The sequence below is a fragment of the Bradyrhizobium liaoningense genome (genome assembly GCF_018130825.1).
GTDB lineage: Bacteria > Pseudomonadota > Alphaproteobacteria > Rhizobiales > Xanthobacteraceae > Bradyrhizobium > Bradyrhizobium liaoningense_B.
Genome location: NZ_JAFCJS010000005.1, coordinates 397,825 through 451,929 on the forward strand (window position 1 = coordinate 397,825; position 54,105 = coordinate 451,929).

The 54,105-nt window shown below is 65.0% G+C and carries 58 protein-coding genes and 1 riboswitch (2 of these 59 cut by a window edge); of the genes, 26 read left to right on the forward strand and 32 right to left on the reverse strand.

What is annotated here, in order from left to right:
- From flhB to JQ603_RS23680, 5 genes are all read left to right on the forward strand, one after another.
- Positions 1–531 carry the end of a flagellar biosynthesis protein FlhB gene (gene flhB, locus JQ603_RS23660; RefSeq protein WP_212343012.1) on the forward strand. It extends 549 nt beyond the left edge of the window, so only the last 531 of its 1,080 coding nucleotides appear in the window; its start codon lies beyond the left edge, outside the window; the stop codon is at positions 529–531.
- Between the two features lie 155 nt (positions 532–686).
- Positions 687–3,269: a cell cycle histidine kinase CckA gene (gene cckA, locus JQ603_RS23665; protein ID WP_212343014.1), complete on the forward strand. Its 2,583-nt coding sequence runs from the start codon at positions 687–689 to the stop codon at positions 3,267–3,269.
- 442 nt (positions 3,270–3,711) lie between these two features.
- The gene (locus JQ603_RS23670) at positions 3,712–4,728 is read left to right on the forward strand and encodes a Tim44 domain-containing protein (protein ID WP_212343016.1); all 1,017 of its coding nucleotides are present in this window, start codon (positions 3,712–3,714) and stop codon (positions 4,726–4,728) included.
- Between the two features lie 145 nt (positions 4,729–4,873).
- Positions 4,874–5,554 (forward strand): lectin, encoded by a 681-nt coding sequence (locus tag JQ603_RS23675; protein WP_212343018.1) that lies wholly within the window; start codon positions 4,874–4,876, stop codon positions 5,552–5,554.
- Between the two features lie 204 nt (positions 5,555–5,758).
- Positions 5,759–6,466: a glutathione S-transferase gene (locus JQ603_RS23680; protein ID WP_212343020.1), complete on the forward strand. Its 708-nt coding sequence runs from the start codon at positions 5,759–5,761 to the stop codon at positions 6,464–6,466.
- A gap of 44 nt (positions 6,467–6,510) precedes the next feature.
- Here the strand turns inward: JQ603_RS23680 and JQ603_RS23685 are convergent, their stop codons facing one another.
- The 3 genes from JQ603_RS23685 to JQ603_RS23695 all read right to left on the reverse strand — a co-directional run bounded on the left by JQ603_RS23685 (position 6,511) and on the right by JQ603_RS23695 (position 8,290).
- Positions 6,511–7,185: a methyltransferase family protein gene (locus JQ603_RS23685; protein WP_212343022.1), complete on the reverse strand. Its 675-nt coding sequence runs from the start codon at positions 7,183–7,185 to the stop codon at positions 6,511–6,513.
- Between the two features lie 117 nt (positions 7,186–7,302).
- Entirely contained in the window at positions 7,303–7,476 is a 174-nt protein-coding gene (locus tag JQ603_RS23690) for a hypothetical protein (RefSeq protein ID WP_212343023.1), read from the reverse strand.
- 340 nt (positions 7,477–7,816) lie between these two features.
- The gene (locus JQ603_RS23695) at positions 7,817–8,290 is read right to left on the reverse strand and encodes a hypothetical protein (protein ID WP_212343024.1); all 474 of its coding nucleotides are present in this window, start codon (positions 8,288–8,290) and stop codon (positions 7,817–7,819) included.
- A gap of 242 nt (positions 8,291–8,532) precedes the next feature.
- Here JQ603_RS23695 and JQ603_RS23700 point away from each other — a divergent pair, with 242 nt between their 5' ends.
- Positions 8,533–10,188: a fumarate hydratase gene (locus JQ603_RS23700; protein ID WP_212343025.1), complete on the forward strand. Its 1,656-nt coding sequence runs from the start codon at positions 8,533–8,535 to the stop codon at positions 10,186–10,188.
- 258 nt (positions 10,189–10,446) lie between these two features.
- Here the strand turns inward: JQ603_RS23700 and JQ603_RS23705 are convergent, their stop codons facing one another.
- The 6 genes from JQ603_RS23705 to JQ603_RS23730 form a co-directional block, all read right to left on the reverse strand.
- Positions 10,447–11,367, reverse strand: a complete 921-nt coding sequence (locus tag JQ603_RS23705; protein ID WP_212343026.1) for an SH3 domain-containing protein — start codon at positions 11,365–11,367, stop codon at positions 10,447–10,449.
- A 15-nt stretch (positions 11,368–11,382) separates the two neighbouring features.
- A complete protein-coding gene (locus JQ603_RS23710) occupies positions 11,383–11,679 on the reverse strand; it encodes a hypothetical protein (RefSeq protein ID WP_212343027.1) in 297 nt (98 codons plus the stop codon).
- Positions 11,680–11,785: 106 nt separating this feature from the next.
- Positions 11,786–12,340: an inner membrane-spanning protein YciB gene (locus JQ603_RS23715; RefSeq protein WP_018642793.1), complete on the reverse strand. Its 555-nt coding sequence runs from the start codon at positions 12,338–12,340 to the stop codon at positions 11,786–11,788.
- A gap of 12 nt (positions 12,341–12,352) precedes the next feature.
- Positions 12,353–12,928: a hypothetical protein gene (locus JQ603_RS23720; RefSeq protein WP_212343028.1), complete on the reverse strand. Its 576-nt coding sequence runs from the start codon at positions 12,926–12,928 to the stop codon at positions 12,353–12,355.
- Between the two features lie 76 nt (positions 12,929–13,004).
- Positions 13,005–13,259 (reverse strand): hypothetical protein, encoded by a 255-nt coding sequence (locus JQ603_RS23725; RefSeq protein WP_212343030.1) that lies wholly within the window; start codon positions 13,257–13,259, stop codon positions 13,005–13,007.
- Between the two features lie 63 nt (positions 13,260–13,322).
- Entirely contained in the window at positions 13,323–14,720 is a 1,398-nt protein-coding gene (locus tag JQ603_RS23730; protein WP_212343032.1) for a carotenoid oxygenase family protein, read from the reverse strand.
- A 105-nt stretch (positions 14,721–14,825) separates the two neighbouring features.
- Between JQ603_RS23730 and JQ603_RS23735 the strand changes: the two genes are divergently transcribed.
- Positions 14,826–15,554 (forward strand): TetR/AcrR family transcriptional regulator, encoded by a 729-nt coding sequence (locus JQ603_RS23735; RefSeq protein WP_212343034.1) that lies wholly within the window; start codon positions 14,826–14,828, stop codon positions 15,552–15,554.
- A gap of 15 nt (positions 15,555–15,569) precedes the next feature.
- Here JQ603_RS23735 and JQ603_RS23740 read toward each other — a convergent pair whose 3' ends face one another.
- Positions 15,570–16,139: a hypothetical protein gene (locus JQ603_RS23740; RefSeq protein ID WP_245003797.1), complete on the reverse strand. Its 570-nt coding sequence runs from the start codon at positions 16,137–16,139 to the stop codon at positions 15,570–15,572.
- Positions 16,140–16,333: 194 nt separating this feature from the next.
- Between JQ603_RS23740 and JQ603_RS23745 the strand changes: the two genes are divergently transcribed.
- Positions 16,334–16,897 carry an SET domain-containing protein gene (locus JQ603_RS23745; protein ID WP_212343038.1) on the forward strand — a complete coding sequence of 188 codons (564 nt, stop codon included), beginning with the start codon at positions 16,334–16,336 and terminating at the stop codon, positions 16,895–16,897.
- 160 nt (positions 16,898–17,057) lie between these two features.
- Here the strand turns inward: JQ603_RS23745 and JQ603_RS23750 are convergent, their stop codons facing one another.
- Positions 17,058–17,456: a hypothetical protein gene (locus JQ603_RS23750; protein WP_212343039.1), complete on the reverse strand. Its 399-nt coding sequence runs from the start codon at positions 17,454–17,456 to the stop codon at positions 17,058–17,060.
- A 31-nt stretch (positions 17,457–17,487) separates the two neighbouring features.
- Positions 17,488–17,718: a hypothetical protein gene (locus JQ603_RS23755; protein WP_212343040.1), complete on the reverse strand. Its 231-nt coding sequence runs from the start codon at positions 17,716–17,718 to the stop codon at positions 17,488–17,490.
- A 101-nt stretch (positions 17,719–17,819) separates the two neighbouring features.
- Here JQ603_RS23755 and JQ603_RS23760 point away from each other — a divergent pair, with 101 nt between their 5' ends.
- Positions 17,820–18,644 (forward strand): helix-turn-helix domain-containing protein, encoded by an 825-nt coding sequence (locus JQ603_RS23760; protein WP_212343042.1) that lies wholly within the window; start codon positions 17,820–17,822, stop codon positions 18,642–18,644.
- A 67-nt stretch (positions 18,645–18,711) separates the two neighbouring features.
- A complete protein-coding gene (locus tag JQ603_RS23765) occupies positions 18,712–19,377 on the forward strand; it encodes a DsbA family oxidoreductase (RefSeq protein WP_018642782.1) in 666 nt (221 codons plus the stop codon).
- A 6-nt stretch (positions 19,378–19,383) separates the two neighbouring features.
- On the opposite strand, the gene JQ603_RS23770 is transcribed toward JQ603_RS23765, so the two are convergent.
- On the reverse strand, positions 19,384–20,553 hold the full coding sequence (locus JQ603_RS23770) for a GNAT family N-acetyltransferase (protein ID WP_212343044.1): 1,170 nt from the start codon (positions 20,551–20,553) through the stop codon (positions 19,384–19,386).
- Between the two features lie 122 nt (positions 20,554–20,675).
- Here JQ603_RS23770 and JQ603_RS23775 point away from each other — a divergent pair, with 122 nt between their 5' ends.
- Positions 20,676–21,173: a YeeE/YedE family protein gene (locus tag JQ603_RS23775; protein WP_283817465.1), complete on the forward strand. Its 498-nt coding sequence runs from the start codon at positions 20,676–20,678 to the stop codon at positions 21,171–21,173.
- Positions 21,174–21,178: 5 nt separating this feature from the next.
- The gene (locus tag JQ603_RS23780) at positions 21,179–21,646 is read left to right on the forward strand and encodes a YeeE/YedE family protein (RefSeq protein WP_212343048.1); all 468 of its coding nucleotides are present in this window, start codon (positions 21,179–21,181) and stop codon (positions 21,644–21,646) included.
- Between the two features lie 149 nt (positions 21,647–21,795).
- Here the strand turns inward: JQ603_RS23780 and JQ603_RS23785 are convergent, their stop codons facing one another.
- Both JQ603_RS23785 and JQ603_RS23790 read right to left on the reverse strand, forming a co-directional pair.
- Positions 21,796–22,125, reverse strand: a complete 330-nt coding sequence (locus JQ603_RS23785; protein WP_212343050.1) for a hypothetical protein — start codon at positions 22,123–22,125, stop codon at positions 21,796–21,798.
- A 109-nt stretch (positions 22,126–22,234) separates the two neighbouring features.
- Positions 22,235–22,639, reverse strand: a complete 405-nt coding sequence (locus JQ603_RS23790) for a hypothetical protein (protein ID WP_212343052.1) — start codon at positions 22,637–22,639, stop codon at positions 22,235–22,237.
- A gap of 152 nt (positions 22,640–22,791) precedes the next feature.
- On the opposite strand from JQ603_RS23790, the gene JQ603_RS23795 reads away from it, so the two are divergent.
- Positions 22,792–23,016, forward strand: coding sequence for a hypothetical protein (locus JQ603_RS23795; RefSeq protein ID WP_212343054.1), 225 nt, complete (start codon positions 22,792–22,794; stop codon positions 23,014–23,016).
- A gap of 400 nt (positions 23,017–23,416) precedes the next feature.
- Here the strand turns inward: JQ603_RS23795 and JQ603_RS23800 are convergent, their stop codons facing one another.
- Positions 23,417–23,659 carry a PilZ domain-containing protein gene (locus JQ603_RS23800; RefSeq protein WP_212343056.1) on the reverse strand — a complete coding sequence of 81 codons (243 nt, stop codon included), beginning with the start codon at positions 23,657–23,659 and terminating at the stop codon, positions 23,417–23,419.
- 184 nt (positions 23,660–23,843) lie between these two features.
- Between JQ603_RS23800 and JQ603_RS23805 the strand changes: the two genes are divergently transcribed.
- On the forward strand, positions 23,844–24,137 hold the full coding sequence (locus JQ603_RS23805; protein WP_212343058.1) for an HdeA family protein: 294 nt from the start codon (positions 23,844–23,846) through the stop codon (positions 24,135–24,137).
- A gap of 115 nt (positions 24,138–24,252) precedes the next feature.
- Here the strand turns inward: JQ603_RS23805 and JQ603_RS23810 are convergent, their stop codons facing one another.
- Positions 24,253–24,717, reverse strand: a complete 465-nt coding sequence (locus JQ603_RS23810) for a PaaI family thioesterase (protein ID WP_212343059.1) — start codon at positions 24,715–24,717, stop codon at positions 24,253–24,255.
- 340 nt (positions 24,718–25,057) lie between these two features.
- Here JQ603_RS23810 and JQ603_RS23815 point away from each other — a divergent pair, with 340 nt between their 5' ends.
- Together JQ603_RS23815 and JQ603_RS23820 are read left to right on the forward strand one after the other, a co-directional pair.
- Complete coding sequence (locus JQ603_RS23815; protein WP_212343060.1) at positions 25,058–25,354, forward strand: hypothetical protein; 297 nt, start codon at positions 25,058–25,060, stop codon at positions 25,352–25,354.
- 102 nt (positions 25,355–25,456) lie between these two features.
- A complete protein-coding gene (locus tag JQ603_RS23820; protein ID WP_212343061.1) occupies positions 25,457–25,714 on the forward strand; it encodes a hypothetical protein in 258 nt (85 codons plus the stop codon).
- Between the two features lie 20 nt (positions 25,715–25,734).
- Here the strand turns inward: JQ603_RS23820 and JQ603_RS23825 are convergent, their stop codons facing one another.
- Both JQ603_RS23825 and JQ603_RS23830 read right to left on the reverse strand, forming a co-directional pair.
- Positions 25,735–25,968: a DUF6894 family protein gene (locus JQ603_RS23825; RefSeq protein ID WP_018642771.1), complete on the reverse strand. Its 234-nt coding sequence runs from the start codon at positions 25,966–25,968 to the stop codon at positions 25,735–25,737.
- A gap of 163 nt (positions 25,969–26,131) precedes the next feature.
- The gene (locus JQ603_RS23830; protein WP_212343062.1) at positions 26,132–26,320 is read right to left on the reverse strand and encodes a hypothetical protein; all 189 of its coding nucleotides are present in this window, start codon (positions 26,318–26,320) and stop codon (positions 26,132–26,134) included.
- A gap of 313 nt (positions 26,321–26,633) precedes the next feature.
- On the opposite strand from JQ603_RS23830, the gene JQ603_RS23835 reads away from it, so the two are divergent.
- On the forward strand, positions 26,634–26,873 hold the full coding sequence (locus JQ603_RS23835; protein ID WP_212343063.1) for a DUF2798 domain-containing protein: 240 nt from the start codon (positions 26,634–26,636) through the stop codon (positions 26,871–26,873).
- An 820-nt stretch (positions 26,874–27,693) separates the two neighbouring features.
- Here JQ603_RS23835 and JQ603_RS23840 read toward each other — a convergent pair.
- The 5 genes from JQ603_RS23840 to JQ603_RS23855 all read right to left on the reverse strand — a co-directional run bounded on the left by JQ603_RS23840 (position 27,694) and on the right by JQ603_RS23855 (position 30,463).
- On the reverse strand, positions 27,694–27,861 hold the full coding sequence (locus JQ603_RS23840; protein ID WP_212343064.1) for a hypothetical protein: 168 nt from the start codon (positions 27,859–27,861) through the stop codon (positions 27,694–27,696).
- Positions 27,862–28,617: 756 nt separating this feature from the next.
- Positions 28,618–28,797, reverse strand: a complete 180-nt coding sequence (locus JQ603_RS23845; protein ID WP_212343066.1) for a hypothetical protein — start codon at positions 28,795–28,797, stop codon at positions 28,618–28,620.
- A gap of 140 nt (positions 28,798–28,937) precedes the next feature.
- Positions 28,938–29,138 carry a hypothetical protein gene (locus JQ603_RS38080; RefSeq protein WP_245003799.1) on the reverse strand — a complete coding sequence of 67 codons (201 nt, stop codon included), beginning with the start codon at positions 29,136–29,138 and terminating at the stop codon, positions 28,938–28,940.
- A gap of 137 nt (positions 29,139–29,275) precedes the next feature.
- A complete protein-coding gene (locus tag JQ603_RS23850) occupies positions 29,276–29,458 on the reverse strand; it encodes a hypothetical protein (RefSeq protein ID WP_212343310.1) in 183 nt (60 codons plus the stop codon).
- A gap of 855 nt (positions 29,459–30,313) precedes the next feature.
- A complete protein-coding gene (locus JQ603_RS23855; protein ID WP_212343068.1) occupies positions 30,314–30,463 on the reverse strand; it encodes a hypothetical protein in 150 nt (49 codons plus the stop codon).
- Between the two features lie 828 nt (positions 30,464–31,291).
- Between JQ603_RS23855 and recA the strand changes: the two genes are divergently transcribed.
- Positions 31,292–32,380, forward strand: coding sequence for a recombinase RecA (gene recA, locus JQ603_RS23860; RefSeq protein ID WP_166815157.1), 1,089 nt, complete (start codon positions 31,292–31,294; stop codon positions 32,378–32,380).
- Between the two features lie 102 nt (positions 32,381–32,482).
- A complete protein-coding gene (locus tag JQ603_RS23865; RefSeq protein WP_212343070.1) occupies positions 32,483–33,487 on the forward strand; it encodes a hypothetical protein in 1,005 nt (334 codons plus the stop codon).
- 263 nt (positions 33,488–33,750) lie between these two features.
- On the opposite strand, the gene gcvP is transcribed toward JQ603_RS23865, so the two are convergent.
- Genes gcvP through gcvT form a run of 3 tightly spaced genes read right to left on the reverse strand, consistent with a single transcriptional unit; the run spans position 33,751 to position 38,160 of the window.
- Positions 33,751–36,618 carry an aminomethyl-transferring glycine dehydrogenase gene (gcvP, locus tag JQ603_RS23870; RefSeq protein WP_212343072.1) on the reverse strand — a complete coding sequence of 956 codons (2,868 nt, stop codon included), beginning with the start codon at positions 36,616–36,618 and terminating at the stop codon, positions 33,751–33,753.
- A gap of 17 nt (positions 36,619–36,635) precedes the next feature.
- A complete protein-coding gene (gene gcvH, locus JQ603_RS23875) occupies positions 36,636–37,004 on the reverse strand; it encodes a glycine cleavage system protein GcvH (RefSeq protein WP_212343074.1) in 369 nt (122 codons plus the stop codon).
- A 10-nt stretch (positions 37,005–37,014) separates the two neighbouring features.
- The gene (gene gcvT / locus JQ603_RS23880; RefSeq protein WP_212343076.1) at positions 37,015–38,160 is read right to left on the reverse strand and encodes a glycine cleavage system aminomethyltransferase GcvT; all 1,146 of its coding nucleotides are present in this window, start codon (positions 38,158–38,160) and stop codon (positions 37,015–37,017) included.
- Positions 38,161–38,307: 147 nt separating this feature from the next.
- Positions 38,308–38,398: riboswitch (glycine riboswitch) on the reverse strand.
- Between the two features lie 220 nt (positions 38,399–38,618).
- Here gcvT and alaS point away from each other — a divergent pair.
- Positions 38,619–41,297, forward strand: a complete 2,679-nt coding sequence (gene alaS / locus JQ603_RS23885) for an alanine--tRNA ligase (RefSeq protein ID WP_212343078.1) — start codon at positions 38,619–38,621, stop codon at positions 41,295–41,297.
- 7 nt (positions 41,298–41,304) lie between these two features.
- A complete protein-coding gene (locus JQ603_RS23890; protein ID WP_212343080.1) occupies positions 41,305–42,531 on the forward strand; it encodes a cyclic nucleotide-gated ion channel in 1,227 nt (408 codons plus the stop codon).
- 4 nt (positions 42,532–42,535) lie between these two features.
- Here the strand turns inward: JQ603_RS23890 and JQ603_RS23895 are convergent, their stop codons facing one another.
- A complete protein-coding gene (locus tag JQ603_RS23895) occupies positions 42,536–43,036 on the reverse strand; it encodes a DUF3455 domain-containing protein (RefSeq protein WP_212343082.1) in 501 nt (166 codons plus the stop codon).
- 97 nt (positions 43,037–43,133) lie between these two features.
- Entirely contained in the window at positions 43,134–44,348 is a 1,215-nt protein-coding gene (locus JQ603_RS23900; protein ID WP_212343084.1) for an NADP-dependent isocitrate dehydrogenase, read from the reverse strand.
- 339 nt (positions 44,349–44,687) lie between these two features.
- On the opposite strand from JQ603_RS23900, the gene JQ603_RS23905 reads away from it, so the two are divergent.
- Positions 44,688–45,887, forward strand: coding sequence for a TrmJ/YjtD family RNA methyltransferase (locus JQ603_RS23905; protein ID WP_212343086.1), 1,200 nt, complete (start codon positions 44,688–44,690; stop codon positions 45,885–45,887).
- 270 nt (positions 45,888–46,157) lie between these two features.
- Positions 46,158–47,738 (forward strand): tetratricopeptide repeat protein, encoded by a 1,581-nt coding sequence (locus JQ603_RS23910; protein WP_212343087.1) that lies wholly within the window; start codon positions 46,158–46,160, stop codon positions 47,736–47,738.
- Positions 47,739–47,998: 260 nt separating this feature from the next.
- On the opposite strand, the gene JQ603_RS23915 is transcribed toward JQ603_RS23910, so the two are convergent.
- Both JQ603_RS23915 and JQ603_RS23920 read right to left on the reverse strand, forming a co-directional pair.
- Positions 47,999–48,751 carry a hypothetical protein gene (locus JQ603_RS23915; RefSeq protein WP_212343090.1) on the reverse strand — a complete coding sequence of 251 codons (753 nt, stop codon included), beginning with the start codon at positions 48,749–48,751 and terminating at the stop codon, positions 47,999–48,001.
- Positions 48,752–48,856: 105 nt separating this feature from the next.
- Entirely contained in the window at positions 48,857–49,519 is a 663-nt protein-coding gene (locus tag JQ603_RS23920; RefSeq protein ID WP_212343092.1) for a TetR/AcrR family transcriptional regulator, read from the reverse strand.
- Between the two features lie 247 nt (positions 49,520–49,766).
- On the opposite strand from JQ603_RS23920, the gene JQ603_RS23925 reads away from it, so the two are divergent.
- The 3 genes from JQ603_RS23925 to JQ603_RS23935 all read left to right on the forward strand — a co-directional run bounded on the left by JQ603_RS23925 (position 49,767) and on the right by JQ603_RS23935 (position 52,439).
- The gene (locus JQ603_RS23925; protein ID WP_063682428.1) at positions 49,767–50,309 is read left to right on the forward strand and encodes an OsmC family protein; all 543 of its coding nucleotides are present in this window, start codon (positions 49,767–49,769) and stop codon (positions 50,307–50,309) included.
- Between the two features lie 32 nt (positions 50,310–50,341).
- Positions 50,342–51,475, forward strand: a complete 1,134-nt coding sequence (locus tag JQ603_RS23930) for an acyl-CoA dehydrogenase family protein (protein ID WP_212343094.1) — start codon at positions 50,342–50,344, stop codon at positions 51,473–51,475.
- An 85-nt stretch (positions 51,476–51,560) separates the two neighbouring features.
- On the forward strand, positions 51,561–52,439 hold the full coding sequence (locus JQ603_RS23935) for a sulfurtransferase (RefSeq protein ID WP_212343095.1): 879 nt from the start codon (positions 51,561–51,563) through the stop codon (positions 52,437–52,439).
- Positions 52,440–52,449: 10 nt separating this feature from the next.
- On the opposite strand, the gene JQ603_RS23940 is transcribed toward JQ603_RS23935, so the two are convergent.
- Positions 52,450–54,105 carry the 3' portion of a sigma 54-interacting transcriptional regulator gene (locus JQ603_RS23940; protein WP_212343096.1) on the reverse strand. It continues 270 nt past the right edge of the window, so the window shows 1,656 of its 1,926 coding nt (coding positions 271–1,926); its start codon lies off the right edge, out of view; its stop codon occupies positions 52,450–52,452.

Genomic DNA, 54,105 nt, shown 5'->3' on the forward strand with positions numbered 1-54,105 from the left:
CTCGGCGCCAGCACCAGCATGACCGTCCATCTGTTAGGTGCGGTGGTCGCCGCGCTCGCGATCATCGCCATCGCCGACTATTTCTTCCAGTACCGCAGCTGGTTCCAGCGGCAGAAGATGTCGCTCCAGGAGATCAAGGAAGAGTTCAAGCAGTCCGAAGGCGACCCGCACATCAAGGGCAAGATCAGGCAACTCCGGCAGCAGCGCGCCAAGAAGCGCATGATGGCGGCGGTTCCCAAGGCCTCGGTGATCATTACCAACCCGACCCACTATTCGGTGGCGCTGTCCTACGAGCGCGGCATGTCGGCGCCGATCTGCGTCGCCAAGGGCGTCGACAACCTCGCTTTCAAGATTCGGGAGATCGCGCGCGAGCACGACATCCCGATCGTCGAGAACGTGCCGCTGGCCCGCGCGCTCTATGCCACCGTCGACATCGACCAGGAAATCCCGACCGAGCACTACCATGCGGTCGCCGAGGTCATCGGCTACGTCATGCGGCTGAAACAGGGATTCCGCGCCGGGCGCGGCTAAAACCCCCCGAAAAGTACCGGAAATGGCTGTAATATGGGAATCAGCGTACCTTTCCACCCTGCCGCCCTTGCACCTCAGGGTCCGATTGAGGCAGGGAAGGCCCTGCGCGCGCGGCAGCGCGTTGATTCTCTGCCAACAGGCTGCGCCAGCTCGAGATGACTGCTGAGACCGACCACGACCTCACACGCGAGCCCGTTGCGGCGCACGAGCCGTCGCCGCGCTCGGGCAGCATTGCGCTGGTGCTGCTGGTGGCCGCCGGCCTCGTCGCGGTCGCCGTCGGGCTGATGACGCTCGGCCGCGCGCAGGCGCAGCCCTATATCCTCGGCATCCTCGCCGTGCTGGCGATGGTCGGCCTGTTCAACCTGTTCGCCTTTGCCGCCGGTATCATCCGCTTCGCCGACCGTAGTCTCGATGATCCCATCATTGGCCGCATCTCCGATCACGCCTTCGACGGGCTCGCCGTCACCGATGCGCGCGGACACGTGGTCTATTCCAACGCGGCCTATCTGACGCTGACCGGCGCCAGCGGCCCGCAGGACGTGCGCCCCGTGGAGCGCGTCTTCATCGGCAACCCCGACGTCTCCGAAGCCGTGTTCCGCCTGCTGAAAGCCGCCCGCGAGGGCAAGCGCCAGCAGGAGGAGGTGCGTATCTCCGGCCATGACGGCAGCCAGGGCCGCTGGCTGCGCATGCGCGTGCGCCCGCTCGGCACCGGCAAGCGCGAGGCGAAATACGCGGTGTGGTCGATCGCCGACATTACCCGCGACCGCGAGCGCCAGGAGGACGTGTTCCAGGAACTCCAGCACGCCATCGAATACCTCGACCACGCGCCGTGCGGCTTCTTCTCGGTCAACCCGGCCGGCGAGCTTGCCTATGTCAACGCGACGCTGGCGAACTGGCTCGATTATGACCTCGCCGAGATCGGCTCGGGCGGCTTGAAGCTGACCGACATCGTCTCCGGCGACGGCGCCTCGTTGCTCACCGCGATCGTGGCGGTGCCGGGCGAGGTGAAGACCGAGGTCTTCGACATCGACCTGCGCATGCGGACCGGCAAGACCATGCCGGTGCGGCTCTATCACAAGCTTGCCTTCGGCGCCGACGGCGCGCCGGGGCCGTCGCGCACCCTCGTCATCAGCCGCGCCCGCGACGAGCGCAGCGACCCCGATCGCGCCGCCGAAGTCCGCTTCATGCGCTTCTTCGACCACACCCCGATGGCGATCGCGACCGTCGACCGTGCCGGCAACGTCGTGCGTGCCAATGCGCGCTATGCCAAGCTCGGGCAGGCGCTCGGGCTCGACAGTGCCTCGAAGTCGATCTTCCGCGCGGTCAATTCGCGCGATCGTCAACTGCTGATCGCGGCCATCAACCAGGCCGCCGAGGGACAGGCCGACGTCGCCCCGGTCGAGGTGGCGCTGGAAGGGACCAAGGAGCGCTGGGGCCAGTTCTTCGTCACGCCGGTGGACGCAGCCGAGAACGAGGCGGAAGCCGCCATCGTGCACATGCTCGAGACCACCGAGCGGCGCGCGCTGGAGAACCAGATCAACCAGTCGCAGAAGATGGAGACGGTGGGCCAGCTCGCCGGCGGCATCGCCCACGACTTCAACAACGTGCTCTCCGCCATCATGATGGCGAACGATTTCCTGCTGAACGCGCACAAGCCGACCGACCCGTCGTTCCAGGACATCATGCAGATCAAGCAGAACGCAACGCGCGCCGCGACCCTGGTGCGGCAGCTGCTGGCGTTCTCGCGCCGCCAGACGCTGCGGCCGCAGGTGCTCGATCTCGGCGATGCCTTGAGCGATCTCACCATGCTGCTGCGCCGGCTGATCGGCGAGAAGGTCAAGCTCGACCTGATCCACGGCCGCGACCTCTGGCCGGTGAAGGTCGACGTCTCCCAGTTCGAGCAGGTGATCGTCAACCTCGCGGTCAACGCGCGCGACGCCATGCCCGACGGCGGCAAGCTGATCATCCGCACCGCCAATGTCACGACGGAAGACGCGGGCAAGCTCGCCTACAAGGGCATGCCGGCGGCGGACTATGTCCGGATCGAGGTCGCCGACACCGGCACCGGCATTCCGGCCGACATCCGCGACAAGATCTTTGAGCCGTTCTTCTCGACCAAGGAGGTCGGCAAGGGCACCGGCCTCGGTCTCTCGACGGTCTATGGCATCGTCAAGCAGACCGGCGGCTTCATCTATGTGGACTCCGAGCCGGGGCAGGGCACCTCGTTCCACATCTTCCTGCCGCGCCACCACGCCGAGGCCGAGGTGCAGGTCGAGCAGCCCGCGGCCAGCGCGGCCAATGGCGCCGCGAAGGAAGCCGCGCCTGCCGCGCCGGCGGAGGGGAAGCCGCGCACCGATCTCACTGGGCAGGGCACGATCCTTCTCGTCGAGGACGAGGAGGGCCTGCGCGCGCTCAACGCCCGCGGCCTGCGCTCGCGCGGTTATACCGTGGTCGAGGCCGAGAACGGCGTCGAGGCGATGGAGGTGCTGGAGGAGCAAAGCGGCGCGATCGATCTCGTCGTCTCCGACGTCGTGATGCCGGAGATGGACGGCCCGACGCTGCTCAAGGCGATGCGCGAGCAGAATCCCGACATCAAGTTCATCTTTGTCTCCGGCTACGCCGAGGACGCCTTCGAGAAGAGCCTGCCCGAAGGCCAGCAGTTCGACTTCCTGCCAAAGCCGTTCACGCTCAGCCAGCTCGTGGCGGCGGTGAAGGAGACGATGACGAAGCAGGGGTGAGGCGCGGGCCCGAAAGATTGCGCCGACGCGCACCTACCTCCGCCGTCGTCCTGGCGAAAGCCAGGACCATACCGCGTGATCTCGCGTTCGTGCGCGCCGCCAAATCCGGAACGACCAGTCTTCGCCAAACCGCCTCTTAGGGTAATGGGTCCTGGCGTTCGCCAGGACGACACTGGCGAGGCATGTGCGCGCAACTTCTCCGTGGCGGCCGTCTGGATTGCTTCGTCGCAAGGGCTCCTCGCGATGACGAGGACCCGAGGAAAAACCGGAACCCACCGCCTAAACCCGCCGGTAACGGGCGACCACGGTTCCCCGTGCAGCCCGGCCAAACCCCCGTCAAATATGGGCTTTTGCCACATCCCCGCGACTGAGGGCCGCAGCCATCGGTTCCGAAACCGGCTTCACTTTTCGGGAAGTCTGCCCATCTTAGGGCCACGTCCCCATGCCGGGGATTTGGGAAACGCACATGACTTTCTCGCAACGATCCCGCTCTCTCTTCAAGACGATCGCCGTCGTGCTGGCGCTTGCGCTGCCGACTGCGCTCGCCATCTCGTCCGCTGACGCACGCGTCGGTGGCGGCATGTCGTCGGGTTCGCGCGGTTCGCGCACCTATTCGGCGCCGCCCTCGACCACGACCGCGCCGGGCTCGACCTCGCAGTTCAACCGCACCTACACCCAGCCGGGTGCAGGCATGAACTCGGCCGCAGCTGCGCCCGCGCGCGGCGGCCTGTTCGGCCGCGCCGGCGGCTTCATGGGCGGCCTTGCGGCCGGCTTCCTCGGCGCAGGCCTGCTCGGCATGCTGTTCGGCGGCGGCCTGTTTGGCGGCCTTGGCGGCCTGTCGTCGATCATTGGCCTGATCATCCAGATCGCGCTGGTGGTGTTGGTGGTGCGGCTGGCGATGTCCTGGTGGCAGCGCCGCCACTCGCCGCAGGCGGCCTATGCCAATGCTGACGCCAGCGCCGGTCCCGGACCGCAGACGAACTACCGCAGCGGCCTCGGTGGCGGCGGCCTCGGCGGTGGACTTGGCGGCTTCGGCTTCGGCGCCAACAACGCGCCGCTCGAGATCAAGCCGGACGACTATGAAGCGTTCGAGCGCCTGCTTGGCGAGATCCAGACCGCCTGGTCGAACGAGGATGTGGCCAAGCTGCACACGCTCGCGACGCCGGAAATGGTCTCCTATTTCGAGCAGGACCTGGCCCAGAACCGCGCGCGCAACGTCGTCAACAAGACCAGCAACGTGAAGCTGCTGCAGGGCGACCTCGCGGAAGCCTGGCGCGAAGGCGAGACCGACTACGCCACGGTGGCGCTGCGCTTCGCGCTCACCGACAAGACGGTGGACCGCAACACCGGCGCGATCGTCGCCGGCAGCGAGCAGCCGGGCGAGGCCACCGAGATCTGGACCTTCGCCCGTCGCCCGAACGGCGGCTGGGAATTGTCGGCGATCCAGCAGGCCAACTGATCGCAGACGAGATGAGAAACCAGGGCGTCGTGCTTCGGCACGGCGCCCTTTTCTTTTGGGCGTCCCGCAGCGCGGCATCGGAATAAGCGGGCGCGCCTCGGGTTGAAGTCAGACGGCGAACGAAAAACACGTTTGGGAGGACGAAATGATCCGTATCGGAAGATCCGTGACGATTTCAGGGTTCGCGCTTACGTTGGCCTTGCTCGCGGCGCCATCCGCGCACGCGCAGTCGGCTGACATGACGTTCTTCGTGACCTCCAGCGGCCCGGGCAAGGGCGCCGATCTCGGCGGCCTGGAGGGAGCCGACGCGCAGTGCCAGAAGCTCGCCCAGGCCGCCGGCGCCGCGACCAAGACCTGGCGCGCCTATCTCTCGACTCAGGCCGCCGACGGCAAGCCGGCCGTCAACGCGCGCGATCGCATCGGCAAGGGACCGTGGCAGAATGCCAAGGGCGCCGTCATCGCCAAGGACGTTGCCGACCTGCACGGTCCCGCCAACAACCTCACCAAGCAGACGGCACTCAGCGAGAAGGGCGAGGTCAACAACGGCGCCGGCGACACGCCGAACCGGCACGACATCCTCACGGGATCGCAGGCCGACGGCACCGCTTTTGCCGCGGGTGACGACAAGACCTGCAAGAACTGGACGTCGAGTACGCAAGGTGCTGCGGTCGTCGGCCATGCCGATCGTAAGGGCCTGCGCGACGACGAACCGTCAAAGTCCTGGAACAGCTCTCACCCCTCGCGCGGCCCCGACGGCGGCTGCTCGCAGGCCGATCTGAAGAGCACCGGCGGCGACGGCCTGTTCTACTGTTTCGCGTCGAATTGAATTGAGGCGCGAAGCTCTCTCCTCCGTCATTGCGAGGAGCTCTTGCGACGAAGCAATCCAGAGTCTGTCCGGGGAGACAGTCTGGATTGCTTCGCTGTGCTCGCAATGACGGAGTATGTCGCGTGGCTGTTCTGTCTCACCCTGACGGAACCTTGAGCCGCATGCTACATTGGTCCGGTTGCCCCACGTTCACGGACCCCTCCCATGAAATACGAGCTCTACTACTGGCCCGAGATCCAGGGCCGCGGCGAATATGTGCGGCTGGCGCTGGAGGAGGCGGGTGCCGCCTACGTCGACGTCGCGCGGGGGCCGCGCGGCTCCGGTGCAATGATGAAGATGATGGATGCGCACAAGGGCACGCCGCCCTTCGCTCCGCCGTTCTTGAAAGCCGGCAAGCTCGTCATCGGCCAGACCGCCAATATCCTGCTCTATCTCGGCAGCCGCCACGGGCTCGCGCCGAAGACGGAGGCCGGAAAACTCTGGGTGCACCAGCTTCAGCTCACCGTTACCGATCTCGTGGTCGAGATTCACGACACCCATCATCCGCTCGGACCTTCGATGTATTACGAGGACCAGAAGGCGCCTGCGAAGAAGCGCTCGGCCGAGTTCTGGGACGAGCGCGTGCCGAAATATCTCGGCTATTTCGAGCAGCTTCTGGACGACAATGGCGGCGCTTACGTCACCGGCCGCCGTCTCACTTACGTCGATCTCTCGCTGTTCCAGATCGTCGCCGGGCTGCGCTACGCGTTTCCCAAGCGCATGAAGGCGTTCGAGAAGGACGTCCCCGGCCTCGTCGGACTGCACGATCGCATCGCGGCGCGGCCGAACATCAAGGCCTACCTTGCCAGTGAACGCCGCATTCCCTTCAACGAGCAGGGCATCTTCCGCCGCTATCGCGAACTGGACAATTAGTCGGTCCGGAAAACGCTCGCCTGTCGCAGGGCGCGTATGCGCACTCACCACACGCCCGGCACCAGACGGTAGCGCACCCGCGCAGCATAGTCGGCATAACCCGGCAGGCCCTCGCGCAGCGTGCGCTCCTCGATGCCGATGCGGACGACAAACAGCGCAAGGAACAGTGGCGCCATCGCCAGTCCCCACCACGAGCCCAGCGCCAGCGGCAGGCCGGCGAAGAACAGGATCATGCCGCTGTACATGGGATGGCGCACATGAGCATAGGGGCCGGTCGAGATCACGCGCTGCGCGCGCTCGGCTTGCAGCTTCACCACGGGCGCTGCAAACGAGTTCTCGCGGAACACTGACATCGTGAACAGCATGCAGAGCAGGAACAGCACGAAGCCGAGAACCAGCAAGGCAAGCGGCATGTCGGACGCATGCCAGCGCCGGTCCAGCCCCATCACGACCAGCCAGGCCAACATCGCCGCGATCAAGGCGGTGATGAAGGCCTTGTCGGCCGGAGGCTGGTCCCTCTGGATGACTGGACGCAGACGCTCTGCCAAAAGTGCCGGATCGAGCCGGTAGAGCCACCAGCCGCAGAGCGGACCGAGCAGGGCGGAGGTGACGAGGAAGACCCAGGCTGACGGCCAATGCAGCGTGCCGGCAGAAGCGAACAACAGTGCGCCCGTCGCGACGACGAAGATCGTGTTCTGCAGCAAGAGGCGTGCGATCATGCGCGGCTCCCAGACTCGGGCGCGCACGAGTGTGGTCCGGCTATCCGGCAAAGATGCGGCCGGACACGCGAAAAGCCCGATCGACCGGATCGGGCGCTTCATCCTTTGGAAGGCGGATCAGGCGAGCTGATCGATCCGCGTGCCCTGACCCGGCGGCAGCGGCGCGGGCGGCTGCGGCTTGTAGGTCGCCTCAGCGTCCTCAGTCTTGGTCTGGTCGTCCTGCTGCTTGGTCGTGTCGTAGCTCGGCACCACGATCGCGATCGGCGGCGGCGCAACGGTAGAAACGCTCATCCACAAATCCTCACACATGGAAACAATTCAACCTGCCTCGGGAGGAGCGAAATTTCCTTCAAGGCAATCGTTAAAATGCGAGGGATTGGTGCGGTGGAGCGGGCAGCTTTCGCGCTGCTACTGCGCCATTTCGTGAGACGACGAGACCTCTGCCCGTCATTGCGAGGAGCCCTTGCGGCGAAGCAATCCAGACTGTCACTGCCGAGGGACTCTGGATTGCTTCGCGGAGCCTGTCATCGGGCCGCGCTTCGCGCGGACCCGTTGGCTCGCAATGACGGAGTGCGCGGCGAATGGCGTCGCGCTACATGCGCCTGTCGGTGCGCGGAGAGAGCGAGTGTCCCTATTCGTCCTTGCCGCGCGTGATCGCGATGGACGCGTCCGTCTTGGTGCGGGTGCATTCCATGTTGAGCCGCCGGTAGCGCATGCTGATCTTGTCGCCGCGCAACAGGCCCATCCGCTTCAGGCAGCGCGTCGCGCCGGTCGTGGTGTCGTCCTTGGTCACGGTGAAGACGATCGCCGCCATCGATCCCACCAGCGCGTAAAACTCCGGCGTCGGCTTGCGGTCGCCCTTGGCATAGAGCTCGATGGAATATTTGTCGCCGCGGCAACCCACCGACAGCTCCTTGGCGGCCGGGTGCGTCAGGTAAACGACGTTGCCGGCGCGAAAGTTCACCTTGAGGCGGTCAACCTGGTTCGCCAGCTCCTTGGCGCTGTCGTCGCAGCGATCGGCGCGCGCAGGCGAGGCGAGAGCCACAAGTCCGGTGATGGCGGCGGCGACCAGGATCGCGCCGCGGACGTTCAGTTTGAAAATCATGATGAAAAGCCCCTGAGGGCGCGCATTCAACCTTCGTCGCGCTCGGAGTGCAAGGGGGCCGGACCTTCGCGGGGACAATGACGGCGACGCATCTCTGCGGAGATCGGCCCGGAAAAGGGCCGTCTTGTCGCCGATTCGGGATGCCACGGCCGCGCCAGAACGCCTTCCCTTTGCGGCAAAAAAGCTTAGAACGCTTCTATGCTAGCGGCCCGCCAGGGCTCCAAAACCCCGAGATTCGCCCCATGAACGCTCCCACCGCTTTCCCCGACCAGTCCAAGCCCGTTCCGCCCTACAAGCACACCCCGCTGTTCCCGCTGGGCAAGGACGAGACGCCCTACAAGAAGATCTCGTCCGAGGGCGTCAGGGTCGAGAAGGTCCTCGGCAAGGACATGCTGGTCGTTTCGCGCGAGGCGCTGCGGGCGCTGTCGGAGGCGGCTTTTGGCGACATCAACCATTATCTGCGCCCCGGCCATCTGAAGCAGCTCCGCTCGATCCTGGAGGACAGTGAGGCGAGCCCGAACGACAAGTTCGTCGCGCTGGACTTCTTGAAGAACGCCAACATCGCGGCCGGCGGCGTGCTGCCGATGTGCCAGGACACCGGCACCGCGATCATCATGGGCAAGAAGGGCTGCAACGTCATCACCGACGGCGACGACGAGGCGGCGCTGTCGGAAGGCGCGCGCGATGCTTACCTGCGCCGCAATCTGCGCTACTCGCAGGTCGCGCCTTTGTCGATGTACGAGGAGAAGAACACCGCCAACAACATGCCGGCGCAGTGCGAGATCTACGCCGAAGGCGACGACGCCTACAAGTTCATGTTCATGGCCAAGGGCGGCGGTAGCGCCAACAAGAGCTTTCTGTTCCAGGCGACGCCGTCCGTCCTGACCAAGGACCGGCTGCTCGCGTTCCTCAAGGAGAAGATCCTCACGCTCGGCACCGCCGCGTGCCCGCCCTATCACCTCGCCATCGTGATCGGCGGCACCTCGGCCGAGCTCTGCATGAAGACGGTGAAGCTCGCCTCCGCCCGCTATCTCGATGCGCTGCCGACCCACGGCTCGCCCGACGGCAACGCCTTCCGCGACGTCGAGATGGAGAAGGAAATCCACAAGATGACGCAGTCGCTCGGCGTCGGCGCGCAGTTCGGCGGAAAATATTTCTGCCACGACGTGCGCGTGATCCGCATGCCGCGCCACGGCGCCTCGCTCCCGATCGGGCTTGGCGTGTCCTGCTCGGCCGACCGCCAGGTGCTGGGCAAGATCACCAAGGACGGCATCTATCTCGAGGAGCTCGAGCATAACCCGGCGCAGTACCTGCCGCAGGTCGAGCAGTCACTCGGCGGCGAGGTCGTCAAGATCGATCTCAACCAGCCGATGAAGGACATTCTGGCGACGTTCTCGAAGCACCCGATCAAGACGCGCGTCTCGATGACCGGCACCATGATCGTCGCGCGCGACTCTGCCCACGCCAAGCTGCGCGAGCGGCTGGAGAAGGGCGAGCCGCTGCCGGACTACTTCAAGAACCACCCGGTCTATTACGCCGGCCCCGCCAAGACGCCCGACGGCTACGCCTCAGGCGCGTTCGGTCCGACCACCGCGGGCCGCATGGATTCCTTCGTCGACCAGTTCCAGGCTGCCGGCGGCTCGATGGTGATGGTCGCCAAGGGCAACCGCGCGCCGGCCGTGCGCGAGGCCTGCAAGAAATACGGCGGCTTCTATCTCGGCTCGATCGGCGGTGCGGCGGCGAACCTCGCCGAGCACTGCATCAAGAAGGTCGAGGTGCTCGAATATCCCGAGCTCGGCATGGAAGCGATCTGGCGCATCGAAGTCGTCGACTTCCCGGCGTTCATCATCATCGACGACAAGGGGAACGACTTCTTCAAGGAGTTGAATCTGGGCTAGCTCTTCACCTCGCCCCGCTTGCGGCGGGGCGATCGCCGTCGAAGCAGTCGCTCCGCGGCGCATCCTTCGAGACGCCCGCCGTTGGCGGGCCCTCAGGATGAGGGCGGAGTACGCGGTTGCGGTTTCTGGCGACGCCGACGTAGCTCAGCCTCATCCTGAGGAGACCGCGAAGCGGTCGTCTCGAAGGACGAGGCGCTTGCTCAGTCGTAGCCGCATCTGCGATTGCCCTGCCGCTTGCGGGGCGAAGGGATCAGACAGCTAACTGCAATTCGTGACCTGGTTGGAGCACAGCGAGCGCCACCAGCCGCGGACGCCGTCATGGCTCTCGACCAGACCCCAGAAGCCGCTGCACGCCAATAGCCGCTTTGGTCCGCCGTCACCGTCAATCGGGCCGCCGTACTCGTGCTGCGCCGGCATCCATTTGGCGTCGGTGAATGGCGCCTGGAACAGTCCACCCGCGCGCGTGTAGCCATTGGCGTAATTCGCGCCGACTTTGTTCGACGCGACCCAGCCGCGCCCGGTGTAGGGCTTTGGCGCGCTGCGCGGATACCGCTTCTCGTCCTCGTAATCCTTGCCCGGGGGCCTCGCGCCTTCGATCAGGAACCAGCCGTCCCTAAAGCCGATGATGCGGAATTCGGTGAGCCAGCCGCCGTCAGGCGTGTTCTCGGCGCCGCCGAGCTTGAGCTTGTAGGGCGGCGGCAGCGTGCCGAGCACGCGCGCTTTCACTGAGGGCTCGGCGCGCACGTTGAGGCCGTTCGGGTCCTTGTCGATGGACCAGGCGCCGAAATCGCAGGGCTCGGTACCATCAGGCAGGCTTGCGCGTTTCGCGGCAAGTTCAGCGTGCAGCTTCGTGAAATCGTTGTCGTCGTTGTCTGAGGCCGACTCGCTGCGCGGCTTCAACTCGGCCGATATCGCGTGCGCCGCATCAGCCGTCAGCGTCACGACGAGAGCCTGGCGCGCGGCGAACACGCTTGCAGGTGTCTTCGGATCGTTGGACGTCGCCGGATAGACGGCGAGATAGCCGGTCGTACCTTCGGTGCGGTAGGCGAGGCCTGCGACATAGCCTGCCGGCACCATGGCGAGCGCGCTTGCGCGCCACGCCGGTTCGGTGTCATCCGCGCGCGCTGCCTGTGTCGCGACACACAGGATCGTCGCCGTGATGAGACGGAGCGTACGCATCGGTGCAGCGCGCGCTTACGCGCGAGCGCCCGTGAACGGGAAGCTGCCCATAGGGCCGATGCCCATCTCGCCGCTGATGCTGTCGCCGGAGACCGTGCCGGTGAATTCGAGCGTGAGCGGCATCGGGTTGGTGATCGAGACCTTCCAGGAGACGTTGTCGCCAGAGACGGTGCCGTCGAAAATCTCGGCGGTATTACCTTCCGCGCCCTGCGTGCCCGTGAGCGTGCCGTCTGCAGCCTTCACGCTCAGCGTCGCCTGGCGGTCGCCCATCGGCGTCGTCATGGTCAGATTCCAGTTGCCGTCTACGGCCATTCCCGTCTCCCGAACAAATCCCGGCGGGCTGCGACGATCCGCGGCCAGTCCTGAGCGAGCCTATAGCCCAACTCGCAGCTCCTGCCTAACCCTGCATTGGAGGCATTTAGGCGCGGGCAGCGGCGCGCCGGCGGCTCGTGACGATGAGCCTGAGAACCACGTACTGCACGGCGAAGGCCAGGATCTTGGCGCCGCCTGCGACCACCGTGATGTAGAACGCCCACAGCTTCAGATCGCCGGTGGCGGCGACCGCGATCATGCCGGCGCCGATCACGAACATCAGCGCGGCCCAGGCATAGCCCGCAGCGGTCACATATTCCGGGACGGTCTCGGTGACGATCGGCGGCATGTAGCGCAGCATCCAGCCGCGCTTGAGCATGATGGCACCGATTGCGAAATGCGCGATCGAGGGTTTTGCCAGCATGAAGCGGGGATCGTTGGTCAGCAGCGTGACCGTGCCCAGCACGATGACGAGCGCGAGGCTCGCATAGGTCATGTAGTTGAGCTGCTGTCCCTTGACCCGGGCATAGATCACCTGCGCGATCGCGCCTGCAATCGCCACCGACGTTGCCAGCACGACGTTGTCGGTGATGAGGTAGACGGCCAGGAAGACGATGGCGGAGAGGAAATCGGAGGCGAGGCGGGCGAATACGTCCTTCATCGTCGATCCTGTTCAGCGGGCGCCGGGAAGAGCGCGGGCGGGCGTACCGTACTTGATCTGGCGATACTCGGGATACCATTTTGTGAAGTAGATCGCGCAGTTGCGGGCGGCGAAGGCGACCGCCAGGCTCGACCAGAGCGGCAGGCCGGGGATGTAGAGCAGCACGAGATTGGCTGCCGCCATCAACAGCGCGGCGACGGTCCATGCGGCGGTGATGACGTAATTGGCAGTGAGAAAGCCGGGCATCGCCGCGGTCTCGGCCGGGACGGATTCGACCGCATATTGCAGCGTGAAGGGGCGGCGCAGCAGCATCGAGCCGAGCGAGATGACGAAGATGCCGATGTCGACCGACAGCTTGACGCCGAGCGGGCCGAGGGCGGGGTCGATCAGCGCAAGGTAAAGGCCGATTGCGGCGAACACGATCGCGGAGCCCGCGGCCAGGACCTTCACCGAGCGACCGCGCGCGACATCGATCGCGACGGTGGCGAGGCAGATCGCCGATGCCGCAAACACGCTGATCATGGCCGACGTCACCAGCATCAGGAAGGTGTAGGCGCCATAGGGCGCGAGGATCAGGAAAATCGCCATGGGCCGCCTCGGTCGGACCGATCTTTACAATGGAAAGATTCCTACTTCCGGACCGGGCCCGGGTCAAGCAAAATCTTTACAGTGTCAAAATAACGTAGGCGACCTCTAAAAAGTGAAGGGCTGCAACGGCTTGGTCGGAGGCCTCCGCGGCCAATTCCGCCCATGGAAGGAGCGGGAGCGCGGCAGCGACCGACAGAACGAGGCAGAGCAAGATGCCGCCGTTGAAGATGGTATGGCGGCTCCGCCGCAACCGGATCATCTGGAATGCGAGCGCAGCACCGGTCAGGGCGAGGAGGGCAGCGCAATCCGCGGTGATTGAGGGCATGTGCATGGAAAACTCCCCTCTCGCCATTCCAGGGCTCGCGCCAAGTGGTGCGCCCCGGAATGACGAGAGCTACGCCGCGCCCACCCAATTGCCGTGAAAGCCGTCCGGCACGCGGTGGCCGAGCTGCACCAATGCGGCGGGGCCGGCTTCGATGTCGGTGGCATTGAACACGGCGAGGTCGCTGCGGTTTTCCCGCGCGCGCCAGACCACCGCGAGCAGCCAGCCGTCACCTTCGACAGCGTCCTTCGACCGTTCGACGAAGACAGGCTCGGAGATGGTGTCGCCGGCCGGCAGCAGATAATGGCCGAGCCGCCTGCCGTTGCCGTCGACATGGACGATACCGGACAGCGCGCCGAACATCGGCAGTTTTGGATTGGCGCAGGCGTACCAGCCGTGACGGCTCTTCAGCCCGGCGCGGCGATCGTCGATGCGCGGGAATTCGCCGGTGAGATCGTCCAGGTATGTCTGCTGGAAGCGGTCGGTATTCCCGGAGAGATCGAACGTCCAGCGGCAATGGCGGGCGCGCGATTTCTCCGGATCTGTCGGCCGGCCGTCGGGGTGCGGAAACAGCGGCGCCTCCTCGAACTGCATGACGTCGGCAACGATGCGGTTCCCGTCCTCCCACGCATTCATGATGTGGAAGACGTAGCAGGCTTCACCGCGAAACCAGACGATGTCCTTCGCCGTGCCGCTGCGCTTCATCACGCCAACATAGGCGCCCTTGTCCGGCTCCCAGGCATAGGGCGGCCGTCCGCTCATCGCGCGCTCCATGCTGCCGGTGATGGGCAGGATCGGAAACAGCACGTGGCTCGCGGTGACGATGAAGTCGTGCACCATGCTGGCATAGGGCGCCTCGAAACGTTCGAAGCGCGTCGCCTTGCCGGTGGCGTCGATCGATCCGTAGGAGAGGGCAGGCGTCAGCGGACCCGCGGCGTTGTAGCCGAAGAACATCAGCTCGCCCGTGACGGGATCGACCTTCGGGTGCGCCGTGAAGCTGCCGGCGACGCGGCCCTGATAGTTGTGATAGCCGCGCGTTGCCAGCGTGCCCGGCTCGATCTCGGTCGGCAGATGCGCTTCTTCCAGCGCCAGCAGCTTGCCGGCATGAAAGATGATGTTGGTGTTGGCGACGCCGCCATCGGTGAGGTTTGCAGGCGCATCCGGCAGCTTGCGGCCGAAGCCGCCGAACAGCGCGCGGCCGGCGTCGTGCTCGGCCAGCCATTTCGGCGTGCGGACCCAGCGGTTGCGATAGCTGGCGCGGCCGTTTTCGAGATGAAAGGCGTGCAGCATGCCGTCGCCGACGAACCAGTGCGCGCCGGGAGAATCGAACTGCGGATTGGGACCGTTGCGATAGAGCGTGCCGTTCAGCTCGCGCGGCAATTCGCCGATGATCTTGAGGAAGGGGGCGTCGGCCTCGAACGGGATCGGCGCGATATTGTTGCGGCGCTCGGCGACGGCGTCGTGCTGCACGGCTATCCTCCCATATCTTTACATCGTAAAGATCGAATAGGCCCGATCTCGGCTTTCGTCAAGTGAAATCTTTACACTGTCAATATTGCGTCATATAGCTTGCAAATGGCCAAGACCGACACCAAGGGCGAAACGGCGCGAAGCTCGCGTGCCCCCAGAAAAACGACGTCGACCGCTGCATCGCGTCCGGCACGCCGCGCGATGAGCGCGAAGACCGAGACGCCGTATCATCACGGTGCCCTGCGCGAAGCGCTGCTTCAGGCCGCCGAACGCGTGCTCGAGCGCGACGGGCTGGCCGGCCTGACATTGCGCGCGGTGGCGCGCGAGGCGGGCGTCTCGCATGCGGCGCCGACGCATCATTTCGGTGATCTCACCGGACTTCTCAGTGAGCTTGCCGCCGTCGGTTTTCGCCAGTTCAACGCCGCGATGGCGTCGGCTTGCGACAGCGCGACCACGCCGTTCGAACGTGCACTGGCGCGGCCGAAGGCCTATGTCGCCTATGCGCAGGCCCATCCCGGCATGTACGGCATCATGTTCCGCACCGAGCGGCTGGATTATTCCAGACCGTCGCTCCACGAGGCGGCCGAGGCCTCTTTCGCCGGACTTGCCAACGCTGTCGGCATGATGCGGCAGGAGCAGATCAGCGGCGATGCGCTGACGCTGAGCCAGGGCGCCGCGATCGCGCGGGCCTGGTCGATGGTGCACGGCTTCACCACGCTGCTGCTCGACGGCCGGCTGAAGGATATTTTGGAGCGGCTGCCCGAGGGGACGACGGCCGAACGCCTGCTCGAGTCGATGCTGACCGCGCCCATCACCACGAAACCTCCCGTGTAGCGGCTGTTCGGCGCTTTAGCGCATGGTCGCGAGTTCGACGGCGCGGCCACGCGTGCCGACGATCTTCACCTCGTCCTTGCCGCAGGTGAAGCTGCGCGCGTCATCGTCCGCGGCCTTGCGCGCGAGCTCGTTGGCGTTCGGGTTGGCGATCGCATCGACATAGGCGACGTGGCAGACCGGGCCCGGCGGTAGCCGGGTCACGACCAGCATGTCCCTGGTGTTCGGCCGTCCCTGCTTGTCGGGATCGGCGTTGTCAGCGATGTACCAGCGCTGGATGATCGCGAACGGCTTTGTGCCCGCCGCGCGCCATTCGACGGTCGTCTCCGATGAATTGAACGGGGCGAACCAGACCTTTGCCGCGGGTTCCTCGGCCGCGACCTTGCGATTGCGCCCGACCGAGACGATCTCGCGCAGATCGTCCTCGGCGATCAGCACCATGAGGCCGTCCTTGCCTGGACAAATGCGCGTCGTGCTGCCGTCGAGCTCGCTGGGCTTGCCGACCTGCCGGCAGTTCTTGGGCGCGGTGGAGGTGTAGCTGCTGCCCATGGATTGGGCGTTGGCGCCGTTCAGGGCGATGCAGCTCATCAGAACGGCCAGGCTTGTGCGGGCATGGTTCATCATGACGCCTTGAAGTCGCGGGAACTCCCTTCATCAGACGTCTTCATTGTGGGCAAGGTTCAAACAAGGGCGGGATAGGCCTGACAGCGGCGCGGAATCGTTCTAGAAGGGCGGCTTCCGCCCGCGCTTAGCGCGCCTCGTTCGCGTCATCTCATTCGATCATGCCCATCACCGCTTCCAGCAAAGCTTATCGCGTCGGCCGTTCCAAGACCGGCCTTGGCCTCTTCGCCACCATGCCGATCAAGAAGGGTACAAGGATCATCCGCTATTTCGGGCCGATCCTGGACTCGCGCATCCCGGCGCATGACGAGATCGAGAACAAATATCTGTTCGAGCTCAACGGCCGCTGGACCATCGACGGCTCGGTGCGCAAGAATCTGGCGCGCTACATCAACCATTCCTGCCGGCCCAACGCGGAGTCCGACGTCCGTCCGCGCGAGCGCAAGGTGTTCATCCGCGCCATCAGGAACATCGAGCCGGGCGACGAGATCAACTACGATTACGGCACCGACTATTTCAAAGCCTATCTGAAGCCGATCGGCTGCAAGTGCGCCTCCTGCGAGAAGAAGCGCAAGAAGCTGCGTGCCGAGGCCCGGGCCGAACGCGCCAAGGTGAAGACGCGTACCGAACGCAAGGCGGCCAAGAAGGCAGGCCCCAAGGCCGCCAAAAAGAAGAAGCTCAACGGCCACGCGTTCGGCAAGGCCAACGGCCGCGCGCAGGCGTAGCGACACTGTCTGCCCCGCCTAGCGCGTAATTGCGCACGGGGGCGGGGCATCCGGTACGCCGCGGCTTCTCCGTATTCCTCAGCGTCTCTGGAATACTGGGTCGCCCGGTCCAGTGCGCAATTGCGCACAAGGCCGGGCGACGACAGCTGCGGATGCGGCCTCACGCCGTCACCGCACCCGCACTCTTCCGCAACCCCAGAAATTGCAGCTCGGCAAACACGCCGGTCGCGATCGCCTGCGCGACGACCATCAGCTCGCCGGCGAGGTTCGGCGACACCGCGCCCGAGAGCAGCAGCGCGATGCTGCCGACGGTCCAGGCCGCGTTGCCGATCACGACCAGCAGGACGAGCGGTTTCGCTACCGTAGCCCGCGAGGCGAGCCAGCCGACCAGGGCGGTGTAGGCGATCAGGAACAGGCCGGTCTCGCGCAGCAGCGCTTCGGGCAGGTTGAACAGCGCTGCGAACGCGCTCGCGCCGAAGGTGAAGCCGAGAGCGGCGATGCCGCTGAAGATGGCATCGGCGAGCAGGGCACGGCGCAGGAAGGTGGATGCGTCGATCATCGTAGGTCTCCTTGCTTGGGCTGGGTGGAATTCAATGCAGTCCGCGCCACCAGGCGCGGAGCAGGCGGGTGAGACGGAACGGGCAGAGGTTCTTGCCGACGCCGTGCTCGAAGGCGATGACCTGCGCGAGGACATAGTCGCCGGTCGAATGCACCAGCGGCTCGGGCATGTTGAGGCCGCGTGCCAGCATCCGGGTTGCGAACGCCATGGCCCAGGGCAAGACGTGGTCTGCGACGGTCCGGTAGAGCAGCAGCGCGATCATGGTCATCTCCTGTTGCGACCGAAGATGCGCGCGCCGGCGCCCCATTTCGATTACCTCGCGGGTAATGGAAGGGCCGAAATCCGCATGCTAGGTTTCTGGTCATGAACGCACATGCATCCACGGCACAGGCCGAACGCAGCCAGCCGGTCCATATCGGCGACCATTTGCGCGAATGGCGGCAGCGCCGCCGCATGAGCCAGCTCGATCTCGCGGGCGAGGCGGAGATCTCGGCGCGGCATCTGAGCTTCGTCGAGACCGGCCGCGCCGCGCCCTCGCGCGACATGGTGCTCCGGCTCGCCGAGCGTCTCGACGTGCCCTTGCGCGAACGCAACGTGCTGCTGGTCGCGGCCGGTTTCGCACCGGCCTTTCCGCAGCGCCCGCTGGAGGATCCCGCCTTGAAATCAGCCCGCCAGGCGATCGACCTCGTGCTGAGGGCGCATGAGCCCAATCCGGCGCTCGCGGTGGACAGGCACTGGAACCTGGTCTCGGCCAACCGCATGGTGGCGCCGTTGCTCGACGGCATCCCGCAGCGGCTGCTCGGCCAGCCCTTCAACGTGCTCAGGCTCGCGTTCCATCCGGAGGCGCTGGCGCCGCGCACGGTCAATCTCGCGGAATGGTGCGGGCATCTCTTGGAGCGGCTGCACCGCCAATGCGAGGCGACGGCCGATCCGGAGCTGATCAAGCTCTACAACGATCTCAAGAGCTATCCCATCCCGGCGCGTTCGGCGCCGCTGTCGAGCGACAATGTCGCGATCCCCTTCAAGCTGCGCCACAATGGCGGGGAGATACTAAGTTTCTTCTCCACCACCATGGTGTTCGGCACGCCCGTCGACATCACGCTGTCGGAGCTCGCATTGGAGACGTTCTTCCCGGCGGACGAGCGCACCGCCGAGCGCTTGAAGCAGATCGCGGCAGCTATGACGTAGCGCCCTTGCCTCGGGGCGGGTTCGGCTTATCTTTGGGCCAACCTTTACCGCCAAGGAGGCGCCTGACATGAGCACGCTCAAACCGCTCCAGATCGACGTCGTCTCCGACGTGGTGTGCCCCTGGTGCTACATCGGCAAGCATCGGATCGAGAGCGCGCTGGCGCTGGTGCCCGACGTTCCGGTGAAACTGAATTTCCGCCCCTTCTTCCTCAATCCCTGGGTGCCGCGCGAGGGCATCAGCCGCGAGGCCTATCTCACCCAGAAGTTCGGTTCGGTCGAGGCCTATAAGGGCATTGCGGGACGCGTCGTCGCGGCCGCAAGCGAGGAGGGTCTCGTCTACAAGCCCGAGCTGGTCGCGCGCCAGCCCAACACGACCGACTGCCATCGCCTCATCCTGTGGGCGGAAGCGATCGGCAAGGCGCCCGAGATGAAGCAGCGCCTGATGGAGCTCTATTTCCGTGACGGCGGCGATCTCACCGATGTGAACGTGCTGGTGCAGGCGGCCGCCGATGTCGGCCTCGATGCCGACGACGTGCGCAAGCGCCTTGCCACCGACGAGGACGTCGCGCGCGTTTCGGCCGACGCGCAGGAGGCGGCCGAGAAGGGCATCTCCGGCGTGCCGACCTACGTCTTTGCGCAGAAATACGCCGTCTCCGGCGCGCAGGATCCGAACCTGCTCGCCCGCGCCATCCGCCAGGTCTCGGAAGAGATCAACGCGCAGGCGGCGGAGTAGCTTCGCTTATTTGCGGAGGCGGCGGACCACGCGTCGCGCCGTCTCGTGCGCGGCGTTGAAGCCAGTTAGCGCTGCGTGAACGAGCGCCACCACCGGATCGTGCCGCCGCAGCGGGATCAGCACGTCGCCGATCGCGAAGCGTCCGCGCCAGATCGGGTTGATCATGGGATGGTCGGCGCTCGCCGTGGAATCCGCGCTGGCGATCGCGGGATCGGCGCAGAGATGGCGGGTGAGGTCGAGCGTGAGCTGCACGCCCGGCGAATATCTTGCAAAGCGTTCGTCGATGCCGAGCTTGAAGAAGAAGGCGCGGTCCTGATGCCGCAGCACGATGCCGGCGGCGATCGGATTCGTGCCGGCACGAAGCGTGACGATCTCGCACTGCGCGGTCTCCGCCAGTGCCGGTACGGCGCGGCGGATGAAGGTCGCATCGCCCGCATGCTGGATCAGCGCAGTGCCGCGCTTGCCCTTCCAGCCGCTGGCTTCGAGCTGCAGGAAATTTTCGAGCGCCGGCCCGATCTCGTCGGGGCTGCGCGCGACCTCGAACACGACGGGGCCGTGCTCTTCCAGGCGATGGCGCTGGCGGCGCAGCTCCTTGAGCTTCTTGGCGCCGAGCGCGTCGCGCAACAGCGTCTCGCCATCCTGCCTCGCATCGAGGCTGGCGCGGATGTAGGAGCTGAGGATTCTTGGCTTCAGGCCGTCGCGGCTCAGAACCTGGTTGAGCGCATTCATCGCCGCGCCGTCGAGCGCGACGTCGTTCAGCACCAGCGCATGCGCGCCAGCTTCGCGTGCCTGCTGCAACAGACGCGTGGCCGCCTCGAGCGGAGCGTCGCGGTCGATCAGCGGGCTGCACAGCGTGCCATAGGGATGCGCGCTCACCAGCGCGGGCAGGGGAATCTTCCAGGCGCGCCAGAGCGAGATCACCGGCATCAGCCCGATCAGCCGGGTCGAAGATCCGCCGAATGCGAGCAGCGCCGAGGCATCCGTGCGGCCGCGTGCGGTCGCGCTGACGGCGAGCTCCCAGGCGGGCAGGTAATATCCGTTCGGCTCGATCGCTCGCTGCGCCAGCGCGCGCCATTGGCCGGGGTCGATCGCGGCAACCGGAACGCGCGCGCGCGCTGGCGCGACATCTTTTGTCGATGCCGGATTGATCGCTGCCTGGTGCGCGATGTCGACCACGTCCCGTCGTCCCCGTTCACGCGAGCTGAGCCCGTGCTACCGGTCATGCTTAGCGCAAAGATTGGAAAATACCGTTGGGACGCCGCGTCAATTCGAGTGGTAATGTTAACGTTTCATTGACCATGCCGGCGACCGCACAATCGCTTGTGCCGGCGGATGCGCAAGAATCGCTCTCGACCAGGAGGATCGCAATGATCACCACGCCTTTCACGCCGATGACCTCTCTGCTAGGTGGAGCGCTGATTGGATTGTCTGCCGTTCTGCTGATGTGGGCGACCGGACGAATTGCCGGCGTCAGCGGCATCGCGGCGCGGCTGTTTCCGCCCTATGAGGACAACGAATTCGCCGGGCGCCTCGCCTTCGTCGCCGGTCTCGTCGCCGCGCCTGTGCTGGTGTTGCTCGTCACCGGAAGCCTGCCGGCCCAGACGATCGCGGCAGGGCCGGCCGTGCTGATCGTCGCCGGATTGCTCACGGGTTTCGGTTCGGTGTGGGGCAGTGGCTGCACCTCCGGCCACGGCGTTTGCGGCTTGTCGCGACTATCGGTGCGCTCGCTGGTCGCGACCATGACCTTCATGGCGGCCGGCATGGCGACCGTCTTCGTGATGCGGCATTGGAGCTGATGGCGATGGCAATCCTCGTTCAATTCGCAATCGGCCTGATCTTCGGCATCGGCCTCATCGTCTCCGGCATGTCGAACCCGGCCAAGGTGCTGAACTTCCTGGACGTCGGCGGCATTCCGACAGGGACATGGGATCCGAGCCTCGCCTTCGTGATGGCGGGCGCGGTGGCCGTGACCTTCATCGGCTTCAGCCGCGTCCTGAAGCTCCCGCGTCCGTTCTTCGCCGATCGATTTTATCTGCCAACACGACGCGACATCGATCCCAGGATCGTTGCAGGTCCCGCGATCTTCGGTATCGGCTGGGGACTGGCGGGGTTCTGCCCGGGACCGGCGCTGACCGCGCTCGGATTCGGCTCGGTCTCGGCGGTCATCTTCGTTGCGGCGATGTGCGCCGGCATGGTGCTCGCCCGCTTCATCGCTCACCTGCCGTCATTGACGCGCTTTGTCACGCCGGCCGATCCGCTCGAAACCTGACGTCGCGGCCTACGAGCAGTTCCAGCAGCAATCGGTCGCCGCCTGATCCCGTTCACCGGGCACGCTGAAGCGGCAGGACCGGGCGAGTTATCTCGTCCGGTCCCGCCCCACCAATCTTCATGTACGACCAGCGGTTAAGCGTTCATCGATTACCAGCGGTCGTCGACACCGACGCCCACGCTGACGCCGGGCGCGCGAATGCCGACGCCGGCGCGCGGGCCGTCATCCCAATCGCGGTGATAGGTCCGGCGCTCGTAATAGCGCTCGCGCGGCATGTAGTTGTAGGAATCGCGCACGATGACACGCGAACCGCCGCGCGTGCGATAGCACCGGCCGGCGTCGTCGCAGACAAGTCGCACCTGCTGGACGAGATCCGGATTGGTGTATTCACTGCTCGTGTAGATATCCGAAGCCTTCACGCCCGATGCGGCGGCCAAAGCACCAACGCCCGCCAATAGCGCAATAGTCAACGTCCTCATCCTGTCCTCCTCCGAAACTGCCCTCGGCGGTAACAAGAAGGGGAGGCGGTGATCGTTCCCACCCGCAATACTGGTTTTTCTCGGAACCGCACCTTCGTTAGGTTTGTTCCTAGATCGGCTCGTAAGTCTCAGTCCCGCAAATGTCGTCGGCTTCGGCGCGTCGGCGATCGACGACCTTTCCGCCATTGATGGTCACGATGTAGGTCTGCGCGCCGAGCGGCGTGCCGGTTGCGGAGGTGAGCTGCGCGCGAACGCAGGCGGTCCAGCCCGGTCCTCGCACCTCGTGATGGGGCGGGGCGACATGCACCTCACGCGGATAGGACGTGGTGAGAAACACCACGTCGATCTGCTCGCGCACCACGCGCTTGACGTCGGGGGGCGGCTCCGGCGGCGGTTGCTCGGCTTCCTTGATGCGCATGAACTCGGGCACCGGCGCCCGGCTGTCGGCAAAGCCGCAAGCACCGAGCGCGAGCGCGCCGGCCAGCAGCGCCGCATTGGCAATGATCCGCAACATCCGTGAAAGGTCCCCTGCGGCGAACAGATAGGCACGAATGCGATCGGGCGAAGTCCGCCCCGATCAAAATTTGCTGAAGGCGCGGAACCCCCGGCATTTGCTATTACGGGATTGCAGGCTAGTTTGTACCCCACGCGAGGGGGATTGCATCAATGAAGATTTTGGTCATAGCGGCTGCGGTGCTGGCGCTGGCGTGCGGCGCGGCCGAGGCGCAGGGGCGGCGTCAGCCCAATGACGGCGCCAAGCCGGCGGACAACAAGCCGAAGGTCGACGAGAAAGCTTACAAGGCCGCGCTCGAGCGCATTCCCGAGCCGAAGGAGAAGTACGACCCGTGGGGCGGGGCCCGCCCGAGCGAACCCGCCAAGAAGCCGAAATGAAGTACGGCGGGCCTCGCTGACTGGTCCGCGAATTCCGCCAGCGCTCGTTCCGATTACAGTGCGGCCATGCGCTCCCCCGGGGAAAGTTCGGGGCAATGGCGCGACGCGCTTCTCGCCATCACACGACATCGCGATGGACGCCGCGGTCATTCTGAGGCCAGCATCTCGATCGGCGACAGCAATGTTGCGTTTGGCGGGGCCACGGTCATCGCTAGAGTCGCGCGCGATCGATCGTCCGCGCGGACGATTTACTGGCATCATCGGTGGTCACACTCGCGATCATCGCACTCATGCTCGCAAGCTTACATGCGCGCAAGCTTACGCCGGCGCGGTGCCACCATATCAAGCAGTCATGATCGTGTTGTGTATGTGATGCGAACGTTCGTTCACATCGCGTGTGCTATTGCACGAAAGCGAGGCCGATGCGTTTGTCGTTGCGCCACACGGGGCGGCAATTCCGTACGAAATTGTCGCGCGCGATCGAGAGTGTGAACGATTGCGGCAATGTGACGGAGCCATCGAGGTCGATCGCCGCGCCGCTTTCCGACATGTTGCGCACCGTGCACGCAATGCCGCCGTCTTCGAAGCTGATCGTTCCGCCCTTGAAAACACGGTGACGCTGTGCTGCGCGCTTCTCGATCATCGGCATTAATCCAAAGTGACGATTGTGAGATAGTGCATAGAAATTACGTTGAAATGAACTCAATACTGGCGCTACTTGCACCACGCTTCAGACTTCGTTTACGACGTTGAAGCGGTGAGTCATGTCCCGCCGACTTTCCTCACGATCCTTTCCTTTATGGCGTTACGCGCCGATGGAGATACTGATGAAGACTTCGCTTTCGCTTCTGTTCGCCGCAGCGCTCTCGCTGACATCCGTGCCCGCCCACGCCGTGAAGTGGGACCTCTCGACTATGACCTGCAAGCAGTTCCTCGAGAGCGGCGAAGACAACATCGCGGTCGTGCTGACCTGGATGGACGGCTGGTACAAGGGCGACGAAGACAATGCGATCATCGACACCGAGGTATTCATCGAGAACGCCAAGAAGTTCGGTGCCTATTGCGGAAAGAATCCGACCGTCAGCGTCGTCACCGCGGCCGACGAGATCCTCGGCAAGTAATTCTTGAAGCGTGCCGACCGAGACACGATCGCAATCGTGCCTCGGTCTGGCTTCGACGTCATCGAGAGCCGCGGTGCGCCTTGCGCTCACGCGGCTCTCTTCTTTTCGGATCAGCTCAGCCCGGCAACATCGCGAACGCGCTCGACACCATCGCCACCGGCTTGTTGTCGGCGGCCGACAGCAGCGTGACGCGACCGAAGCTCATGGTGCGTCCGAGTCGCACCACGCGGGCGTCGGCGAGCACGTCGGACGATGAGGCCGCGCGCATGAAATGAGTGGTCTGGTCGACTGTCGTCATCGGACGGTAGCCGCGATTGGCGGCAAGGATGGCGATCACCATCGCCGTGTCGGCAAGGGCCATCAGCGCCTGGCCGCAGACCACCCCGCCGCTCCGGCACAGCCGCTCCGAAAAGGCCATGCGCAACACTGCGCCCGGCTGCCAGTCGGGCTCATCTGCCGGCGGTGCATGCTCGATGCGCTCGACCGAGAGGTTGAGATCCTGGACCCAGGGCGCGAAGACCTCGCCGAGGATGCGTCGGGCATCATCGATGCCGAACTCGGCTTCTGGCTGCGATGGCATTGCTGTCGTTTCCTCCATTGTTGCCGGATGTTTCGGCCATTCTGCCCGCATCGGCGCGGCAAAGTCACCCGGCTGGTCCCGTCGGCTTGAAAATGCCCGACTTGGCCCGATATGATGCCGTGGTTGGGTACGGGTGGGCGATGTTGCGTCGGTATGTCCTCGTCTTTTGTCTGGTGGCGCTCGGTCTTGCGCTGAACGGGTGCACCAGGTGCGGTCCGATCTGGGACGATTGGCTGCACGCGCCGAAATCGTGCCGCTCGTAGCGGTCCGCAGCGGCCGCACCGGGATGACAAGGCGCCGGGCGATCCGCGCTTCCATGAAATGATCTGAGGAGTGAAAGATGAAGCTTTTCCGTATGGCGGCGGTGATGCTGGCCGTGCTGGCGGCACCGGCCTACGCGCAAATGCCCAATCTCAATCTGCTGCAGGAAGGTCCGGGCAAGACCCCGGAGGAGAAGGCCGCGGAAGCCGAGCGCGACAAGGCCTACAAGGAAACGCTGAAGAAGATTCCGGACGCCAAGACGTCCAACGATCCCTGGGGCGGCATGCGCTCCGATCCGCCGAAACAGCCGGCGGCGCCGAAGGCGGCCGCCACCAGTGCGCCGAAGAAGACCAAGACCGGCACGGCCGCGAACTAAGCGTTTCGGCCGGAGGCGGCAGGCGCCTTCCGGCCGGGACTCCTCCTTGGTCCGGCCACTCCCTACATTAAAGCGCAGGTATTGCGTAGAGGAGGGTAGGTCATGGCCGATCGTCCGCGGGATCTCGCCGAGCGGATGGCGCGCCGGCGCAGGACCGGCGGCAACACGCCGGGCGGGGGCTCCGGTGACGGCTATCTGCGCGAGACCTTCACGCTGCCGCGTGCGGCGGCGCGGGCGAGGGCGGAGGCCTTCTTCGCCCGCTATCCCAAGGCCGGCTATATGAGCGCGGTCGAGACTTGGCGCGAACTGCCCGGCGGCGATATCGAATTCACCATGCGTCGGCTGCCCAGCGCCGATTGAGGGGCCCGCGCGCCCCGCGTCTAGTCGAGCGTCTCGGCGACGATGCGGATGCGGAACACCGGCTCCTTGGCCTCGTCCAGCAGCTCCATGTGCCACTCGGAATTTTCCTGGAGCTTGCGGGCGATCCCGGCGGCCATGTCGGCGCAGACGCTGGTCATCTCCTTCCAGGCGGAATCGCGATCGGAAAATTCCGTCGCCTGGTCCGCACAGCCGGAATAGCGGCCGTTGCGGATTCGGAAGAAATAGAGCGGCATGGCTGGCACCGGTCGCGTGAAGGGCCCACCCCAAGGCCATGGGCGCGCAGTGCAATCCCAAACCCCCGGCAGATCAATTCCGGGTGTCTACGGAGGACATGCTCAGGGCATGTCGCGCTGCGCAGGGATGCCTGCAACATCATTCCGGCTCAGGCTGTCTTGATCAGGCAGTCTTGCGCTCGATGGCCTTCAGTTCCCGATCGATGCGCAGCTGCACCCGCCGGATCGCCAGGAGGTCGATCTTGGTCTCGGTCTTGCCGGACTTGACCTGCTCCCCGATGCGGAACTGCCACTGCCAGACTCCGGGACTTGCCGTCATGGCGACGGTGAACTCGACGCCCCTGTGATTCATGGTCACCTCCCACGATTCACCCTCGATCACATCAAACATGTTGGCCGTCACAATATTCCCATGCAGAAGCAAAATCGGCGGTAAGCCTTGGATGGTTCATGGAAATCCCGGATGCGCACGCGCCATCGACCGGCCAGGAACTCTGTTCATGGCCGGAGAACCACGGAGCCCATTCAATGCTCATGCTGGTCGAAGACTCTTGATCCAGATCAGCCTCCGGCTTCGGAAAGGCGCGGCGCGGAGACGCAAGCGATCAGGCGCCTGTCGGCACGTGCCTTGCTTGGCCGCTGACGGCAAGCAACAAGGGCGCATCATGCTTGGCATTCCCCGTCGCTACAGTCATTTCGTGTTCGGCGTCATCCAGTCCGGATTGACCTCGCTGATCGCGGCGGGAATCGCCAGCTTTCCGGCTGACGGCGCCATGCTGTTCGTTCGGCACTGGATGATGTCGTGGCTGATCGCATGGGCCGCGATGCTGCCCATGGTGCTGCTGGCGGCGCCCGCGATCCGCGCCTTCTCGCTGCGGCTGACGCGGGAGGAGAGCGGCGCGTGAACCGGCGGTGCGCATGAAAAAACCCCGCTTGGGGAGAGCCAAGCGGGGAGAAGGTTATTGGAGGCTGAGGTGCTGGGCTGCAACACCATAAGCCAGGCGAGCCTATCCGGCTGAGCTTACGGCAGCCTGACAGGCTCGCGATTGGAATCGGCACCCCGCGTCACAGCACACGGGCCCGCAAACAGAAAACCCCGCTCGGGGAGAGCGGGGTCGTCGACTGGGTATGGAGGCCCGGTGTTGGTCCACCGGGCTCAGCGACACTAGGCGAGTTCGCTTACAGAGGCCTGACGGCGGCAAGCGAAAGCAATGTTGAGCAGGCCGCACACTGGCCCCGCACCGGTCCCAATTTGGCCACCCGATCGCACCACTCAAGCCACAGCTGCAGGCAAGATTCCGCAGGGTCCGGTGCTGCCATGGGGGAACGTGGCACGCCGGCAACGGGGTGGCATCATGGATAACGTAGAGCGGTCGTTTGCCGCCGCGACAGCGGCTGGCTTCGTGGTGTTGGTGATCGGCATCGCGCTGCTGATGCTGTTGTAGGATCACGCAGCAGAGGCAGACGGCGGGCCGGCTCCGGGCCAGCATGGCCCCGCGCGCGGGTCGGCGCGCCATGGCGGCGCCTTACGTCCTGCAAAAGCTGCAAAACAACCCCATGCACAGTAGGTCTCCGTGCGATTGTCTCGCGCAATCAAGGGCTTGGATGTAGTATCTAGATACCTCCAACTGCCGATATCGTCGCTAGGGCGGGCGTTTCAGCCGGCGCGGGATAAGCAAGGCCTGCGTGAGCTTCGGTCCCGGCCGGCAGCCTTGTCCTCGGGGACTAATGGACCTTGATCGCGTCCAGCGGGAGGCGGAGCTCGGCGGCGCGCTCCTCGCGGTCCTTCTTGCGGAACTCGTTTTCCTTGCGCTCGAACTTGATCAACTCCTTGAGCGTCGCCTCCAGCAGGTGGTTGCGCCTGGTGGCATCGTGCAGCGTATTTTCCGTCATGACCGAGATCCCCATTGTTGCGGTCCAACCCAGAGAAGGCCGCAGGGCACCGAAAGGTTCGATGCCGCAGGATTGTGTAAGCATGACGGCACGCGGCGGCTGCGTCTTTGATGCGCGTCAGCTTCGCTTGAAGACGAACGGTCGCTGGACGCGGTCGTTGGGTATCGAGCCGATCGCGCGCATTCGATGTCGCGTTACTTCGGAGGTCGCAGCCCGGTGGACTCGATCCAGTCGTGCAGATGAGAGGCCACGTCGGCTTGGCGAGCCTTCTCGAGGAGGGCGTCCCGCTTGGGACCGGGGGGAAGGCGCAAGGCCTGATCCCGGACCTGCTCCACCCATGCAGCAAGCCGGTCCTGAAGGCTCAGCCGTTGCTTGAAACGTCGTCGCGTGGGCATGGCACGCTCCTTTCCATGCGCGGAAGGCGGGAGCGCAAATCGGCGTTCTCATCACCGATAGTTGCCAGGGTCCGTGCGGCGATGACCCATTGAACCAGATTGTCGGATCCGGTTCGGTCCAATTGTGTACAGAGCGTTCTTGGCGACGTTCTTGGGCGGCCTCACCCGTCCTCGTTGAACCACGAAAGCGGTTCGGCTGTGCGCCGCCTCTGTTGTCGTTGCCGTTCGGCATGTTCGCGCGCCTGCCGCACTCGTCGCGCTTCCTCGACCAGCTTGCGAGCGGTCTCTTGCGCGTCGTCGGCGCGCCGGAAAAGCGGGTCTGTTTCCATGGACCCCATAACGCAGAAACAGGGGAGTGGGTTCAGGCGCGGGGCTTCTCCCAGGGAAACGGCTCCTGTGTCTTGCGGCCGAGGAACGTGTCCGGCATGGGCAGTTGCAACACTTTCGCCGCCTCGGCCGCCAGCTCGCGCATGAGGGCGTTCTGCGCCGCAAGTTCGACAGCCAGATAGTGCACGCGCGAAATGTGATTGTGGTCGGCCATGGCGGCGCTCCCTCGCTTCGCAGGCGGGAGCGCGCTCGGTCTCTCAGCCACCGACGCCTACGGGCAGAGCCTCGGCCGGTGATGTCAGGTAAACTGTCACGGGCCGCTTTGGTTCACTATTGAACTTAGGGGGTGCTGCCTTAGTCGGGCGGCTGTAGGCCGGGCGATCTCAGCCACTGGCTCATATGCGAGCCGGTCTCGGCCTGGCGGGCCTTGCGGAGGGCGTCGTCCTGTAGCGGACCGGGAGGGAGGGATCTGGCTTCTTCTCGGAGGCGTTTTGCTTCTTCGGCAAGGCGTTCTTCCAAGAACACGGTTTGCGTGAAACGGCGGCGTCGCTGCATGACACAACCTCGTCTGACGGGTCCTAACCGTTGGGCTTGAATTTCACGAATCCAATATGCCGTAGCTGGCGTTCCAGTTCCCGGAGATGCCCGGTCATAAGGGAAATGCGGTCGGTGCGAGCGGCTGAAAGGCGGCCTCAATTCATCTTGCGGCGCAATTGCCTGACGATCTCGCGGAGGTCGGCGGCGTATTCCTCAATGATCCGGAGCGCCGCGTCCAAGCGCGACGGCTTGGCGTCCTTACCCTCAGTCGGCTTACCAGGGTCGGTCATGGGCCGGATGGTCTGCCGCGCGAGGGAATGATGTTTGCGCTGGATCAAGGGAAGGTGAAGCTCCGCCGCGCGTTCCTGACGCGATCATCCATGCTCCATCAGCAACAGGATCGCCGCGAGTAACACCGCTACGAACATGGCCGGTACCACAATCCAGGCAGTCTCGTTTCTCATGGTGCGCATGGTTTCATGCGTTGCACCGTGCCGCTACCTATACATCGGGATACTCGGGGACTGCCGGATTTCAAACAGCACTCAACGGTCGTCCTAAACGCTCATCGAGATGATGGCTATCAAGCCCGCAGCAGCCGTGCCCCACGCCAGCGCATGCAACATCCAAGGCCGCATTGTCGCCTCCCGACAGATGGGAGGATGCAGGCGGATCGCGTGCGCTACTTGAGATAGATCAAAGGCTAAAGACTAGCGCCGTTGCGGCGGCCACGGTGAAAACACCGGCGCCAATTGCAAGCACGCCCACGAGTAGTTCTTTGCCCATGCCCTGATCTTAACTTAGGTCGGTTCGGGCTGGCTATGCGGTTTGTGCCAGATTTTCCCGATACGGGGCTCCAGTGAATGAGGACACTGGCCGGATCAGGACGCTGCAAATCCGGGGTACGTCGGTTGCCCAATCGCCAGGTACCCGGCGCCGATGCAAGTTGCTGGACCTGGGTTAGCGTCAGCCTTGGCTGGCCCAGTACCTTTGGCCTCAACTCAGCCTGCCCGGAGTTGGGGCCGCCTTTTGGACACCCCGCGGAGGGGGAAGATCAGGGCCCTCGCTGCGGCCCTATTGTCCATTGGAGCGGCGCCGCTCCAATGCGGCGAAGACTTCAAACAGGACAATGATGATCGCTATGCCTGCACCGCCCCCAAGCGTTAGTAGAAGCACCATCCCCAGCATTCGATCTACTGCCGCTCTATGATTGGTGGCGGCGCTGGGGCTTCTTTTGATTCCAGCGCCATGACGTGCATCGGCCGGGCCTTCTCCGCGGCCGGCTCGGTCAGAGCCATCCGCGCCGCGATCTCTGCTTGCTTCAAATGGTCGGCGGTCGGCACTTCGTTTCCCCGCAGCTCCACCTCCTGCAGCGGAAGCTAGCGGCATAAGTACCAAAGTGAACATTCGTTCCGAGCCGCTGGGTACGACCTTAGCTCAAGGGACCGCGAAGCTTCTTGAGGATGCCAATCTGGTCGTCGATGTTCTCTTGAGCCACTTTCCGAGCCGCTTCCGTGCGCTCCGGATCGGGCGCAGGGATGGGTGGTTTGTCGAGGTGCTTGTCGGTGGGCATCCCCGCACTAGAGCAAATTGGGACACCCGCTTCATTAAACTAGGATACTCGGGGTCAAATACGGACAGTCCCCAAAATCGACGTTGTCCTAATTCCCCTCCGCGGGTGTCGGATATCGAACAGACCGTTCCAGACTTATCAGCCAGATTGACGACGTCCGGGATTTTGCGATTCCCTCCCGGGGCTGGAACAACGTCGCCCGCCATATTGCAAGCGGGCGACGTTGTTGTTTGTGGGGTGTCCTAATCTGCCTCTGCCGGTGTCCCCAAAATCGGTGCTGTCCTAATTAGGCCGCCAACTGAGGCGGCCTTATCTTTGAATATAAACGGCCCCAACTGGGGGCCGCCAACCCTCTGATGGGGTTTTCCTCCAGCAGTCTGGGGGGCACCTTTCGTGCTGGGGGCATCGTAGAGATGCGCTGCTAGGCCGATAGTTCCTCAGCCGCTTAGACTGGTACCCCACGGAGGCGGACAGTACCCAAAATCGCAAAAGAACATATTGCGAACTGAGAACAAATGGGGTACACTGTTTTTATCGCCGGCCCGCCTCTCAATCGTTTGTCCCCCTAGCGAATCCTCGCCATAAGGAGCACGACCCAATGTCCGCAACTGCCCTGCGTATCGTCGAAGGATCTTCCATGGACAAGAGTAAAGCTCTGGCTGCCGCGCTCTCCCAGATCGAGCGCCAGTTCGGCAAGGGCTCGGTGATGAAGCTGGGCAAGAGCGACCGGTCCATGGACATCGAGGCAGTGTCCTCCGGTTCGCTCGGGCTCGATATCGCGCTCGGCATTGGCGGCCTGCCCAAGGGGCGCATCGTCGAAATCTACGGGCCGGAATCCTCGGGCAAGACGACGCTGGCGCTGCACACGGTGGCGGAAGCGCAGAAGAAGGGCGGCATCTGCGCCTTCATCGACGCCGAGCACGCGCTCGACCCGGTCTATGCCCGCAAGCTCGGGGTCAACATCGACGAACTCCTGATCTCGCAGCCCGACACCGGCGAGCAGGCGCTGGAGATCTGCGACACGCTGGTGCGCTCGGGTGCGGTGGACGTTCTGGTGGTCGACTCGGTTGCGGCGCTGGTGCCGAAGGCCGAGCTCGAGGGCGAGATGGGCGATGCGCTGCCGGGTCTGCAGGCGCGTCTGATGAGCCAAGCGCTGCGCAAGCTGACGGCCTCGATCAACAAGTCCAACACCATGGTGATCTTCATCAACCAGATCCGCATGAAGATCGGTGTGATGTACGGCTCGCCCGAAACCACGACCGGCGGTAACGCGCTGAAATTCTATGCCTCCGTACGCCTCGACATCCGCCGTATCGGCGCGATCAAGGAGCGCGACGAAGTGGTCGGCAACACCACCCGCGTGAAGGTGGTGAAGAACAAGCTGGCGCCGCCGTTCAAGCAAGTCGAGTTCGACATCATGTACGGCGAGGGCGTCTCCAAGATGGGCGAGATCCTCGATCTCGGCGTCAAGGCCGGCATCGTCGAGAAGTCCGGCGCCTGGTTCTCCTATGACAGCCAGCGCCTCGGCCAGGGTCGCGAGAATTCGAAAGCGTTTTTGAAGGCCAACCCCGACATCACCGCCAAGATCGAGACCTCGATCCGCCAGAACTCCGGCCTGATCTCCGAGCAGATTTTGGCCGGCACGCCCGAGAGCGACGCCGACGGCGAGGAGCCGGCGGACGAGTAAGCCTTAACGCGAAAAGTTTTCGCGAGGAGCGGGCACTGAGGACGTTGAGTTGCCGACGTCTTCGGTGCCCGTTTCGTTTTGCGTGAGGGGGGCGCGCCGACGATGAAGCGTGTGATCCTGACCAGTTCGTCCGGCGTTGGCCTTGCTCATGCGAACCGCGCCGAGATGGTCGTTCCGCTTATTTTTCGGTTCGTCTTGGGAGCGTTACCCAACGCGCACCACCTGGACGCCTACCTGGAAGGAGACTCCGTAAGAGGCAATCCGGCAGTAATGTGGTTCGATCTTGTCGGCCGGTCTTCCCAGACCGGCCTTGCGCACAAGGGTGCCGGACTGGTCTGGTTCTGCAAGACCTACGGTGTCGACCTCATCGAGCTGTGGTTCGATCCCGAGCCGAACAGTCAGCTGCAGTTGATCTGGATGCTCGATTACCTGCGTTCTCATCCGACGGTCGCCGAGCGTCTGAAGTTGCGCTTTGTCGATTTCGATCTGCGCGGAGCAGATCCCGCAGAGCTTCGTCACAGTGACGTGCAGCAGTTCAATATCGCAGAAAGTGATTTTGCGATCGCCGGAATGGCCTGGGAGGCCTACCGCGCGCCGACGCCCGAGCTCTGCGCCGGGCTGCTCGACAGGCCGCTCGGCAAGCTGTTCTTCCTGAAGCCGGCCATGGAAGACCTGCTCTCGGAACTGCCGTCGCCGGCGACGGGACTGGGGACGACCGAGACGCGGCTTCTCGAACTGATCGCAAGAGGACTCGATCGCACCGAGGAGCTGTTTCGGCCGGGCACGCTTGGAGCACGCGTGTTCGATCCGTGGGAATTGGGCACGCTGCTCGAAGGACTCGCATTCGGCCCGGCGCCCGCCGTTGCGGGTCTGGACAGCAAGCTGGCGACACTCGACCCGGACAATGCAAGAAGCCGCAACGCCGCCTTTCGCCGGAGCCGGCTGTCGCTGACAGAATTTGGCGAAGCGGTCCTTGAAGCCCGCGAGGATTTTCGTCGGCTCAATCCGATTCGGCGCTGGTGGGGTGGTACGCTTCTTACCAACGAGCGGCTTTGGCGCTGGGATGCGCAGGGGCGTTCGCTGGTTGCGCCCAAGTCGGTGCCGTAGGGTGGGCAAAGGCGCGCAAGCGCCGTGCCCACCATATTTCAATGTGCACAAAGGTGGTGGGCACGCATCCGCCTTCGCTCTCTCGAGCTACGGCGGAGCTTTGCCCACCCTACGGGACTGTAGGGTGGATTAGCCGTGCGATGCGCGAAGCGCTATCGCTCGGCGTAATCCACCACGGTTCGTATCCGTAGAGACAGAAGAGGTGGGTTACGCCAGCGGACTGCGCTTCGCGCAGCCGCGTGCTAACCCACCCTACGAATCCGTTACTCCGCGGCCTCCGCGTAATCGCTCACCGGCGGGCAGGAGCACACCAAATTGCGGTCGCCATAGACGTTGTCGACGCGGCCGACCGGGCACCAGTATTTGTCGGTACGCGAGACGCCATCGGGGAAACAGCCCTCGCTGCGGGTGTAGGCGCGATTCCACGCATCGTCCGCGATGTCGTGCACGGTGTGCGGGGCGTTGCGCAAGGGCGATGCTTCGATCTTGAAGCGGCCGGCCTCGACCTCGGCGATCTCCTTGCGGATCGCGATCATGGCATCGCAAAAACGATCCAGCTCCGCCTTCGATTCCGACTCGGTCGGCTCGATCATCAGCGTGCCCGGCACCGGGAAGCTCATGGTCGGGGCGTGGAAGCCATAGTCGATCAAGCGCTTGGCGATGTCGTCGACGGTGACGCCGCTCGTCGTCTTGAGCGGACGGGGATCGACGATGCACTCATGCGCGACGCGGCCCCTGGCGTTCTTGTAGAGCACCGGGAAGTGCGCATCGAGGCGCGCTGCGATGTAGTTGGCGTTGAGGATCGCGATCTCGGTGGCACGCTTCAAGCCTTCGCCGCCCATCATCAGGATGTAGATGTAGGAGATGGTGAGGATCGAGGCCGAGCCGAACGGCGCCGCGGAAACCGGGCCGATCGGAGCGTCGCCTTGCGTCGCGGGATGACCGGGCAGGAACGGCGCAAGATGCGCCTTCACACCGATCGGGCCCATGCCCGGGCCGCCGCCGCCATGGGGGATGCAGAAGGTCTTGTGCAGGTTGAGATGGCTGACATCGGCGCCGTAATCGCCGGGCCTGCTAAGGCCGACCTGTGCGTTGAGGTTGGCGCCGTCCAGATACACCTGGCCGCCATGACCGTGCACGATGTCGCAGATCTCGCTGATGTGCTCCTCGAACACGCCATGGGTCGAGGGATAGGTGATCATGACCGCGGCGAGATCGTTCGAATGCTTCTCCGCCTTGGCGCGGAGGTCATTGACGTCGACGTCGCCGTTCTTCTCGCAAGACACAACCACCACGTCCATGCCGACCATCGCGGCCGAGGCCGGGTTGGTGCCGTGGGCGGAGGAGGGGATCAGGCAGATTTTTCGGTGGCTCTGCCCACGCGCAGCATGATAGCCGCGGATCGCAAGCAGCCCGGCATATTCGCCCTGCGCGCCTGAGTTCGGCTGCAGCGAGATCGCGTCATAGCCGGTGATGTCGCACAGCCATTTTTCCAGCCGCGCGAACAGCGCGTGATAGCCCTTGGCCTGCTCGCGCGGCACGAACGGATGCAAGCTGCCGAATTCCGGCCAGGTCAGCGGCATCATCTCGGTGGTCGCGTTCAGCTTCATGGTGCAGGACCCGAGCGGAATCATCGCGCGGTCGAGCGCGAGGTCGCGGTCGCTGAGCTTGCGCATGTAGCGCAGCATCTCGGTCTCCGAGCGATGCGCGTGGAAGACGGGATGGGTGAGGAAGGCGGTGGTGCGCTTCAATGCTTCCGGCAGCGCCTCGCGCGTAGTGGCGTCGATCTCGGCATAGGCAAGCGTGCCGCCGAAGGCACGCCAGACCGCTTCCACCGTCGCTGGCGTCGTCGCTTCGTCGAGTGCGATGCGCAAGTTCGTTTCGCCAACGCCGAGATTGATCTTCTCGGCAGCGGCACGCGCGACGATCTCGGCGCGCTTGGCGCCGGCATCGACGCTGAGCGTGTCGAAGAAGGTCTCGCTATCAGGCGCAAAGCCGAGCTTGCGTAGGCCGGCCGCGAGCACAGCGGCGCGGCGATGCACGTTGCGCGCGATCTGCGTGAGGCCCTCAGGGCCGTGATAGACCGCGTACATCGAAGCAATCACGGCGAGCAGCACCTGCGCGGTGCAGATGTTGGAGGTCGCCTTCTCGCGGCGGATGTGCTGCTCGCGGGTCTGCAGCGCGAGGCGATAGGCAGGCGCCCCGCGCGAATCCACGGAGAGGCCGACGAGGCGGCCGGGCAGCGAGCGCTTCAGCGCATCGCGCACCGCCATATAGGCCGCGTGCGGCCCGCCATAGCCCATCGGCACGCCGAAGCGCTGCGCGGATCCGATTGCGATGTCGGCCCCGAGCTCGCCGGGCGAGGCGAGCAGCGTCAGTGCCAGCAGGTCGGCGGCAACGATCGCCAGCGCACCCTTGGCCTTCAGCGCTGCGATCGCGGGCCTGAGGTCGCGCACCGCGCCCGAGCTTCCCGGATATTGCAGCAATGCGCCGAGCACGTCGGCGTTAGCGAGATCGGTGAGGGGATCGCCGACCACCAGGGTCCAGCCGAGCGGCTCGGCGCGGGTGCGCATCACCGCCAACGTCTGCGGATGCACGTCCTTGTCGACGAAGAAGGCCTTTGCCTTGACCTGCGAGTGGCGCTCCGCGAGCGCCATGGCTTCGGCAGCGGCGGTGGCTTCATCGAGCAGCGAGGCGTTGGCGACGTCGAGCCCGGTGAGGTCGCAGATCATGGTCTGGAAGTTGAACAGCGCCTCCAGTCGGCCCTGGCTGATCTCGGGCTGGTAGGGCGTATACGCCGTGTACCAGGCCGGGTTCTCCAGGATGTTGCGCTGGATCACCGCGGGGAGGATCGTGCCGGAATAGCCTTGGCCGATCAGCGAGGTGAAGACCTGGTTCTGCGCGGCGAGCTCGGCCATGTGCGCGATCGCCTCGGTCTCGCTCAGGGGCTTGCCGAGATCGAGCGGCGATGCCTGCCGGATCGAGGCCGGCAGCGTCTCCGCCATCAGCGCGTCCACGCTTTTGGCGCCGACCGTTTCGAGCATTGCGGTGACATCGCGCACTGATGGGCCGATGTGGCGGCGAACGAAACTGGCGGCGGTCTCGCCGCTGGATTTACGGTGCGCGGTCATCGCTTGCTCCATCGTCCTTAAGCCGTGTGGGCCTTGTAGGCGGCTTCATCCATGAGGCCGCCGAGCTCGTTCTTGTCGGCAATCTTGATCTTGAAGAACCAGGCCGCGCCCTGTGCATCCGAATTGATCAGCGCCGGCTCGGCGGCGAGCGCCTCGTTGGTCTCGAGCACTTCGCCGGTAACAGGTGCGTAGACGTCGGAGGCCGCCTTCACGGACTCGACCACCGCTGCGGCTTCCGCCTTCTTCAAGGTGCGGCCGACCTTCGGCAGTTCGACGAACACGACGTCGCCGAGCTGCTGCTGCGCGTAGTCGGTGATGCCGACCGTGGCGGTATCGCCGTCGATGGCGAGCCATTCATGGTCGGAAGTGTACAGCGTCGTGGTCATTGTCTCGTCCTCAGCGTTTGTAGGTGTTTTTCACGAAGGGCATGGCGGCGACTGCGAGCGGCAGGCGCTGGCCGCGCACCTCGGCAAAGAGTTGTGTGCCGAGCGCGCTCAGGCTTACGGGCACGTAGCCCATCGCGACCGGCGCGCTCAGGCTCGGGCCGAAACCGCCCGATGTGACTTGTCCGATCGGATCGCCGCCCGCGCTCTCGGCAAACAGCAGCGCGCCCTCGCGCACGGGGGCGCGGCCCTCGGCGCGCAAGCCGACGCGACGGCGGGATGCGCCGTGATCGAAGTGGGCGAGAATCTTTTCGGCACCGGGGAAACCGCCGGCACGGGCGCCACCGCTGCGGCGGCTCTTCTGCACCGACCATTCCAGGGCGGCCTCGACCGGCGTGGTGGCGGTGTCGATGTCGTGGCGGTAGAGGCACAGGCCAGCTTCCAGCCGCAGGCTGTCGCGGGCACCTAAGCCGATCGGCAGCACGTCCGGATTGTCCAGCAGCATCTTGGCAAGGCGTTCGGCATCGCTGGCGGGAACCGAGATCTCAAAGCCGTCCTCGCCGGTGTAGCCGGAGCGCGAGACGAAGCACTTGATGCCGGCGACCTCATGCGGGCCGGTGTCCATGAACTTCATGCCGGGCGCCTCTGCACACAATTTCGCCAGCGCCGCTTCGGCCTTCGGGCCCTGCAGCGCGATCAGCGCGCGGTCGGCAAGCTGCTCGATGATGCAGTCGCCGGACAGATTCGCACGCAGATGCGCCTCGTCCTGTTCCTTGCAGGCGGCGTTGACCACCAAGAAGAGGTGATCGCCGAAATTGGCGACCATCAAATCGTCGAGGATGCCGCCATCGGCATTGGTGAACTGGGCGTAGCGCTGCCGTCCCGGCGCAATCGCGACGATATCCTGCGGCACCAGCCGCTCCAGCGCGCGGGCGGCGTCCTCGACCTTGCCCGATTTCGGCCGAAGCGCGATCTGGCCCATGTGGGAGACGTCGAACAGGCCGGCTTGGATGCGGGTATGAAGGTGCTCCTTCAGCACGCCCGCGGGGTACTGCACGGGCATGTCATAGCCCGCGAACGGCACCATCTTGCCGCCCAGGGAGACATGGAGGCTGTGGAGGGGCGTACGTCTAGGGGAGTCTTGGTTGTGCGCTAGCATCTGAAGGGGCCCTCGGCGGTTCCCCGGGGACGATTCCCCGATGGACACCAGTCGAAGCCCCATCTGTCGCTGTGCCTGAGAGTATTATCCCGTCGGCGGACGCCGTCCGGGCCTCAAGCCCGTCGGCGCCTCTTTCCAGATGCTGTCAAAGCCACGCGGTCCTTTTGCCTGAGAGTTTCCGGGGCGGTTGCTCCTTCGGCGCCGGCTGCCTAAAGCCGGTCTCTCCCGACGTGGCCGTACGATACAGATGGGTACAGACCACAGGGTAGCCAAGCCTGTCAACGCGACTTCCGTGCCTTTCAACCGGATTGAGCGCCTGCGGCAACCCTCTGATCTCCTTGCACAGTTTCTGGACAGCGAAGCTGGCCTTGTCTAAAAGCGCTTTGGCCCGCAGATATCAGCCTTAATTTCCGGTTTGGACGGCGGGAGCGGGCCCAAGCACACCCGATTGGATGAACATGAGCGGCGTCAACGAGATCAGGTCGACCTTTCTGAACTTCTTTGCCGAGAACGGCCACGAGATCGTGCCGTCCTCGCCATTGGTGCCGCGCAACGACCCGACGTTGATGTTCACCAATGCCGGCATGGTGCAGTTCAAGAACGTCTTTACCGGCGTCGAGAAGCGGCCCTATCAGCGCGCCACCACGTCGCAGAAATGCGTGCGCGCCGGCGGCAAGCACAACGACCTCGACAATGTCGGCTACACCGCGCGCCATCTCACCTTCTTCGAGATGCTCGGCAACTTCTCGTTCGGCGATTACTTCAAGGAGCGCGCGATCGAGCTCGCCTGGACGCTGATCACCAAGGAGTTCGGGCTGAAGAAGGACAAGCTGCTCGTCACGGTCTATCACACCGACGACGAGGCGGCGGGCCTGTGGAAGAAGATCGCCGGCTTCTCCGACGACCGCATCATCCGCATCCCGACCTCGGACAATTTCTGGGCGATGGGCGACACCGGGCCGTGCGGCCCGTGCTCGGAGATCTTCATCGACCGCGGCGAGCACATCTGGGGCGGGCCTCCGGGCTCGCCGGAAGAGGACGGCGACCGCTTCCTCGAATTCTGGAATCTCGTGTTCATGCAGTATGAGCAGGTGACGAAAGAGGAGCGCGTGGATCTGCCGCGTCCCTCGATCGACACCGGCATGGGCCTCGAGCGCATGGCCTGCATCCTCCAGGGCGTCGAGAGCGTGTTCGAGACCGACCTGTTCCGCCACCTGATCGACGCGACGTCGTCGGCGCTCGGCAGCGGGCCGCAGGAGCAGACTGTTGCCTCGTTCCGCGTCATCGCCGACCATTTGCGCTCCTCCGCCTTCCTCGTCACCGACGGCGTGCTGCCCTCGAACGAGGGCCGCGGCTATGTGCTGCGCCGGATCATGCGCCGCGCGATGCGCCATGCGCAGCTGCTCGGGGCCAAGGAGCCCTTGATGCATCGTCTCGTCCCGGCGCTGGTGCGCGAGATGGGCCAGGCCTATCCCGACCTGATGCGCGCCGAGAAGCTGATCGAGGAAACGCTGCGGCTGGAAGAGACCCGCTTCCGCAAGACTCTCTCGCGTGGCCTTGCCATCCTCGACGAGAAGAGCGCGTCCTTGAAGAAGGGCGACATGTTCGACGGCGACGTCGCCTTCACGCTGTACGACACCTACGGCTTCCCGCTCGACCTGACGCAGGACGCGCTGAAGTCGCGCGGCATCGGCGTCGACCAGGCTGCGTTCACCGATGCGATGGAGCGCCAGAAGGCCAAGGCGCGCGAATCCTGGAAGGGCTCGGGGGAAGCTGCCTCCGAAGCGATCTGGTTCCCGCTGCGCGAGAAGCTGGGTGCGACCGAATTCCTGGGCTACGAGACCGAGAGCGCCGAAGGCGTGGTCTCCGCGCTGGTCAAGGATGGCCAGGAAGTCGCCAGCCTCAAGGCGGGCGAGACCGGCGCGCTTCTGCTGAACCAGACGCCGTTCTATGCGGAGTCCGGCGGCCAGGTCGGCGACACCGGCGTGCTGACGGGTGAGGGCGGCATCAAGTTCCGCGTCACCGACACGCAGAAGAAGCTCGGCGATTTCTTCGTCCATATCGGCACCGTCGAGAGCGGCGAGCTGAAGCTCGGCACCGCGCTGCAGCTCGAGGTCGATCATTCGCGCCGTTCCTCGATCCGCGCGCATCACTCGGCGACGCATCTCATTCATGAGGCGCTGCGCCAGGTGCTCGGCGACCACATCGCCCAGCGCGGCTCAATGGTCGCGCCCGACCGCCTGCGCTTCGACTTCGTGCATCCGAAGCCGATCACGGCTGAGGAGCTTGCCCGCGTCGAGGACATCGCCAACGACGTGGTGCTGGAGAACGACGAGGTCACCACGCGCGTGATGGGCGTGGATGAGGCCCGCGAGGCCGGGGCGCGCGCGCTGTTCGGCGAGAAGTACGGCGACGAGGTCCGCGTCGTCTCCATGGGCAGGACCGCGCGCGAGCGCGGCGCCAATGCGCTCGGCTGGTCGGTCGAGCTCTGCGGCGGCACCCATGTCAAGCGCACCGGCGACATCGGCCTGATCACGCTCACGGGCGAGAGTGCGGTCGCCTCGGGCGTGCGCCGCATCGAGGCGCTGACGGGCAACTACGCGCGAAAACACGCCAACGAGACCATGGCGCTAGCGAAGACCGCCGCGAACGAGCTGCGCACCTCGATCGACGACGTGCCGGCGCGCATCGCCGCGCTGATGGAGGAGCGCAAGAAGCTCGAGCGCGAGCTGTCCGACGCGCGCAAGAAGCTCGCCATGGGCGGCGGCGCATCCGGCGGCAACGGCGCTGCGAGCGGCGTGCGCGAGGTCGGCGACGTCAAGCTGATGGCGCGCGCGGTCGAGGGCATCGAGATGAAGGATCTCAAGGGCCTTGCCGACGACGGCAAGAAGCAGATCGGCTCGGGCGTCGTCGCGATCGTCGGCGTCACCGAGGATGGCAAGGCCGGCGTCGTGGTCGGCGTCACGCCGGACCTGACTGCGCGCTTCAACGCCGTGAACCTCGTCCGCGTCGCTTCCGAGGCGCTGGGCGGCAAGGGCGGCGGCGGCCGGCCCGACATGGCGCAGGCCGGCGGTCCCGACGGCGCCAACGCGACCGCGGCGCTGGCGGCGATCGAAAAAGCGATGGCAGGCGCTTAAGGCCACCATGGGCCTCGTTCCGCGAGGACGTGGGCCTGGCGATCCCGTCTTGCGGGATCGCCTCTACGAATTGCTGGAGCACGACCCCCTGGCCTATTCGGTCGGGTCGCGCTTCATCCAGCTGATCATCGCCGTCATCGTGCTCAACGTGGTTGCGATGATCCTCGCCTCGGTGCCGGAGCTGGATGCGCGGTTCGATGCGCTGTTCAGCGCAATCGCGGTCCTCGCCGTCATCGTGTTCGCGCTGGAATATCTGGCGCGGCTGTGGACGGTGGCGGGGCACACCCAGCGCAGGGGCTCGGCGCTGTCCGACCGGCTCTCTTATGCCTTCTCCGCGCTCGGCATCATCGACCTCATGGCGTTCCTGCCGGCTGCGATCGTGCTCGCCACGGGCCGGCACGCGACGCTGGCCGGGCTCGGCGTGCTGCCGTTCTTCAAGCTGATCCGCTATTCGCCGGCGATGCGCTCGCTGCTCGCCGCGGTGCATGCCGAGCGGCGCGCGCTGATCGGCTGCATCGTCATCCTGATCGGGGCGGTCCTGACCTTCGCCTCGCTGCTCTATGCCATCGAGCGCGACGTGCAGCCGGACAAGCTCGGCACCATCCCGCAGGCGATGTGGTGGGCGATCGTGACGCTCGGCACCGTCGGCTATGGCGACGTCGTGCCGGTGACGCCGCTCGGAAAATTCATCTCGACCTTCGCCATCATCAGCGGCTTCGCCATGATCGCGCTGCCGGTCGCGATCATCTCCTCGGCGTTCGCCGAAGAGGTGAAGCGGCGCGATTTCGTCGTCACCTGGGGCATGCTGGCGCGGGTGCCGCTGTTCTCGCATCTGTCCGCGGCCGAGATCGCCGACATCATGCGCCTCCTGCGCGCCCGCACCATCGAGCAGGGCGAGATCCTGGTGCGGCGGGGCGATGCGGCCTCGTCGATGTATTTCATCACCGCCGGCGAGGTCGAGATCGCGCTGCCGAGCCAGCAGGTGCGCCTCGCCGACGGCACCTTCTTCGGCGAGATCGCACTGCTGCACAAGACCAAGCGCAGCGGCACCGTCACGGCGACGCGCAAGACGCGCCTGCTCGTGCTCGACGCCCAGGATTTCCACGCCCTGATCGCACGCATGCCGACGCTCGCCGATCACGTCCATACCACCGCGAAGGCGCGGCTCGCCGACAGCGGCGATCTCGCCGCGGCGGAGCTGGCGCAGGCCGAGAAGGACGACACCGACCGCTGAGTGGTCAGCCCTTCTTCAGGAAGACGTAGTCGGCCGAGTAGGGCGCGCTTTTGAACTCGCCCGCCTTGTCGCAAGCGCCTTCGAGCTTGCCGCCATGGGTGTTGATGCGCTGGACGGTGGTCACGGGCGTCAGGGTGCCGCTGCCGCGGCGGGAGGCGACTTCAAGCTTGAGCCAGGGGATATCGGTAGGCGTGGCGCCCGGCGCGTTGCCGATGGCCTTGCCGACGACGGCGCTGCCGTCGGCGAGCTCCCAGTTCGGGCCGGCATAGTGGCGGCCGACGGTCTTGCCCTCGGAGAGAAGCGTTGCGACCGGTTCGCGGAAGGCCCAGGCGAGCTTGCCGTCGGCGGTGGCCTTGCACTCATAGACCTGCGCGCCCTCGGCGTGGACGCTGAGCACGACGGTCTCGCCAGGTGCGGCGATGGCCTCGGGGAGCGGATCGGCGGCGGCCGGCCCGGCCATTACTGTGAGCAGCATCAGGCAGGGGACGGCAAGCTTGGTCGACATGGTCGCATCTCCGCGCGAGGGGTCTCAAAAAAAGGGCCGCGCCCAAAGGCGCGGCCCGTGATGATGTCTGGCCCAGTCGGGCAAAATTGCGGTCGGCTTACGCCGCCATCGCCTTGACCAAGTTCTCGGCGACCTTGTCGAGGAAGCCGGTGGTCGAGAGCCAGCGCTGGTCGGCGCCGACCAAGAGCGCGAGGTCCTTGGTCATGTAGCCTTCTTCAACCGTGTCGACGCAGACCTTCTCCAGCGTGGCCGCGAACTTCGCGAGCTGCGGGTTGTTATCGAGCTTGGCGCGATGCGACAGGCCACGGGTCCAGGCGAAGATCGAGGCGATCGAGTTGGTCGAGGTCTCCTTGCCCTTCTGGTGCTCGCGGTAGTGGCGGGTCACCGTGCCGTGGGCGGCTTCGGCCTCGACGGTCTTGCCGTCGGGGGTCAGCAGCACCGAGGTCATCAGGCCGAGCGAGCCGTAGCCCTGCGCGACCGTGTCGGACTGCACGTCACCGTCGTAGTTCTTACAGGCCCAGACATAGCCGCCGGACCACTTCAGCGCCGAGGCCACCATGTCGTCGATCAGGCGGTGCTCGTAGGTCAGGCCCTTGGCCTCGAATTCCTTCTTGAACTCGCGGTCGTAGATGTCCTGGAAGATGTCCTTGAAGCGGCCGTCATAGACCTTCAGAATCGTGTTCTTGGTCGAGAGATAGACCGGATAGTTGCGCAGCAGGCCGTAATTGAGCGAGGCGCGGGCGAAGTCGATGATGGAGTCGTCGAGGTTGTACATCTCCATGGCGACGCCGGCGCCCGGAGCCTTGAACACTTCCTTCTCGATCACGGTGCCGTCCTCGCCGACGAACTTCAGCGAGAGGGTGCCCTTGCCAGGGAACTTGATGTCGGTGGCGCGGTACTGGTCACCATAGGCATGGCGGCCGATGATGATCGGCTTGGTCCAGCCGGGAACGAGGCGCGGCACGTTCTTGCAGATGATCGGCTCGCGGAAGATCACGCCGCCGAGGATGTTGCGGATGGTGCCGTTCGGCGACTTCCACATCTGCTTGAGGTTGAATTCCTTCACCCGGGCCTCGTCCGGGGTGATGGTGGCGCACTTGACGCCGACGCCGACCTTCTTGATCGCCTCGGCGGCGTCGATGGTCACCTGATCGTTGGTGTGGTCGCGGTACTCCATGCCCAGGTCGAAATACTGCAGCTCGACATCCAGGAACGGGTTGATCAGCTTGTCCTTGATGTACTGCCAGATGATCCGGGTCATCTCGTCGCCATCGAGTTCGACGACGGGATTGGATACCTTGATTTTTGCCATGTTCGGGGAAGCCCTCTTGGGAACGGCGCTGGTCGCGCCAACGTGAATATCCGCCGCCTCTTAGCACCTGATAGCAGCGGGCGAAAGCCAAGTGATTATGCACTTTTAGCTCATCCAGCTTCCCCAGATGGGGAGCGGGGCCTGACACCAAGGCTGGGGCGGGGGTGGGGTTTCAGTCGAGATTCAAAAGTCGATTCCAACCCGTTATTTCCCTTGAGAATTTTGTCAGGACAGGCAAACGACAGGCGGATAGCGGGTGAGCCGGCCGGTGGCCCGCTTGAATCAATTCCTAAGGCGGCCTTGCCAAGGCCTTGAGACGAAGAGTGAAAGCGAAGCGAGATGTCGGGGACTGACAAGAGCAAGACGGGCCTTTCCCTCGACGGTCCCATCGTCATCCTGGTCGAGCCGCAGCTGGGTGAAAACATCGGCATGGCTGCGCGCGCCATGGGCAATTTCGCCCTCGGCGCCTTGCGCATCGTCAACCCCAGGGACGGCTGGCCCAACATCGCGGCCCAGCGGGCGGCGGCCGGTGCCGACCACATTCTGGAAAAGGTCGAATTGTTCGACACGGTGGAGCAGGCGGTCGCCGACCTCGACCTCTTGTTCGCCACCACGGCGCGCCCCCACGACCAGGCCAAGCCCGTGGTCGGGCCGGAGGCCGCAGCCAGCGAGATCGCCGGGCACGTCGCGACCGGAGGAAAGGCCGGTATCCTGTTCGGCCGCGAGCGCTGGGGCCTGACCAACGAGGAGGTCGGGCTCTCCAACCGCATCATCACCTTTCCGGTCAATCCCGGCTTTGCCTCGCTCAACCTCGCTCAGGCCGTGCTGCTGATCGGCTATGAATGGTTCAAGCGGGCGACTTCAGGCGAGCTGCCGCATGCCATGCCTGAGCGCTCCGAGCGCGCCTCGCAGCATCAGATGCAGGCCTTCTTCGACAATCTCGTGCGCGAGCTCGACAAGGTCGAGTTCCTGCGGCCGGCCGAGAAACGCGACACCATGCTGGTGAACCTGCGCAACATTTTTAGCCGCATGGAGCCGACCAAGCAGGACATGCACACCCTCCATGGAGTCATCATGGCGATCGCGGAGGGGCGCAAGGGCCCGGCCAAGGGCGGCGTGCTCGACGGCGAGCAGGCGACGCGCCTGCGCGCGCTGCTGGCCGAGCACGGCCAGGGCGGCGGCGTGCCCGACAGCGGCTCCACCGTGCGCGGCCTCGCCCGCCTGCTCCGCCGCAACCCGACCGACGCCGAGCGCCTGCTCTGGCAGGCCCTGACCCGCGATCGCCGCTTCGCAGGTGGGTTCAAGCGCCAGACCCCTGTGGGACGCCACATCCCGGACTTCGTCTCGTTCCCGCACCGGATCGCGGTCGAGCTGGTGAACCCCGGCGAGGGCGAAGCCATCGCCGCCGACCGCGCGGGGCGGCGGACCTGGCTCGAGGCGCGGGACTATCGGGTGCTCGACATCCGCGCGGCGGATGTGGAGCGCGATCTTGAGGCGGAGTTGGTGCGGCTGCAGGGGATGATCGAGCAGGGCAGTTAGGTCTCGTCGGGCGCAGCTCTCGTAGGGTGGGCAAAGGCGCATCGCGCCGTGCCCACCACTCTTTGTGTCGGAGAGAGATGGTGGGCACGCTTCCGCCTTCGCTCTTCGAGCTACGGCGGACAAGTCGCTTTGCCCACCCTACGGCACCGCGCTTGTGGCTGATCCACGCTACGCACTATCACCCGAGCTGCACGCCAACGCCGCAACCAAGGGCTGTGCAGAGGCGCAATCGGTTGCTATGAAGTCCCCGGGAATTGAAGTGGGGACTGCATGTTTGGAATGGTGGGCCGCGCACTCGTTGGTGCGGCAGCAAGCTTAAGCGCGTTGGCGCTCACAATCTTGATCGAAGTATTGCCTGCCCGCGCGGAAATGCCTTTGGCTGCGAAGTGCAACACGGCCAACAACATCACGCTCGATGAGCGCATCGCGGGTTGCACCGCTATCATTCAGGCGGCGCAGGCCATGCAGCAGAGCGTGATCATGGCGTACTTTCGCCGGGCCATGTTTTATCGCCAGAAAGGTGAGACCGAGCTTGCGATTGCGGACTACAACCTCATCATCGAACGCGATCCGGGCAATCTGAACGCTCGCCTTCAGAGAGCTTTTGCGCATGTCGAGAGGCGACAAACCGACGCTGCGCTTGCCGACTACGAGAAGGTCATCGAGCTTGATCCCAAGGCTGTATACGCCCGTCTGGGGCGTGCCCGAATCTACTGGGCCAAAGGAGATATGGACCGCGCCATTGCTGACTATGATCAAGCCCTATTGGTCCATCCGGACAACGTCATCGTGCATGTAGACCGAGGCCTCGCTTACATCCGCAAGGGCGACACGGGTCGTGCCATGACTGACTGCAATCGAGCAGTCGAGATCGGCCCGCAAGCCGGCATTGGCCAGTTGTGCCGCAGTCGGGCTTACGCTGCCCAGGGCAACAGAGAGCGTGCATTGGCTGAGCTCGATCAAACAATGCAGATCAAGCCGAGGAATGAGTATTTCTACTACTTCCGGGCCGAATCCTTTTCTCTGCTGGGCGAATTCGACCGCGCCATTGCCGATTTCAACCGGGTGATCCAGCTGGCACATCAGGGGCAAGGAAACCCCGGCGATCGGCAGGCTCAGCCTCAAGGTCAGGACGCCGACCCCATTTCTGCGTCCGTCGCGGGTGAATCAATTGTACTCGCTTCCGCGGATGGCCCTGTGCTCCGCGCTCGGGGAGCGGCCTACAACGCGAAAGGGGACCTTGACCGCGCTATCGCAGACTATGATGAGGCGATCCGCCTCAACCCCAAGGACAAGGATGCATTCGGGCTCCGCGCCAACGCGCACAAGGCCAAAGGGGATTTCGACCGCTCGCTTGCGGACTACGATCAACTCGTGCAGCTCGATGCCAAGGATGCGCGCGCCTATTTTCATCGTGCAAGGGTCTATTGGCAGATTGCTTCATTCGCCAAATCGTTGGCCGACCTCGATCAGGCGATCCAGCTCGATCCAAAGAATGCCTACCCGATCTTATGGCGCGAAATTGTTGCAAAGCGCAGTGACCAGCCGAGCCAGCTGGGCGAGGCGGCAAAACAGCTCGACGCGGCGAAATGGCCCGCGCCGGTCGTCAATCTCTTCCTTGGCACGATGACGCCGGAGCAAGTGCGCAGCGCGGCGGACGATGCCGACCCGGCGAAGAAGAAGGGGCAGGTCTGCGAGGCGAATTTCTATACTGCCGAGCGCGCCCTGCAGAGCGGCTCCAGAGATGAGGCGTTGAAACTGTTCGAGCAGGCTGCAGCCGATTGCCCGAAGACCTTTCTCGAGAAGCCGGCCGCCGACGTCGAGCTTGGCGCGCTGCGAGCGAGTCGCTGATCGAATGGGCGGGTTCTCGTAGCTCTCGTAGGGTGGGCAAAGCGTAGCGTGCCCACCGTGTCTATCGACGACGCCGAGTGAGAAATGGTGGGACGGCGCTTCGCGCCTTTGCCCACCCTACGAGACCGAGTGTGTGGTTTGTAGGGTGGGTTAGCCGAAGGCGTAACCCACCACCCTTCAGCGAATGCCGGACGAAGTTGGTGGATTACGCCGGCGACTGCGCTGCGCGCAGCCGTGGGCTAGTCCACCCTACGCACCTCTCACCCGCGCCCGAGCAGCACGTCGCGGTCGACTGCAATCCAGGTCGTCTTCGCCACCGCCAGCAACCTGCCGCTTTCATCATGGAGCGCGGCGTCGGCTGTCCGCTTGCGGCCGTCGCGGCCGGTCGGCCAGGCCGTGATGATGCAGGGTTCACCAGGGCGCGGGCAGGCCTCGATCCGGGCGGACATTCGTCCCAGCAGGAGCGGCGTCTTGTCGTAGGTGCCGCTCTGCTGATTGCAATTGCAGGCAAAGCCGGTAGGACAATCGAGTGCCGACCAGAGAAATTCCGGCGCGACGCGGCCATCCTCGGCGGCCAAGTTTGGATCGGGCGTCCAGGTCGCCGCGAGGACGGCGTTCTGCGCACGACGCTTGAGTGGCCCGGTGAAGATGCGCAGGCCGTCGCCTTGCGCACGCGCCGGACCGCAGACGAAACAGTTCGGCAGCGGATGCTCGTGCGGCTCGAACAGCGTCAGCAGCTCGGCGGCGCGTGCTTCCTGCAAGCTGGCTGTCTCGAGCTGCGCGAGCTCGACATGCGCTGCTTGCCCGGTCGCAACGACCTTGGCGCCCTCGCGAAGCTCCCATGAGCCGTCGATTGCAGCGACCGCATCGAGCGGCGTGTCCAGGGGAGGCGGCGCGCGCAGCGTCACCTCCGCGGCCCCGGGAATGTGACGCGCAAGCCGGCCGCAGACATAACCGCCGTTGCCGGAGTTCGGAGGGCCGCAGAAGCGCCTGGCGATGATGATCTGAGGCATCGGATTTGTTCTCCTCGGTCCTCGTAGCCCGGATGGAGCGGAGCGCAATCCGGGACGGTGTCCCGCATTCCGCTGCGCTCCATGCGGGCTACGAAGTAAGAACCGTTACACCGCCTCGAGCTGATCCGCTGCGCGCTTCTTCTTCGCCCTGGATTGCCCGAGCAGGGGGCCTGCCGTGAGAGCGGCCGTATCGGCCACGCCCGGGTCGCGCGAGATCATCGCCGCGACGATGGCGCCGTCGATGATCAGGCCGAGCTGGTGCGCCAGCACCGCGGGGTCGCTGGAGCCGAGCTCGCCGGCGAGCTTCTCGATATGACCGAGCACGATCTTCTTGTGCTTCAGCGCGATGTTACGGAATTGCTTGGCGTCCTTGTCGTGCTCGCCGACGGCGTTGATGAAGGGGCAGCCGTAGAAGCGCTCCTCCGCGAACCAGCTCTTCAGCGCCGGGAAGATCCGCGTCAGTTTCGCCTGCGCGTCGCCGCCGCCCGCTTCCATGGCGCCGATGAACCATTCGCGCCACTGCTTGCCTTCGCTCTCCAGCACCGCGTTGACGAGGTTGGTCTTGGAGCCGAACAATTTGTAGAGCGTGGTCTTCGCCGTGCCGGCTTCCTCGATGATCGCGTCGATGCCGGTGGCGTTGATGCCGTTCTTGCAGAACAGATGCGTCGCGGCGCTCAGGAGGCGCCCGCGCGCGGATTCATCTTCGCCAGCGGCGGCGTGGGGCGAAGTCTTCTTCGATGACGTCTTGTTCAGTAAGGGCTTGGCCATGAGTCCAAACTTACCCGCAGCCGCGCCGCATCAGCAAGCCGCATCTGTTCCGCGCTGAAAAGATTCGCAAGGGGCAGACCATCTGCATCGCCTTTGAGCAAGCCGCCGCTGATCAATCCGCAGGCAGGGATCGGTAAGCCGCTCCAAAGCTTCGCGTTTTGTTTTCGGCCGGCTCTGGCACGCTCCATGCAAGGAAACAGACCGTTCGGTATCCTGCCGATTTCCACTTCTGCCAGGGAGAAGATTGATGACTGCCGTCGTTCAGAAGACAGTGCTGACGGGTTGCCTCGCACCCATCGACAAGAATGGCCTCGAGCAACTGATCGCCAACGGCAAGGCGAATCCGAAGGTCATCAAGACCTTGAAGTGCAAGACGGTCGCGGAAGGCAAATTCCGCCACGCCAACTACATCCGCAACCTGCCGCCCTATATCGTCGACGAGCCGCCGGGACTCCTGGGCGACGATACCGCGCCCAATCCGTCGGAGGCCTCGCTCGCCGCGCTCGGCTCCTGCCTTGCGGTCGGCCTTCACGCCAACGCCGTGCATCGCGGCTGGATCGTCAACAAGCTCGAGCTGGAGCTCGAAGGCGACCTCAACATCACCGCGGTCTGGGGCACCGGCGACATGTCGGACAAGCCCGTTGGTTTTACAGACGTGCGCGTCAAGGTCGACATGGAGTGCGAGGGCATCTCGCCTGACGAGATCAACGCGCTGGTTGCCCATGTGAAGAAATGGTCGCCGGTCGCCAACACCTTCACCCGCCCGGTCAATCTCGAGGTCGGCATCTAGCATAGCAACAGGACAAGGTGCGGGAGACGATCATGGGGTCACTGGCTTTATCGCGGGCCGAAGTTCTGGATCAGCCCGCACCGTCCATTGCAGGGGAGGTGGCGCGGATCGCGCGGGAGCGGCTCGCGCCGCTCGCCGCCGGCATCGACGACGGCTCGGTCTATCCGGCCGAGGTGCTGCGCGCGTTCGGCGCGGTCGGCGCCTGGGGCAGTCACATGCCCCTGGAAGGTCCCGCGGATTTGCGCTGCGCGATCGAGTCGATGGCGGCGATCGGCGAGGTTTGCGGCGCCACCGCCTTCATGGCCTGGTGCCAGAACACGCTGGTCTGGTACGCCGCCAATTCGACCAATCTGAAGCTGGCCAGGCGTTTCGGCGATGCCTTCTCGACCGGGCGCGTGCTCGGCGGCACCGGGCTGTCCAATCCGATGAAGAGCTTTTTCGGCATCGAGAAGCTCAAGCTGAAAGGGAAGAAGGTCGAGGGCGGCTACATCGTGCGCGGCGCGTTGCCCTGGGTCTCCAATCTCGGCCCCGATCATTTCTTTGGCACGATCTTCGAGCGCGAGGACGAGCAGGGCATCGCAAGTGGCGAGCCCGGCACTGTCATGTTCCTCGCCGACTGCTCCGATCCCGCGATCACGCTGACGCCGTGCAAGCCGTTCCTCGCGATGGACGGCACCGGCACTTACGGCGTGCAGTTCCGCGACGTCTTCGTGCCGGACGAGCTGATCCTCGCCGATCCCGCCGCGCCCTTCGTCAAGAAGATCCGCGCCGGCTTCATCCTGCTCCAGGCCGGCATGGCGCTCGGCGTCATCAGGGACTGCATCAACATCATGGACGAGGTGGATAGCTCGCTCGGCCACATCAACCGCTATCTGCCGCAGCAGCCGGTGCACTTCCGCGATCTCGCCGCCGAGCTCGAAGCGGAGACCATGGCGCTGGCGCGCGATCCCTACAACGAGGAGGAGACCTATTGGCGCAAGGTGATCGCGCTCCGCCTTCGTGCGGGCGAGGCCAGCGTCGCGGCGGCGCATGCGGCGATGCTGCATTGTGGCGCCCGCGGCTACCTCAAGAGCCACCGCGCGCAGCGCCGCCTGCGCGAGGCCTATTTCGTCGCGATCGTCACGCCGGCCACCAAGCAGCTGCGCAAGATGCTCGCCGAGTCCTGAGTTCTACGAGTCCACCCCAAGAAGACCTAAGACGCGACCCTAAGACGACGACCCAGAGACCCCCAACCTCAACGGAGAGGCTGCCATGACTGACGTCCTGATCACTGCCGTCGAACTCGCCGATCTCTTGAAGCTAGAGCCGTGTGTCGTCATCGACACCCGCAATCCCGACGCCTATGCCGCCGGGCATTTGCCGGGCGCCGTCAACGTGCATGAGATTTTTACGTTCCTCGCGACCTCGACGCCGGAGGGCATGGCCGAGCTGAAGACCAAGTTCGCTGATGCCTTCGGCGGCGCCGGTCTCTCCGGCAAAGAGACAGCCGTGATCTACGAGCAGTCGATGAACTCCGGCTTCGGCCAGTCCTGCCGCGGCTATTACCTGCTCACCATGCTCGGCTATCCCAAGGTGAAGGTGCTGCATGGCGGCTTCGACGCCTGGTCGGCCGCGGGCTTCCCGGTGACCAAGGACGTGCCGACGCCGGCAAAGGCCGGATTCTCGATCGTGCCTGAGGCCGGCGAGATCCTGATCGACGCCAAGACCATGCTTGGCGCCGTCGGCAAGCCCGGCATCGCCATCCTCGACGTGCGCGACGTCGACGAGTGGATCGGCGACAGCTCCTCGCCTTACGGGAAGGATTTCTGCCCGCGCAAGGGCCGCATCCCCGGCGCGGTGTGGCTGGAATGGTATCGCATGATGAAGCCGACCGCCGAGGGCCCGCGCTTCAAGTCCAAGGACGAAATTCTTGCGGAGTGCGCCACCGTCGGCATCTCGCAGACGACGCCGGTCTATCTCTACTGCTTCAAGGGCGCGCGGGCCTCGAACACATTCCTCGCGCTGAAGAACGCGGGCGTGAAGGACGTGCGGATGTATTTCGGCTCCTGGAACGAATGGTCGCGCGATCCGTCGCTGCCGATCGAGCAGGGATTGCCGATTGCGTCTGGCGTGACAACCAAGGCGGCGTGAGCGCGCGCGATCACATGGCCCGCGGACGAGGCGCGATCCCCAGCGCCTTGATCCGCGAGGCCAGCGTGGTCGGCTTGATATCGAGCATCTCGGCCGCGCCGCCGGGGCCGAAGACTTTTCCGGCGCAGGCCTCGAGCGCGGCCAGGATGTTGGCGCGCTCGTGGTCGCGCATCTCGGTTGACGTCATCACCACCGGGCGCGCGTCGGCCTTCTGGCGCGTGGCGCCGCTTGGCGGTTGCGCGCCGGAGGTGTCGGGCAGATCGATGCGCAGGCGACCGTTCTGCGACAGGATCGCGGCGCGCTCGATCACGTTCTGCAATTCGCGGACATTGCCGGGCCAGTCGTAGCGGGCGAGCCGCCGCGCATCGCCCTCGGAGAGGCGCAGGTTCGACTTCAATGCCTTGCCCTCGCGCGTCAAAAAATGCTGGGCGAGCAGGGGAATGTCCTCGCGCCGTTCGCGCAAGGGCACAGTCTCGATCGGGAACACGTTGAGGCGGAAATAGAGATCTTCGCGAAAACGGCCGCGCTGCACCTCCTGCTTGAGGTCGCGATTGGTCGCGGCGATGACGCGGACGTCGACGGCGCGGGTGCGCTCCTGGCCGACGCGCTCGAAATGTCCCTCCTGCAGCACGCGCAACAGCTTGCCCTGCAATTCGAGCGGGATCTCGCCGACCTCGTCGAGGAACAGCGTGCCGCCGTCGGCGAGCTCGAAGCGGCCGATGCGGTCGCGTGTCGCGCCGGTGAAGGCGCCGCGGACATGGCCGAAGAATTCGCTCTCGAACAATTCGCGCGGGATCGCGGCGCAGTTGACGCGGATCAGCGGCCGGTCGCTGCGGGTGGAATCCTCGTGGATGGCGCGCGCGATCAGCTCCTTGCCGGTGCCGGACTCGCCGGTGATCATCACCGCCGCGGTGGTCGGCGCCACCAGCTTGACCTGGCGCAGCGTCTTCTGGATCGCCTCGCTCTGGCCGATGATGCCGCGCGGATTGGTCTCGATGCGGATTTCTTCCTGGAGATAGGCATTTTCCAATTCTAGCCGCTCGCGCAGGCGATCGACCTCGGCAAGGGCCGCATGGAGCTTCTCGTCGGCCTCGCGGCGCTGGCTGACGTCGCGAAACACCACGACCGCGCCGACCACGACGCCGCGATCACGAATGGGCGTGGAGGTGTATTCGACCCAGGCCGGCGAGCCGTCCTTGCGCCAAAACACCTCGCCGTCGACCTGGTGCACGGCGCCGTCGCGGAACGCCGCATAGATCGGACAGTCGTGGTTGTGATAGTGGCGGCCGTCGTGATGGGTGTGGTGCACGATCGGGTGGATCTCCTTGCCGACCAGCTCCTCGGCGGTCCAGCCGAGCATGCGCTCGGCCGCGGGATTGACGAAGGTGGTCTTGCCTTCCGCGTTGACGCCATAGATGCCTTCGCCGGCAGCGCGCAGGATCAGCTGGTTCTCGCGCTCGATGTCCTGGAACACGCGCTCGACCCGCTGCCAGGTCGAAATGCCCCCGCGCATGTGGTCTTCGGCGGCGGCATCCACATTGCGGCGGCGGCGCGCTTCGAGATCGGTCAGCGTGAGCAGCAGCAGCGAGCGGCCGTCATGCGGCAGCAGGCAGCCGGAATATTCGAGCTGGAGATTTTGCCCCGTCGCATGGCGGGGATTGAGCGC

What these genes read in the sequence shown, in the direction of transcription:
- cckA (WP_212343014.1), top strand. Translation starts at nt 687, where the DNA reads ATGACTGCTGAGACCGACCACGACCTCACACGCGAGCCCGTTGCGGCG.
- JQ603_RS23670 (WP_212343016.1), top strand. Translation starts at nt 3,712, where the DNA reads ATGCCGGGGATTTGGGAAACGCACATGACTTTCTCGCAACGATCCCGC.
- JQ603_RS23675 (WP_212343018.1), top strand. Translation starts at nt 4,874, where the DNA reads ATGATCCGTATCGGAAGATCCGTGACGATTTCAGGGTTCGCGCTTACG.
- JQ603_RS23680 (WP_212343020.1), top strand. Translation starts at nt 5,759, where the DNA reads ATGAAATACGAGCTCTACTACTGGCCCGAGATCCAGGGCCGCGGCGAA.
- JQ603_RS23685 (WP_212343022.1), bottom strand. Translation starts at nt 7,185, where the DNA reads ATGATCGCACGCCTCTTGCTGCAGAACACGATCTTCGTCGTCGCGACG.
- JQ603_RS23690 (WP_212343023.1), bottom strand. Translation starts at nt 7,476, where the DNA reads ATGAGCGTTTCTACCGTTGCGCCGCCGCCGATCGCGATCGTGGTGCCG.
- JQ603_RS23695 (WP_212343024.1), bottom strand. Translation starts at nt 8,290, where the DNA reads ATGATTTTCAAACTGAACGTCCGCGGCGCGATCCTGGTCGCCGCCGCC.
- JQ603_RS23700 (WP_212343025.1), top strand. Translation starts at nt 8,533, where the DNA reads ATGAACGCTCCCACCGCTTTCCCCGACCAGTCCAAGCCCGTTCCGCCC.
- JQ603_RS23705 (WP_212343026.1), bottom strand. Translation starts at nt 11,367, where the DNA reads ATGCGTACGCTCCGTCTCATCACGGCGACGATCCTGTGTGTCGCGACA.
- JQ603_RS23710 (WP_212343027.1), bottom strand. Translation starts at nt 11,679, where the DNA reads ATGGCCGTAGACGGCAACTGGAATCTGACCATGACGACGCCGATGGGC.
- JQ603_RS23715 (WP_018642793.1), bottom strand. Translation starts at nt 12,340, where the DNA reads ATGAAGGACGTATTCGCCCGCCTCGCCTCCGATTTCCTCTCCGCCATC.
- JQ603_RS23720 (WP_212343028.1), bottom strand. Translation starts at nt 12,928, where the DNA reads ATGGCGATTTTCCTGATCCTCGCGCCCTATGGCGCCTACACCTTCCTG.
- JQ603_RS23725 (WP_212343030.1), bottom strand. Translation starts at nt 13,259, where the DNA reads ATGCACATGCCCTCAATCACCGCGGATTGCGCTGCCCTCCTCGCCCTG.
- JQ603_RS23735 (WP_212343034.1), top strand. Translation starts at nt 14,826, where the DNA reads ATGGCCAAGACCGACACCAAGGGCGAAACGGCGCGAAGCTCGCGTGCC.
- JQ603_RS23740 (WP_245003797.1), bottom strand. Translation starts at nt 16,139, where the DNA reads ATGAGCTGCATCGCCCTGAACGGCGCCAACGCCCAATCCATGGGCAGC.
- JQ603_RS23745 (WP_212343038.1), top strand. Translation starts at nt 16,334, where the DNA reads ATGCCCATCACCGCTTCCAGCAAAGCTTATCGCGTCGGCCGTTCCAAG.
- JQ603_RS23750 (WP_212343039.1), bottom strand. Translation starts at nt 17,456, where the DNA reads ATGATCGACGCATCCACCTTCCTGCGCCGTGCCCTGCTCGCCGATGCC.
- JQ603_RS23755 (WP_212343040.1), bottom strand. Translation starts at nt 17,718, where the DNA reads ATGATCGCGCTGCTGCTCTACCGGACCGTCGCAGACCACGTCTTGCCC.
- JQ603_RS23760 (WP_212343042.1), top strand. Translation starts at nt 17,820, where the DNA reads ATGAACGCACATGCATCCACGGCACAGGCCGAACGCAGCCAGCCGGTC.
- JQ603_RS23765 (WP_018642782.1), top strand. Translation starts at nt 18,712, where the DNA reads ATGAGCACGCTCAAACCGCTCCAGATCGACGTCGTCTCCGACGTGGTG.
- JQ603_RS23775 (WP_283817465.1), top strand. Translation starts at nt 20,676, where the DNA reads ATGCCGGCGACCGCACAATCGCTTGTGCCGGCGGATGCGCAAGAATCG.
- JQ603_RS23780 (WP_212343048.1), top strand. Translation starts at nt 21,179, where the DNA reads ATGGCAATCCTCGTTCAATTCGCAATCGGCCTGATCTTCGGCATCGGC.
- JQ603_RS23785 (WP_212343050.1), bottom strand. Translation starts at nt 22,125, where the DNA reads ATGAGGACGTTGACTATTGCGCTATTGGCGGGCGTTGGTGCTTTGGCC.
- JQ603_RS23790 (WP_212343052.1), bottom strand. Translation starts at nt 22,639, where the DNA reads ATGTTGCGGATCATTGCCAATGCGGCGCTGCTGGCCGGCGCGCTCGCG.
- JQ603_RS23795 (WP_212343054.1), top strand. Translation starts at nt 22,792, where the DNA reads ATGAAGATTTTGGTCATAGCGGCTGCGGTGCTGGCGCTGGCGTGCGGC.
- JQ603_RS23800 (WP_212343056.1), bottom strand. Translation starts at nt 23,659, where the DNA reads ATGATCGAGAAGCGCGCAGCACAGCGTCACCGTGTTTTCAAGGGCGGA.
- JQ603_RS23805 (WP_212343058.1), top strand. Translation starts at nt 23,844, where the DNA reads ATGAAGACTTCGCTTTCGCTTCTGTTCGCCGCAGCGCTCTCGCTGACA.
- JQ603_RS23810 (WP_212343059.1), bottom strand. Translation starts at nt 24,717, where the DNA reads ATGCCATCGCAGCCAGAAGCCGAGTTCGGCATCGATGATGCCCGACGC.
- JQ603_RS23815 (WP_212343060.1), top strand. Translation starts at nt 25,058, where the DNA reads ATGAAGCTTTTCCGTATGGCGGCGGTGATGCTGGCCGTGCTGGCGGCA.
- JQ603_RS23820 (WP_212343061.1), top strand. Translation starts at nt 25,457, where the DNA reads ATGGCCGATCGTCCGCGGGATCTCGCCGAGCGGATGGCGCGCCGGCGC.
- JQ603_RS23825 (WP_018642771.1), bottom strand. Translation starts at nt 25,968, where the DNA reads ATGCCGCTCTATTTCTTCCGAATCCGCAACGGCCGCTATTCCGGCTGT.
- JQ603_RS23830 (WP_212343062.1), bottom strand. Translation starts at nt 26,320, where the DNA reads ATGAATCACAGGGGCGTCGAGTTCACCGTCGCCATGACGGCAAGTCCC.
- JQ603_RS23835 (WP_212343063.1), top strand. Translation starts at nt 26,634, where the DNA reads ATGCTTGGCATTCCCCGTCGCTACAGTCATTTCGTGTTCGGCGTCATC.
- JQ603_RS23840 (WP_212343064.1), bottom strand. Translation starts at nt 27,861, where the DNA reads ATGACGGAAAATACGCTGCACGATGCCACCAGGCGCAACCACCTGCTG.
- JQ603_RS23845 (WP_212343066.1), bottom strand. Translation starts at nt 28,797, where the DNA reads ATGGCCGACCACAATCACATTTCGCGCGTGCACTATCTGGCTGTCGAA.
- JQ603_RS38080 (WP_245003799.1), bottom strand. Translation starts at nt 29,138, where the DNA reads ATGCAGCGACGCCGCCGTTTCACGCAAACCGTGTTCTTGGAAGAACGC.
- recA (WP_166815157.1), top strand. Translation starts at nt 31,292, where the DNA reads ATGTCCGCAACTGCCCTGCGTATCGTCGAAGGATCTTCCATGGACAAG.
- JQ603_RS23865 (WP_212343070.1), top strand. Translation starts at nt 32,483, where the DNA reads ATGAAGCGTGTGATCCTGACCAGTTCGTCCGGCGTTGGCCTTGCTCAT.
- gcvP (WP_212343072.1), bottom strand. Translation starts at nt 36,618, where the DNA reads ATGACCGCGCACCGTAAATCCAGCGGCGAGACCGCCGCCAGTTTCGTT.
- gcvH (WP_212343074.1), bottom strand. Translation starts at nt 37,004, where the DNA reads ATGACCACGACGCTGTACACTTCCGACCATGAATGGCTCGCCATCGAC.
- gcvT (WP_212343076.1), bottom strand. Translation starts at nt 38,160, where the DNA reads ATGCTAGCGCACAACCAAGACTCCCCTAGACGTACGCCCCTCCACAGC.
- alaS (WP_212343078.1), top strand. Translation starts at nt 38,619, where the DNA reads ATGAGCGGCGTCAACGAGATCAGGTCGACCTTTCTGAACTTCTTTGCC.
- JQ603_RS23890 (WP_212343080.1), top strand. Translation starts at nt 41,305, where the DNA reads ATGGGCCTCGTTCCGCGAGGACGTGGGCCTGGCGATCCCGTCTTGCGG.
- JQ603_RS23895 (WP_212343082.1), bottom strand. Translation starts at nt 43,036, where the DNA reads ATGTCGACCAAGCTTGCCGTCCCCTGCCTGATGCTGCTCACAGTAATG.
- JQ603_RS23900 (WP_212343084.1), bottom strand. Translation starts at nt 44,348, where the DNA reads ATGGCAAAAATCAAGGTATCCAATCCCGTCGTCGAACTCGATGGCGAC.
- JQ603_RS23905 (WP_212343086.1), top strand. Translation starts at nt 44,688, where the DNA reads ATGTCGGGGACTGACAAGAGCAAGACGGGCCTTTCCCTCGACGGTCCC.
- JQ603_RS23910 (WP_212343087.1), top strand. Translation starts at nt 46,158, where the DNA reads ATGTTTGGAATGGTGGGCCGCGCACTCGTTGGTGCGGCAGCAAGCTTA.
- JQ603_RS23915 (WP_212343090.1), bottom strand. Translation starts at nt 48,751, where the DNA reads ATGCCTCAGATCATCATCGCCAGGCGCTTCTGCGGCCCTCCGAACTCC.
- JQ603_RS23920 (WP_212343092.1), bottom strand. Translation starts at nt 49,519, where the DNA reads ATGGCCAAGCCCTTACTGAACAAGACGTCATCGAAGAAGACTTCGCCC.
- JQ603_RS23925 (WP_063682428.1), top strand. Translation starts at nt 49,767, where the DNA reads ATGACTGCCGTCGTTCAGAAGACAGTGCTGACGGGTTGCCTCGCACCC.
- JQ603_RS23930 (WP_212343094.1), top strand. Translation starts at nt 50,342, where the DNA reads ATGGGGTCACTGGCTTTATCGCGGGCCGAAGTTCTGGATCAGCCCGCA.
- JQ603_RS23935 (WP_212343095.1), top strand. Translation starts at nt 51,561, where the DNA reads ATGACTGACGTCCTGATCACTGCCGTCGAACTCGCCGATCTCTTGAAG.